The sequence below is a fragment of the Mesorhizobium sp. WSM4308 genome, from assembly GCF_002294905.1.
Lineage (GTDB): Bacteria > Pseudomonadota > Alphaproteobacteria > Rhizobiales > Rhizobiaceae > Mesorhizobium.
This window is the reverse complement of record NZ_NSFW01000019.1, coordinates 115,343-157,061: the sequence shown is the minus strand read 5'-3', so window position 1 is coordinate 157,061 and position 41,719 is coordinate 115,343. Positions and strand designations below refer to the sequence as shown.

35 protein-coding genes and 3 pseudogenes (1 of these 38 only partly in view) are annotated in these 41,719 nt (G+C 57.9%); 23 read left to right on the top strand and 15 right to left on the bottom strand.

Features of this window, described 5'->3' with window-relative positions:
* Positions 1-132, top strand: a pseudogene (locus tag CK227_RS29610) (IS481 family transposase); the annotation flags it as partial.
* A gap of 106 nt (positions 133-238) precedes the next feature.
* On the opposite strand, the gene CK227_RS29605 reads toward CK227_RS29610, so the two are convergent.
* From CK227_RS29605 to CK227_RS29550, 12 genes and pseudogenes are all read right to left on the bottom strand, one after another.
* On the bottom strand, positions 239-2,110 hold the full coding sequence (locus tag CK227_RS29605; RefSeq protein WP_063169260.1) for an acyltransferase family protein: 1,872 nt from the start codon (positions 2,108-2,110) through the stop codon (positions 239-241).
* An 83-nt stretch (positions 2,111-2,193) separates the two neighbouring features.
* A complete protein-coding gene (locus CK227_RS29600; RefSeq protein ID WP_063169261.1) occupies positions 2,194-2,754 on the bottom strand; it encodes a CpaD family pilus assembly lipoprotein in 561 nt (186 codons plus the stop codon).
* Positions 2,755-2,766: 12 nt separating this feature from the next.
* Complete coding sequence (locus CK227_RS29595) at positions 2,767-4,188, bottom strand: type II and III secretion system protein family protein (protein ID WP_063170365.1); 1,422 nt, start codon at positions 4,186-4,188, stop codon at positions 2,767-2,769.
* A gap of 71 nt (positions 4,189-4,259) precedes the next feature.
* On the bottom strand, positions 4,260-4,946 hold the full coding sequence (locus CK227_RS29590; protein WP_063169262.1) for a response regulator transcription factor: 687 nt from the start codon (positions 4,944-4,946) through the stop codon (positions 4,260-4,262).
* 805 nt (positions 4,947-5,751) lie between these two features.
* Positions 5,752-5,920 (bottom strand): annotated as a pseudogene (locus CK227_RS37550) (transposase); the annotation flags it as partial.
* A gap of 714 nt (positions 5,921-6,634) precedes the next feature.
* Positions 6,635-7,669: an L-threonine 3-dehydrogenase gene (gene tdh, locus CK227_RS29580; protein WP_063169264.1), complete on the bottom strand. Its 1,035-nt coding sequence runs from the start codon at positions 7,667-7,669 to the stop codon at positions 6,635-6,637.
* A 65-nt stretch (positions 7,670-7,734) separates the two neighbouring features.
* Positions 7,735-8,748 (bottom strand): adenosine kinase, encoded by a 1,014-nt coding sequence (locus CK227_RS29575; RefSeq protein WP_063170366.1) that lies wholly within the window; start codon positions 8,746-8,748, stop codon positions 7,735-7,737.
* Positions 8,749-8,848: 100 nt separating this feature from the next.
* On the bottom strand, positions 8,849-10,024 hold the full coding sequence (gene metK / locus CK227_RS29570) for a methionine adenosyltransferase (protein WP_063169265.1): 1,176 nt from the start codon (positions 10,022-10,024) through the stop codon (positions 8,849-8,851).
* 57 nt (positions 10,025-10,081) lie between these two features.
* Positions 10,082-11,419, bottom strand: coding sequence for a serine hydroxymethyltransferase (gene glyA / locus CK227_RS29565; RefSeq protein ID WP_063169266.1), 1,338 nt, complete (start codon positions 11,417-11,419; stop codon positions 10,082-10,084).
* A 37-nt stretch (positions 11,420-11,456) separates the two neighbouring features.
* Positions 11,457-11,801, bottom strand: coding sequence for a helix-turn-helix domain-containing protein (locus tag CK227_RS29560; RefSeq protein WP_082826567.1), 345 nt, complete (start codon positions 11,799-11,801; stop codon positions 11,457-11,459).
* Between the two features lie 1,056 nt (positions 11,802-12,857).
* The gene (locus tag CK227_RS29555; RefSeq protein WP_024505366.1) at positions 12,858-14,792 is read right to left on the bottom strand and encodes an HrpF/NolX family T3SS translocon protein; all 1,935 of its coding nucleotides are present in this window, start codon (positions 14,790-14,792) and stop codon (positions 12,858-12,860) included.
* A 301-nt stretch (positions 14,793-15,093) separates the two neighbouring features.
* Positions 15,094-15,792: a secretin N-terminal domain-containing protein gene (locus CK227_RS29550; protein ID WP_024505367.1), complete on the bottom strand. Its 699-nt coding sequence runs from the start codon at positions 15,790-15,792 to the stop codon at positions 15,094-15,096.
* A 187-nt stretch (positions 15,793-15,979) separates the two neighbouring features.
* Between CK227_RS29550 and CK227_RS29545 the strand changes: the two genes are divergently transcribed.
* From CK227_RS29545 to CK227_RS29490, 12 genes are all read left to right on the top strand, one after another.
* Positions 15,980-16,489: a nodulation protein NolB gene (locus CK227_RS29545; RefSeq protein WP_024505368.1), complete on the top strand. Its 510-nt coding sequence runs from the start codon at positions 15,980-15,982 to the stop codon at positions 16,487-16,489.
* A 9-nt stretch (positions 16,490-16,498) separates the two neighbouring features.
* The gene (gene sctJ, locus CK227_RS29540) at positions 16,499-17,362 is read left to right on the top strand and encodes a type III secretion inner membrane ring lipoprotein SctJ (RefSeq protein ID WP_024505369.1); all 864 of its coding nucleotides are present in this window, start codon (positions 16,499-16,501) and stop codon (positions 17,360-17,362) included.
* Entirely contained in the window at positions 17,355-17,993 is a 639-nt protein-coding gene (locus CK227_RS29535; protein ID WP_306462320.1) for a nodulation protein NolU, read from the top strand. Before sctJ ends, CK227_RS29535 begins: the two co-directional genes overlap by 8 nt.
* Entirely contained in the window at positions 17,990-18,613 is a 624-nt protein-coding gene (gene sctL, locus CK227_RS29530) for a type III secretion system stator protein SctL (protein ID WP_024505371.1), read from the top strand. The genes CK227_RS29535 and sctL overlap by 4 nt, the downstream gene beginning before the upstream one ends.
* Positions 18,610-19,968: a type III secretion system ATPase SctN gene (sctN, locus tag CK227_RS29525; protein ID WP_063169268.1), complete on the top strand. Its 1,359-nt coding sequence runs from the start codon at positions 18,610-18,612 to the stop codon at positions 19,966-19,968. The genes sctL and sctN overlap by 4 nt, the downstream gene beginning before the upstream one ends.
* The gene (locus tag CK227_RS29520; RefSeq protein WP_063169269.1) at positions 19,944-20,456 is read left to right on the top strand and encodes a hypothetical protein; all 513 of its coding nucleotides are present in this window, start codon (positions 19,944-19,946) and stop codon (positions 20,454-20,456) included. Before sctN ends, CK227_RS29520 begins: the two co-directional genes overlap by 25 nt.
* A gap of 89 nt (positions 20,457-20,545) precedes the next feature.
* A complete protein-coding gene (gene sctQ, locus CK227_RS29515) occupies positions 20,546-21,574 on the top strand; it encodes a type III secretion system cytoplasmic ring protein SctQ (RefSeq protein WP_095769044.1) in 1,029 nt (342 codons plus the stop codon).
* Positions 21,567-22,232, top strand: a complete 666-nt coding sequence (gene sctR, locus CK227_RS29510; protein ID WP_029354851.1) for a type III secretion system export apparatus subunit SctR — start codon at positions 21,567-21,569, stop codon at positions 22,230-22,232. Before sctQ ends, sctR begins: the two co-directional genes overlap by 8 nt.
* A 2-nt stretch (positions 22,233-22,234) precedes the next feature.
* Positions 22,235-22,510, top strand: a complete 276-nt coding sequence (locus CK227_RS29505; protein WP_024505375.1) for an EscS/YscS/HrcS family type III secretion system export apparatus protein — start codon at positions 22,235-22,237, stop codon at positions 22,508-22,510.
* A gap of 8 nt (positions 22,511-22,518) precedes the next feature.
* Positions 22,519-23,337, top strand: coding sequence for a type III secretion system export apparatus subunit SctT (sctT, locus tag CK227_RS29500; protein WP_063169270.1), 819 nt, complete (start codon positions 22,519-22,521; stop codon positions 23,335-23,337).
* Positions 23,334-24,371 carry an EscU/YscU/HrcU family type III secretion system export apparatus switch protein gene (locus CK227_RS29495; RefSeq protein ID WP_024505377.1) on the top strand — a complete coding sequence of 346 codons (1,038 nt, stop codon included), beginning with the start codon at positions 23,334-23,336 and terminating at the stop codon, positions 24,369-24,371. Before sctT ends, CK227_RS29495 begins: the two co-directional genes overlap by 4 nt.
* 355 nt (positions 24,372-24,726) lie before the next feature.
* Complete coding sequence (locus CK227_RS29490; protein WP_024505378.1) at positions 24,727-25,530, top strand: hypothetical protein; 804 nt, start codon at positions 24,727-24,729, stop codon at positions 25,528-25,530.
* Positions 25,531-26,055: 525 nt separating this feature from the next.
* On the opposite strand, the gene CK227_RS29485 is transcribed toward CK227_RS29490, so the two are convergent.
* On the bottom strand, positions 26,056-28,170 hold the full coding sequence (locus CK227_RS29485; RefSeq protein WP_224570035.1) for a hypothetical protein: 2,115 nt from the start codon (positions 28,168-28,170) through the stop codon (positions 26,056-26,058).
* Between the two features lie 1,348 nt (positions 28,171-29,518).
* Between CK227_RS29485 and CK227_RS29480 the strand changes: the two genes are divergently transcribed.
* The 6 genes from CK227_RS29480 (at position 29,519) to CK227_RS29455 (ending at position 35,427) form a co-directional block, all read left to right on the top strand.
* On the top strand, positions 29,519-29,848 hold the full coding sequence (locus CK227_RS29480; protein WP_081714433.1) for a hypothetical protein: 330 nt from the start codon (positions 29,519-29,521) through the stop codon (positions 29,846-29,848).
* A 71-nt stretch (positions 29,849-29,919) separates the two neighbouring features.
* Positions 29,920-30,162, top strand: coding sequence for a nodulation protein NopA (locus CK227_RS37545; protein WP_224570034.1), 243 nt, complete (start codon positions 29,920-29,922; stop codon positions 30,160-30,162).
* A 117-nt stretch (positions 30,163-30,279) separates the two neighbouring features.
* Positions 30,280-31,170 (top strand): hypothetical protein, encoded by an 891-nt coding sequence (locus CK227_RS29470; protein ID WP_024505382.1) that lies wholly within the window; start codon positions 30,280-30,282, stop codon positions 31,168-31,170.
* A 232-nt stretch (positions 31,171-31,402) separates the two neighbouring features.
* A complete protein-coding gene (gene sctV, locus CK227_RS29465; protein ID WP_063169272.1) occupies positions 31,403-33,466 on the top strand; it encodes a type III secretion system export apparatus subunit SctV in 2,064 nt (687 codons plus the stop codon).
* Positions 33,467-33,519: 53 nt separating this feature from the next.
* Positions 33,520-34,062: a tetratricopeptide repeat protein gene (locus CK227_RS29460; protein ID WP_082826568.1), complete on the top strand. Its 543-nt coding sequence runs from the start codon at positions 33,520-33,522 to the stop codon at positions 34,060-34,062.
* A gap of 894 nt (positions 34,063-34,956) precedes the next feature.
* Positions 34,957-35,427 (top strand): MucR family transcriptional regulator, encoded by a 471-nt coding sequence (locus CK227_RS29455; protein WP_024505385.1) that lies wholly within the window; start codon positions 34,957-34,959, stop codon positions 35,425-35,427.
* 228 nt (positions 35,428-35,655) lie between these two features.
* Here the strand turns inward: CK227_RS29455 and CK227_RS29450 are convergent, their stop codons facing one another.
* Both CK227_RS29450 and CK227_RS29440 read right to left on the bottom strand, forming a co-directional pair.
* Complete coding sequence (locus tag CK227_RS29450) at positions 35,656-35,868, bottom strand: cold-shock protein (RefSeq protein WP_008874821.1); 213 nt, start codon at positions 35,866-35,868, stop codon at positions 35,656-35,658.
* 1,543 nt (positions 35,869-37,411) lie between these two features.
* Complete coding sequence (locus CK227_RS29440) at positions 37,412-38,533, bottom strand: DUF418 domain-containing protein (RefSeq protein ID WP_063169274.1); 1,122 nt, start codon at positions 38,531-38,533, stop codon at positions 37,412-37,414.
* 751 nt (positions 38,534-39,284) lie between these two features.
* On the opposite strand from CK227_RS29440, the gene CK227_RS29435 reads away from it, so the two are divergent.
* From CK227_RS29435 to CK227_RS29420, 4 genes and pseudogenes are all read left to right on the top strand, one after another.
* Complete coding sequence (locus CK227_RS29435) at positions 39,285-39,743, top strand: response regulator transcription factor (protein ID WP_224570033.1); 459 nt, start codon at positions 39,285-39,287, stop codon at positions 39,741-39,743.
* Positions 39,744-39,987: 244 nt separating this feature from the next.
* A pseudogene (locus tag CK227_RS29430) lies at positions 39,988-40,420 on the top strand (helix-turn-helix domain-containing protein); the annotation flags it as partial.
* Positions 40,421-41,039: 619 nt separating this feature from the next.
* Positions 41,040-41,699, top strand: coding sequence for a response regulator transcription factor (locus CK227_RS29425; protein ID WP_024505389.1), 660 nt, complete (start codon positions 41,040-41,042; stop codon positions 41,697-41,699).
* A protein-coding gene (locus tag CK227_RS29420) for a HAMP domain-containing sensor histidine kinase (RefSeq protein WP_063169275.1) crosses the window boundary here: on the top strand, positions 41,696-41,719 show its beginning. It continues 1,305 nt past the right edge of the window; only the first 24 of its 1,329 coding nucleotides appear in the window; its start codon is at positions 41,696-41,698; the stop codon falls past the right edge of the window. Before CK227_RS29425 ends, CK227_RS29420 begins: the two co-directional genes overlap by 4 nt.

Sequence of the window (41,719 nt, the reverse complement as noted above, 5' to 3'; positions counted from 1 at the left end):
CATCGTGCCGCCGAACTGCCTGTCTGGCTGCACAGATACAATTGGCATCGTCCACATGGCAGCCTAAAGTCAAAAACGCCTATCAGTCGCCTCGCCCTGATCGAGGACAACCTGTTGAAGCTCCACACCTAGGTCACTATCGGGGGGCCTTAAACCTGAACAGCTCCATCGTCGCGGCTGCTGCGGAAGCAGGAGCTATCACTGGGACCCGTACTGGTGCTTGTCAGCCGCTGAGCCGCTACTTCGTCTTAGGAAGAGCATTGTCCTTGCCAAAAGCCGGCCAGTATTTCGAGATTGCCAGTGTGGCGCCGGCTGAAGAGAAATGACCATAGTCGAAATATAAAAACTCTCCTCTATCGAAATAGGCGCAGCGTCCTGCGCTGCACAGGAATTTCAGCGGATCGATGAATGTGGCGCCTTTGGTAAATGAGCGCACACGTTCGTTGACGTCGGGGTCCATCGCGATCGGCCAGGACGTATCGTCCAGATTTTGGCGCTTGGCGAAGAACGCAATTTTCCGGACGTCAGTTGGGAACTGCGGAGACTGGCCGATGACAAACACGCGCACGCCCAGGGCACGAAGCGTAGCGATTGTTTGCTGAAGACCGTCGAAACCTCTGACCTCATAGTCACTCCATCTACCGCTGAGGATAACCGTCTTGATGTCCGCTTCCAAGATGACGTCCAAGGCCTTGCGATTGAACCGGACACAATCAAGACGATCGTACGGGTAGTAATAGAGTATCGGCGCGCAGCTGGCGTACGTATATTCAACGATGTTCGCCTGCAATCGATTTATGTTAGCACCCAAGCCGGAAACATAGTGCGCGGCGAAGGAGTCGCCCCACAAAAAAACCGTTGTTGGAAAACCGCTGGTGCGCGTGCAATCCTCCATATTCCAGCTTTCGATCCGGCTGGTGCCCTCGTTGAAACAGATGCCATTCCTCCAGTCCCCGACGGAAATGCGCCGCTGGACATAGTCCGGAAACCGTTGCGGAAAGCCGTTGCCGAGCGCCCCCGCCGCTCCGCCGGCACAAAGGACAACGATCGCGAGCGCTGAAAAGGCGAAGATAGGCCCCGGGGAGGTGAAGGCCCTCTTCTGTCGAAACGGCTGCTCTACAAACTTCCAGGAGAATGCAGCCAATGCGAGGCTTGCCACCAACATCGCACCGGTCATCAACGGATCGAGTTTTTGGAACGAAAGATAGTGCGCGAACGCATTGAGAGGCCAGTGAACAAGATACAACGAATACGAGATGAGCCCAATCCAGACCAGCGGCCTGACTTCGAGCATGCGGGTGGCGACCGTCGAGGGGGTATTTTGGCCAACATAGATCAGAAGGGCCGTTCCGATGCATGGATACAAGGCGTTGTAGCCTGGGAACGGATCACTCGCCGAAATCGCGAAGAACCCGATGGCGAGAAGGCCAAATCCGGCCACCCCCACCGACTCCATCAGGAGTCGGTTGCCCAGCGGCGAGGGGCATTTGAGCATGAGCAGGGCGCCCAACATGAGTTCCCAGATTCGGGTCGGCAGCAGATAGAATCCGGCGGTGGGTGCCAGCGATGTCGCCATCACCGCCACTACGAAGCTGCAGAGAATTATCGGAAGAAGTGTCGTCAGCCAGCGCTTCCCGATGTAGCGATAGATTAGGAACATCAGGATTGGTGCGAAGATGTAGTACTGCTCCGCTACGGAAAGCGGCCAAGTGTGCAACAGTGGTAGAAGCGCGGCATCGATAGAGAAGTAACTTGACGTTTTCCAGAAGAAAACGTTCGACCAGAAGGTCGAGGTAGCTATGATGCTAAGACTGAATCCGCGCAGATCCGGTGGCAGAAGAATGAACAATGCCGCAATGCAGGTGAGAAGCATCACAAAGACGAGCGCCGGCAGAATGCGCCGGGCACGGCGCCAGTAGAAGTTGACGATGGAAAATTGGCCGCGTTCAAGGTCATCCAGGAGGCTTCCGCTGGTTAGGTAGCCGGAGATGACGAAGAAGATATCGACCCCGCTAAAGCCACCCGGGATCGCCGAAATTCCGAAATGAAAGAGTACGACCGGAAGTACAGCAACGGCCCTAAGGCCCTCGATATAGCGCCTATATTGCATCCAGCGGTTCCTTTTATTTTAGATCAGGACGCGATTGGAAGCTTTCAATCTCCGGTAGGAGTGCTGCCGAGATAAGGGCGGTATCAGCCACCTTTATCCGTCCCGAATGTTCTGTAAGTTGCAACTGGTACAGAAGCACGATCGCCATCGCCGGCCTTGACGGCCTGATTGTCGAGCAGATCGCGCGGATCGTTGACCATCACGGCCAGGTTATGTCCTGTCGAACAACCAAGCGGCTGTTTGAAGGATTCTTCATTGGGTAAGGCACCATATGAGGGACAGACCGGCGGACGGGCGTGATAGACAATCGCCTCAATTCGCACTGAGCCGGCGTCGTGTTGATCGCGCAATTGAATGTTGTCTTCTTCGATTGCCAACTGCCTGGCCTGATGGGCTACCCCTGCGCTGAGCTGGGGCGAACCGCTGATGAGGAGGTGGATGGCATCGAACCGGCCGCGACTGGCCTTGTCTAGGAAAACACGCAAACGCTGCCGTTCGGAAGCGCGCAGGCTTTGCAACGTCAGGACGGTGGTCTCCTCTCGGACAAGCATTGGTGCCGATGGTTCGACATCAACTGGCGTAGTGCTTGTGCAGCCACTTACGCTTGGTGCCAGAGCGACAAAGAGGATTATAAAACGCAACATCTTTGGATGACACTATTCGATGATGAAGCCGAGACCGCCCTGGGCGCTTGGCGCGCCCGCACGGATAGCAGCGCGGTCTCGCGGGGGACTTGTCACGGAATTCGTCGGAGCGCCCCCTCCGTTCAAAGCCGGTGCCGCCCGCTCGGTCGGTGCGCTCATCTGGTTTGGGTTGGAGCCTGGTCTTACAATGTAAGGCGTAACTAGAATGACCAGTTCTGACTCCTCTTTTTGAAACGAGGTCGAGCGAAAAAGCGGTCCCAGGATCGCCAGTTCTCCGAGCCAGGGAAAGGCCCTGACATCATTGTTGACGTTCCGCCTGATTAGACCGCCGATTGCGAAGCTCTGGCCGCTGGCGAGTTCGACGACCGTATCGGCTCGGCGCGTGGAAACTGCCGGCACGGAAATTCCGTTGATTTGCACGGCACCTTGCGTCGACAGTTCACTGACTTCGGGCGTTACGTGAATGTTGATTTGATTGTTGCTGAGAACTGTCGGCACAAATTCCAGACTGACGCCGAAGTGACGGAATTCAACCGATACCTGCCTGTTTTCCTGCAGGACAGGAATGGGAAATTCGCCGCCCGCGAGAAAGCTGGCCTTTTCACCCGACATAGCGGTGAGGTTCGGCTCAGCCAGGACGGAAGCTATATGCTCCTTGGCGAGCGCGTCGAGAACCGCGCTGACGTTGACGGCACCGTTGTCGAATCCGATTTCTGCTGTACCGCCACCCTGGGTTGAACCAGACCCAGCGCTTGCAGCGCTTCCGCTTAGAACGCCCACTTTGAAATTGCCGATTTGACCGAAGGCGGACAAGTTGACGCCGAGTGACTTCATGGCGCTGCGTGAGACTTCGGCTACGCGCACGCTGAGGTTAACTTGCAGGGATCCAGCGACCTTGATGTTGTTGACGACTTGCGCTCCGTCGCCCAGATATTGCTCAGTGACTCTTTTTGCGGTGTCGGCGACCTCTGCGTCGGGCGCCGTCCCGCTAAGGATTGCGCCGCGCGGCGTATAGTTGACGCGGATGGGATAGTCGCCGACCTGCTCCCGCAACATGGCGCGTAAATCCCCGATCGGTTGCGTGACAACGATACGCAATTCGGCGAGAGGCTCGCCATTGCCATCCAAGGCGAATAGGCTGGTCCGCCCCGATTTCTTGCCAAAGACGAAGATTGTTTTGCTCGATGGCGCCTGAAAATCCGCGATCGTGGGGTCAGCAACAAAGATGGTCGTGGCTGGCCCGGGCAGATGAACGGTCTCCCCGAGCGAAGAGGAAAGGGTCAGCGTGGCGTTGATGCTATTCGAAGCCGCATGCGGCGGGCCTTTGTCCTGCTTGTTTTGCGCCGCGACACCAAGTGGGAAAGTCACAATAAGCGCGCAGAGGAGATGGCCCAGGTAACGGGGCACTGCAGGTCTTGTAACCTTGTTGGCGATCGCCCGCCAATTGAGCGCAGCGCAAGGATGTTGAAGGATCAGCAAAATAGATCTTCTTTCGATTCGACAAACTATGCGGACGAGGCGTCAGTCAATTCTAGGATGTAACCAATGCCTCGGATGGTCTTGATCCGTGGCGTTGCACCTGATCTGGTCAGATGTCCCCGTAAACGATAAATTCCGACTTCAAGCGCGTTGGCAGACACGTCGTCGTTGAATGAATAGAGGTGATCTTCCAATTGCGCACGGGGCACGATGCGGCCTGCCCGGTTAAGCAGGTGCTCTAGAACACAGAGTTCGCGACGTGCGATCATCATTGGGTGCCCATCAACGAAAACCTGGCGGGCGACCGGATCAAAGTCGAGATTGCCAAATACGAGCCTCAGGTCGGTCATCTGTGTCGCCCGGCGCAGAATGGCTCTCATTCTGGCAATAAGCTCATCGGTAGAGATGGGTTTGAGCAGAAAGTCGTCCGCACCACCGTTGAAGATCGCAATTCGCTTATCGAGATCGTTAAGGCTGCTCATAATGACGGCAGGAACTGAATGCCCGTGGGTCCTCAACTGCCTCAGCCAACCCAAGCCATCGCCATCTGGCAGAGCCAATTCCAGCAGGAGAATTTCATAGCTGGCGCAAGAAAATGCACTCGAAGCCAGTTCCAGAGTACCAACGACATCAACGACGAAGCCGCCATCCCCGAGCGCAAGTCGCATGGCGCGCGCAAGATCCGCATGATGATCCACGAGCAGCGTTCGCATTTCATCTCCTCTCGAAGAGGGACGGCCCATCGAACGCGTCACCGGCGGCCATCTGATCGGAGCACACGGCGCGCAACTCGTCGCAGCTCTCGGAACTGGTCCGAGTCGGAGGGACATGCAAGTCGCTCGGTGGCAATAGGCGCGGGTGAGGACCAACTGACGGGCTCAAATACGCCGGTCGGCGAACCCACGAGGCCAGCAACCCGCGTGCGATTTCTCGTTGCATCATCTCTCCTACGTGCAGCCCCTGCGCTCGCAAGGCAGCGTCGCGGCTCAGAGCCCGATTCCCACAGAGGGTAGGGTTAGCTTTCGAGAAACTGATTGAACAAATCGATTATTTGGATCGAATGCATCCACGGTATGGATGCAGCGCACCATCTTCAACGACTGCGGCGTCCTGATGCACTGTTGTGTCTGTCGTGCTCTGCTTTTTTCGCTGTCCTTCAAGGCTGGCGAGCCTGGTGGAACCTGCGCGTCATTGGCTTGGTAGCTTGAATGCTCAACAACGGAGCGCCCTGCGCAAAGCCGCTCTCATTTCCAAAAAGCCTTGCAATCTGGTTGGAGCACTTCGCGCTCGACACCAAAATAGGCGAGGAAAACTGACGTCTGACAGGGATGTACATGCAACAGCCGATTTGCGGCACCAGCAAACGACCGCGTTCAGGCTGAAGATCGACGACCAACGGCTCCTCGATTTCCGCACTTTTACAAGCTCTTCCTGTGCGGGCGGATGCCGGCAAACAGCAGCACAGGGTCAGCGAAACCGGGAGCGGGCCTGCTTGATCGCCATGATCACATTGCCGCTGTCGCGCGTGCGGAGCGGAATGCAATCGGTCCAGCCGGCGGCAATCCGGTCAGCACCATCGTCTGCACGAAGCTCCCTGACGAAGACGTGCCCGAATGCGCTCAACAAAGCCGGGCGGCGGATCTTTCCAATCGCCGAAGGTGCGGGCTGGCACCGAGCGGCGAACTGCGAACTCATTCCTGCCCGGCGGCGCTGGCCGCCGCGAGCGTCGATGCGGACCCAGCCGCTCCGAATCCTCCCACAACACGATGAGCGCGTCGCGGACATCGCTGCCGTAACAGCGGCTGCGGCTCTTGCCCGCAGACGGCCTCTGCTCACGACGGTTCATAAGACGGATCGCGCGCTTGCGAATAATAGCCGGTTACCGCCTCGAACTCATCCAGAATGCGCCGCTTGTCAACGCCGCAATAAAGCTCCACGATCGCCGCTTCACCGTGTCGCCATGCTGAGCCGCGCCATCCTTCCCCCGAACCGGAATGGCACGACCTGTCCATCCCCTTTGGAACAGGACACTATTGGTAACATTTTGCTTGAGGCAATGCGGCTCGTTGCCTTCCTTTTCGCTGACCGGAAGGGTACCGGAAGTCGTCTATCGCATCTTACCCGCTGAAAGCGGCAACACCTCGACCTCAATCGCAGATCATAGGAAATAGACGATCGCGTCGGGGCCTCAGCATCGGTTCACCGGGTTTCCGTCATCGACTGAAGCGAATTGCCCCATCGACCGTCACCGGGTGGGCCGCGATACGTCGCCGTATATGATTAGCGAGCGCACGTAGCGGAGCCATAGCTCTCCACCCAGCCATGTTCCCCTAGTTGGAAAATGTCCGGCGGACCAGAGGTGCTGTCGTCAGCTTTTCCTGAATAGCGGCCAAGGCAATCCCTACCAGTCCATCACCACCTTGCCGGAACTGCCGCTCTTCATCGCATCGAAACCGATCTGAAAATCGTCGATGCCGATGCGGTGGGTGATCAGGCCGGAGACATCCAGCGGACCCTGCACAAGCGCGATCATCTTGTACCAGGTTTCGAACATCTCGCGGCCGTAGATGCCTTTGAGATGCAGCATCTTGAAGATGACCTTGTTCCAGTCGATCTCGAAGCCGGTCGGCGCGATGCCCAGAATGGCGATCTTGCCGCCATTGTTCATGGTGTCGATCATGTCGCGGAAAGCGGGGGCGGCGCCTGACATTTCGAGGCCGACGTCGAACCCCTCGGTCATGCCGAGCACCGGCATGACGTCGCGCAGCTTCTCCTTCGAGGCGTCGACGACATGCTGGACGCCGAGTTTCTTGGCTAGCGCCAGCCGCACCGGGTTGATGTCAGTGATGACCACTTTGCGCGCGCCGACGCATTGGGCGACGAGCGCGCCCATGATGCCGATCGGCCCGGCGCCAGTCACCAGCACGTCCTCGCCGACCAGATCGAAGGACAATGCGGTGTGGACGGCATTGCCCAAGGGATCGAAGATCGCGGCAATCTCATCGGGCACATCGTCGGGGATCGGCACGACATTGTGCTGCGGGATCGCCAGATACTCGCCGAAGGCGCCTGGACGGTTGACGCCGACGCCGAGCGTGTTGCGGCACAGATGCCCTCGCCCGGCGCGACAGTTGCGGCAATGGCCGCAGACGATGTGGCCTTCGCCCGATACACGCTGGCCGACCTTGTATTCGGTGACCGCTGCGCCGAAATCGGCAACGGTGCCGACGAATTCATGGCCCGTCACCATCGGCACCGGCACCGTCTTCTGCGCCCACTGGTCCCAATTGTAGATGTGCACGTCGGTGCCGCAGATCGCCGTCTTCTTGATCTTGATCAGCACGTCGTTGGGGCCGATTTCCGGCACCGGCACCTCTTCCATCCAGATGCCCGGTTCGGCCTTGGCCTTCACAAGCGCCTTCATCATGTTCGACATCAGGATTTCCCTATTCCGTGATTGCGCTTCTGGCGAGATAGCCTGCACAACGGGAAGGTAGGCCACTAACTCGTTTGAACGTCCGGAATGGTCAGCCCCGCCTGCTCAGCCTCGCGGCGCAAATTCTGACGGGGCCTGGGGCCGATCTGCTGGATCACCAATCCGGCTGCCAGTGAGCCAAGGTCGCCGCAAGTCTGCAGGTCGCGGCCTTGCGTGTAGCCATGCAGGAAGCCGGCGGCATAGAGATCGCCGGCGCCCGTCGTGTCGACCAGTTCCTTGATGGCGGTCGCCTTGATCACCACGGTCTCGTCGCCGCGCACGATCACCGAGCCTTTTTCCGAGCGGGTGACGGCGGCGATCCGGCAATCCTTGCGGATCTGGGCCAGCGCCTCGTCGAACGACGATGTCTGGTAGAGCGACTTGATCTCGTGGCTGTTGGCAAAGACGATGTCGACCGTGCCCGAGCGCACCAGGTCGAGGAATTCGTCGCGGTAGCGGTCGACGCAGAACGAATCCGACAGCGTCATCGACACTTCTCGGCCTGCCGCGTGCGCCAGCTTCGCCGTCTGGCGGATTGCCTCCTTGGCGCGCGGCGGGTCCCACAGATAGCCTTCGAAATAGGTGACCTTGGCGCCGGACGCCTTGTCGGCTTCGACATCCTCAGGGCCAAGCTCGACGCAGGCGCCGAGATAGGTGTTCATCGAGCGCTCGCCGTCGGGCGTGACGAAGATCATCGAGCGCGCCGTCGGCGGCTCACCCTTGAGCGGCGTGGTGCCGAAGGCGACGCCCTGCGCATGGATGTCGTGGGCGTAGATTTCGCCCAGCGCATCGTTGGAGACCTTGCCGAAGAAGGCCGCGCGGCCGCCAAAGCTGGCGACGCCGGCCGCCGTGTTGCCGGCGCTGCCGCCGGACGCTTCGATCGCCGGGCCCATGCGGCTGTAGAGCAGTTCGGCGCGTTGTGTGTCGATGAGGTTCATCGCGCCCTTGATGATGCCGTTGGTCTCGAGGAATTCCTCGTCGCACTGGGCGATGATGTCGACAATGGCATTGCCGATGCAAAGCACGTCATAATCCGGCATCAAAATCTCCGCCAAAACCCGAGCCGGCTTCTTGCCACGCCGGCCGGGCGTGGTCTCGCGAGTTGAAATGGGTTGCCGCATGCGCTTGATCCAGCCGCCCTCACGCAGCTGCCGGTCCGGCTTCACGCAGCAAATCGTCAGCTTTGTCCGTCTTCTCCCAAGTGAACTCAGGCTCTTCACGCCCGAAGTGTCCGTATGTCGCCGTCTTGCGGTATATCGGCCGTAAGAGATCAAGCATCTTGATGATGCCTTTCGGTCGGAGATTGAAAACCTCGAGAACAAGGCGCTCGATCCTTTTTTCCTCGATCCTTGCGGTTCCGAAGGTATTGACCATGACAGAAACCGGACTGGCCACGCCGATCGCGTAGGCAAGCTGAACCTCGCAGACCTCCGCAAGGCCGCTGGCAACGATGTTCTTCGCGACATACCGGGCGGCATAGGCCGCCGAGCGGTCAACCTTGGATGGGTCCTTGCCCGAAAAGGCACCGCCGCCGTGACGCCCGGTCCCACCGTAGGAATCGACGATGATCTTCCGTCCTGTGAGGCCGCAGTCGCCGGCAGGCCCACCGACCACGAACCGCCCTGTTGGGTTGACCAGAAATCTGATCCCCGAAGTATCCAGGTGGGCCGGCAGGACCGGTTTTATGATCTCCTCAATGACGCCTTCGCGGACCGTGGCTTGTGAGACCGCTTCGTCATGCTGCGTTGACAGGACTATGGTATCCAGCGCCACCGGGCGGAGCCCTTCGTAGCGTACCGACACTTGAGATTTCACGTCCGGACGCAGCCAGCCAAGCTGTCCCGCTTTCCGGACCTCGGCCTGTCTTTTCGTCAAATGGTGAGCGAGTTGGATCGGCAGGGGCATCAATGTATCCGTCTCGTTGCATGCGAATCCAAACATGATGCCCTGATCCCCTGCCCCTTGCCCGAGATCCTGCCCTCGTCCTTCATCAACGCCCTGGCTTATGTCGGGCGACTGCTCGGTGAGGGCCAGAACGACGGCGCAACGTCGACCATCAAAGCCAATCGCATCATCGTCGTAGCCAATATCGAGTATCGTATCGCGGGCGACTTGGCTGTAATCGATGTGGGCATGGCTGGTGATCTCGCCAGCCACAACGACCATCCCCGTCTTCACCAACACTTCACAGGCGACGCGCGCCTTCGGATCGGTGCGCAGGACCGCATCGAGAATGGCATCGGAGATGTTGTCTGCCATCTTATCGGGGTGTCCCGCGCCGACGGATTCGGAAGAGAACACGAACTGCCTGGTCATAAAAATGCCCTCGCTTCAAGTGCTGGAGTTAGTGAGGAGTTTCTGGATTGGGGTGGCTTATCGGTCGGGGATGCCGGGAACATCGAACGCAGTGCAGAAGTCGGCAACGTCTCTTCGTACGCTCGCATGAACTTCCTGGTCATCGGGCTGGCGGCAGACCGAGTCGATGAAAGCGGCGATCTGCACCATCTCCGTTTCGCGCATGCCCATGGACGTCACCGCTGGTGTCCCTAAGCGGATGCCGCTTGTCAGCGCCGGATGCCGCCGGTCGCCCGGGACCATATTGAAATTCGCAATGATGCCTGCACGCGATAAGCGCTCCGCATAGGCTTTGCCTGACAGCGACCGGTCCCGAAGATCAAGGATCAGCATGTGATTGTCAGTGCCCCCGGTGACGAGTTCATAACCTCGCTCCAGAAGTGCCTGGGCCAGAGCCTTGGCGTTGTGGACGATCTGCTGACCGTAGACACGAAAGGACGAGTTCGCTGCTTCCTGCAAAGCGACGGCAAGCGCGGCGATAGTATTCATATGCGGTCCGCCTTGCAGAAGAGGGAACACGGCGCGGTCTATACGTTTGGCCAGATTGTGTTTGCTCTTCGGATGATGGAGGGGCTGATAACGGTCTTCATTCCTTGATAAAATGAAGCCACCCCGGGGACCGCGGATCGACTTGTGAGAGGTGCTGGTGACCACATCGCAATGGGACACGGGGTTCGGATGCACTCCTGCGACAACCAGGCCGCAGATGTGGGCGATGTCAGCCACCAGATACGAGTTCACCTCCGAAGCAATTTCGGCCATTGCCGCGTAGTCAAAAATACGCGGATAAGCAGTTCCGCCGACCCAAATTAGCTTCGGGCGTTCCCGCTTGGCGGTCTCGCGCAAGTGGTCATAGTCAATTTGCTGTGTCTTTTCGTGCAGCCTGTACGGGACGCGCTGATAATCGCTGCCGGAAAAATTGACGGACCAACCGTGAGTCAGATGGCCGCCTTCGGGTAAAGGCAAGCCCATGACTTTGTCACGGGGGCTCAAAAGCGCGCGATAGACAGCCTGGTTGGCTGGCGAGCCTGAATAAGGCTGGACGTTGGCATGTTCACTGCCAAATAGCGCTTTCAGGCGCTCGATCGCGAGGGTCTCAAGCTCATCGACGATCTCGTTTCCGGCGTAGTAGCGCGCACCGGGGTATCCCTCGGCATACTTGTTGGTGAAAATCGACCCGGTCGCTTCCAACACCGCCGAGGAGGCAAAGTTCTCGGAGGCGATCAGTTTGAGAGTTGTCCGCTCCTGACGCTCCTGTCTTAGAAGCAGTTCGTGAACGCGGGAGTCGACGGCGGCTAAGTGAGGCCGCCCGTAAGTGTCGGGCTGCGCGATGGCGCCGCCGGCGGAGTTATCCATGGTAGTCGCGCTCCATTTGGACTGATCTATTTCACGATCAAGCAGGCGGTCCCTTCAACCGCGCGTCTTGTATTGCTTCCAGGCGTTGTAGGTCTCTTTTATGATGGCCATCATCGTGGGGCAGGAGATCGACCACCAATTGAGCCAGCTCGCCATCCTTGCCTCCTGCTTGCATATGGTACGAAGACTGCGGACGTTGTTCGTTGCAGCAAAGAAAGTTGGCTCTGACCAGCCGCCGAACGTGGCGTCGAACCTGCTCGCGAGGCAGACCGGTAATATCGGCCAGCTCGCCGACGGTTAGATCCGCATGCGCGCAAAGGCCCAGGATTCGAAGGCGATCAAGATGCGCTGCCGTCCTTAGGCGATTTACCAGTGTCAACATTGGTTAGCATCAACCCGGACGGGATGCAGCAAGCCGCTAGCCCTTCTATCCCCATCAATCCGCATGAGACCTCTCTCGTCATTTGCTGTAAATCCGCTGGTATGGATGCTAATGGAAGATAGATCACAGTCCTTTCTACGACTAAGACGCCAGATATTGGGGCTAATGTACCACCTGACAGGAGACTACACTCACGAACATTATGTGAATTTTTTTTAACGTTGCTGAGAATCAAGGGGGAGGTTTGGCGAATGTCTCGCCGTCGACTGTCGAATCCTGCCCGACGGGATTATAGGGTGCGTAGCCTGCTTGTCCTTTCCACATGACCAGCGACGATGGGGCGAAGGCGGCAGACATAGCTCTGGAGCATGCTGCGGTATCTTTGGCCTGAAGCCGAGGAAGGCGGACCGTGGCTTCCGCGCCGCTGCCGGGAGCCCGCGAACAGGCCAAGTGGATCAGCCGGGTGTTGCCGTCATAGAGCGTGAGACCCAAAGCTGGCCAGCCGCGCCCTGAGGCTGACGCACCGCTCAGCGTCCACCTTGCTCTCGAAGCCCATCGGCATAGCGCCGATAACGACTTGACCGCGTGCGTGTCGACGAGCGATCGGTGAGCGCAAGGATCGAGGGTGCAGTGCAGGATAATGCTGTTTTAAATCAGCGCTGTTTTCAGCCGACTGCCTTGAGCGTGGCACGAGGATATAGGCCCAAGGCAGGAGATCATCGTCTGCTGTTCGGGAGGCCGCCCTGGGCGCGCGACAGCCGTTCCTTCGGCTGCGCCGCTCCGCCACCATCCGCGCCGTGCCTTCCGGAGACCATTCCCGCTACCGGCCGGCGCCCGTGAAAACCTCGACCCGGCGCACCGGCTCGAGATGGCTGGGCTCAGCGTAACTCTGAAGTCGTCATATACCGAAGTCTTCACAGACTTCGGACATCCCCCTCACAGTCCGATCCAGATGGCGTCAGGAACACCGCTTGCGTTGATGCGGATGAACCCCTGCTTGTGCCACAATGACCCTTATGTCAGCGCGCGAGCCAAAGCTTCCGCGCAAGGCGACGGCTAGGATAAGGCAATGCCGACGAAGGGCACATTGCTTGCCACACTCTGGAATGATGGCATGCTCGGAAGGCCTAGGCTTTGCTCAGGGCCGCCTGCAAGGCGCGCTTTGAGGTTATTCACATAGCCTTCTGCGTAGTCCTGCGCCGTCGAGACCGAAAGATCAATGCCTGCCGCCAAGGCCTCTTCCATCAGGTGCTTTACGAGCCCATTTCGAATGGCCAGCTTGACCTCGGGGCCTGCGATAAGGCCGATCGCCTGCGCGGCCATATTGAGGCCAGCTTCCTCCAGCGCTCGCTTCATATCGCCTCCGTTAATGGCCGTACGCAGGAGATTGGCTGCTTGCGACTCAGCCTCGAGAACCATCGAGGCAAGATCGGCTACTTGTCCGAGGCCCGGAATGAAGCTGAGCAGTCCCACCGCCGTTGCCGCCAAGTCGAGCACTTTCGTCTCGATTTTGAGCACGGAGTCGACGACGTGCATGACGGCCCCGCCGTTCTTTTTGGCTGACTTAATGTCAGGCTGGTCCATCAGGCCCATCTTCATGTCCGCGACGGCATTCTGCTCTTCTGCGGTTTGGGCGCCGTGGGTGATTGGCTGCTGAACGTTGCGGTTCGCAGACGACATGTTTGTGCAAAAATGGGCAAAGTCTTTTTTGCTGATATTGCCGGAATCAACCGTATGCCCGCCGCCAAAGTCGAAGAATTTATGATGGGTCTTATAGCCCGTGATCGAATTGTTCAGGAGGCCAAACAAAAGAGGATCTGAAAGGAGCTGAGAGGCTGCTTCCCGCACTTTCGGATCAAGGCTCTTGTCGTCTTTCATTTTCGCCAGTTTGTCGCGAGTCAGAACACCGCTTCCAAAGAACGTGTCCTGATGGTCCTTGATCATCTCGACCGTATTCAGCTCAGTTTGCGTGAGGCTCATCGACGATGAGGCGACTTGCAGGAAATCCTCTTTGTGCATCTTCCCTTTCGAGCCACCGCACAACTGGTTCCAAGCATCGGGGTGATCGAGGAAATATTGCGCCGCCGCAATGACCTGGGGCGGAAATTTGCCGTTTTTCGATTCGCCGCCGACCATTTTCTTGAACTCATCCAGACTCAGGTCCTTGGACAGATTTTCGGAGTACCGGTAAAACTCCCGCAAGGCATCGCTCAAGGTCATGACCGAAGGCTGCAAACCTCCGCTGCCGTCGGATGGTATGTAGTTCTGCTCGTAGCTTCGCGCTTGGGCTTCCTGAAATGCAGCAACTTGTGGGTGGTGGTTTGAAAATCCGGCCAAGTCCTTGGCGTTGATCTTGCCTCCACAGCGGCCGTCGCCCTGCGAGCCAATCGCATAAAAAAGTCCCGAATCCTGCTGCAGTCCCTGGATCGCCGCTTTCAGATCCGGTGGCGTAGAGGGATCATTGGCTTTGTCGGTCAACGACTTCCAAGTAAGCGGGCATTGGTCCTTGTGACGGTTGAGTACCGCAACAATCTGCAACTCAGCCGTGGTCAGCGACCCACCGTTCCACGTGATTCCGGGGCTCGGCCTGGGAGCCGGCTCGATCTTCGGAGTGACGCCGAGCAGATGTTGGGCTTCAGTCGCCTTGGAGCGTTGCGATTGGTCCTCCTTGAGAGCCGCCCTCATATTTGGCGGCAGCAGATCCAGTGGGTGTTGCTCCAAGCCATTCAATGTCAAGACATCCGGTGCCAGATGGCCCAAAGGGTCCTGCCGCAATTTATCCATTGTCGAATCAAGATTCGACGCTGGCAGATCCCCTTGCGCGAAAGAGCCGGGCTTGTCTGCCAGCACACAAGTGGACAGCATCGCTTCGAAGCACGATGCACTTTGCTGATGCTGGGTCGCAAAATGGGAAACTTTCAGGCCCGGCCAACCCCTTGCGGACTGTAGCGAATTTGAGCGGTAGAAAGTTGAAAGATTACTGGCCGACATTATGCATCCTCAGACGTGACGTTGAAATCCCCACAAGAGACCCCGACAGAAGATCCCTTGCGTTTCACAAAATTCGACAATTCCAAGCGTCGGCAGGTCACGAATGCGCCTGCCCTGCCTTCAATTGCTGTGTTCCGGGCCGGCTCCAAGGTTCGGTCCAACACAATGGCCGGAGTCACCGCGAGAGCTGCCGGGACTCATCATGAGCGGATTAGCTTTCGAGAAACTGACGAGTTTGCGAAGAGTTCACAAAGGGGTAGCCGCAGTCATGTTCTTCAGAGCTGCGGGAAATCCTCAATGTTCATTTCTTGCCCAGCTCAGGCTTCCCGCCAACGCTATCCTGTTGTGGGATGTCAGAAGAATAAGAAGCATCCGGTCGTCCGTCGCGAACGACCGTAGTGGAGGAGCCGCGAAACAAGATCAGCACTGATTCCTTTGGCGTTGCCGCTATGTGAGTCTGCGCCTGCGCCTGCGCCACCAAGCCGTTAAAGGTCTGCTCCACGAGTGCGACGAAGCGCGGTGGACCGGAAACGAAGACGAGGCCATTGCCTGGCACGGGTTTGACCACATAGCGCTCGTCGGAGATATCAAGCTTGTCGAGAGCCCCCTTGAACGCATCGAAGCGAATCGACGTCATCAAAAGCATTCGAGTTTGCGATTCTTGTGCAGCAGACACATAGAGCACAAGGCCGTCATAGTACCATTGTAGACCGTAAAGGTTCGTCAAGCGGTCGAGGAACGCGCGCGGTGGCAAATCAGGCATACGTCCGCGAATTCGCCCCTTCACCGCAGGACTGATGTTGACCCTGATATTCAGGTTGTTGCCGAATTCCTGCAACGCTGCAGCGAGCTCCTGATCCAGAACCGTGTATCTATAGGGTGTCGCCGGAAGGGACAGCGGGACTGCATGCGCCGGGTGAATCCCGGTGGACAGAAAAAACCCGGCACAAAGAAGTCTCAAAACATGCAGGGTGACGGGTTGGATAAGCGTTCTCGGCATGTCGCACTGATAAACCAAACGCTGAAATCATCACAAGTGACTAAATTGCCGAAGAGATTTTAGATTGTCGAAATGACGCCGCCGTTAGTCAGCTTGTTGTCAGCTTGCCCCCCTAGGAGTGTTGCGCCGACACCGGGTGATGAATGGGCGGGGCTCGCCCGGTCAGAGAGAGCAACCGAGTCCTTACATGATGATGCCTGTCACGTCGATCTCTGCCACTCTAACGGCTGGCCTCCCCAGGGTCGGATCACCGTCGATTGTCGAGCAGGCCCAGTTTGAGCGCGCCTTAGGGCATGCAGCCGACTCGCTGAAAAACGATGCCGCCGCGGGGCCAGCGAGTGCGGCGCCAGTTGCTGCGGCGATGGATGTTCAGCGCGCGGCTGCGCCGACGAGCGGCATGGGCGATCGCGTGTTGCAGACGATTTCCTCCCTATATCCACACAACACTGTTTCCTTCCCCGCGCTCGACCATGACATAGCCCTTTCGAAGGGCGCTCTACCGGGACCGGCGCAGAAGCTTCCCGTTCCAGGTGAGGCGGGAACCGGAATCTCGGGCATTCCCCAACAAGGGCAAGACTTCGAAACGATGATGGCTGGTCTTCGGGATGTTTACAACGGCGTCACCCAGGTGGCGCTTATCTCCAAAGGCGTCAGCGGCGTCACATCATCCGTGAATAAACTTTTGAAGGAAGGCTGAACCGCGCGCATGATTGGCTTGGCCGAGGGCGAAATCATGCGTGGCCTGTCAGGGTGGCGGTCGGTTAGACTTGTCATGCTGCCAGTTCTCGTCGCCCTCACTGCTTGCAAAGCCGACCTCTACACGCAATTGCAAGAGCGTGAGGCAAATGAAATGCTCGCACTTCTTGAAGACAACGGGGTCGCCGCGATCCGGGTGGTCGCCAAGGATGGAACCAGCACGATCCAGGTTGACGAAAAGCTGCTCGCCTTCTCAATCAACCTTCTGAACGCCAAGGGGCTGCCGCGCCAATCCTTCAAGAACCTCGGTGAGATATTCCAAGGATCAGGCCTGATTGCCTCGCCGACCGAAGAGCGTGCCCGTTACGTGTATGCCCTGAGCGAAGAGTTGTCGCGGACGATCAGCGATATCGATGGCGTTTTTTCTGTACGTGTTCACGTCGTGCTGCCGCATAACGACCTTGTGCGAGCCGGTGCCACGCCATCCTCGGCCTCGGTGTTTATCAGGCACGACGCAAAAACAAATGTCGCGGCTCTGCTGCCAAAGATAAAGATGCTTGTAGCCGACAGCATCGAAGGCCTGTCCTACGATAAGGTGGAAGTGGTTTTGGTGCCGGTAGAACGTTCCGCACACGAGCAACGGCCCGATCCGACTGCTGTTTTGCCACAAGCATCACTACCTCTTCCTGCGCCACTTCTGGCGACCGTAACAGGTTTTGCCGCAGCCGTATTCGCCGTGGCCTGTTATCTCTTGATCGGCGTTGTTACGCGTCGGCGCAAGCAATCAACCGGCGTTTCCAAGGTCGAGGGGCGCCGGGATGCTTCTGCTGTCGAGGCCATTCGCAAAAGAATGCCTGCAATTGGACGTGGGTGACATCTCATTGCCAATGCCTATACAGACCGCCCGACCTGATGGTCCGCACTTTCCGGGCGCGAGCGAGCTTGCGGCTTCGGCCCATCCAACCCGTCTTGCGGCGCGTCTTGATCCAGCGTTATCGGCCGAAACGTTAGTGAAGTTGCAGAAGTGTTCCAGACTGCATCCAAGGCTGGCAGAATTGCTGGGCAACGATGACGTGGATCTGAACCACATCGGCTGCAGGCCGGACCTTCTACGCGGGCATGATCCATATCGAGCGACCCTTCTTGCTGGTAGTATCTGGCATGCCCGTTCGCTGGTCGCGTTTGTCTCTCAGCCTGAGCTTGCCATCCTTGTTAAACGCATCGGCGTGGATGCACACGCATTCGGAATCCGACACCTGCTGCATGCTGTTGACAAAAGACTGATCTCGGACCCAGAAAAACTCGCTCAGCAAATCGAATACGATGGACACGCATGTCTTGGAGCTTGGCTCCAGGACAGTTCAGCGACCGAGCGTAACCGCGTGCTTCTTCGATTGCCCGAGGGGACTGCCGCGGAGACTCCAGCACATGAGCATTGGACCGCCGCCGGCCAATTGCTTTCACTTGTAGTAGCTCATTTTGAGACAGAGACCCCGGTGAAATGACAGTCGAACTTTCCGAGGGGCCAATAGCGCCGCAGATGCGTCCAGTCGGACCACTGATACCCGCGAGCGAGCTCGAAACCTGGCACAGCGCCGCGCAAGCCCTTGCCGCGGCAGAACGGCATCGGCAGCGCGTTCGAAACTGGGCACGCGCGGTTTACCAGCGGGCGTGGGCGCGCGGCCACATGGAGGGCTCGAATGCAGGCACCGAGGAGATGGCAGGGTTGATTGCGGAGACAATCTCCGAAATCGCGCGACGAAAGGCGGCTCTGGAGCAGGAATTGCCGCAGCTCGTGATGGAAATATTGAGCGATCTTATCGGCGCTTTCGATCCGGGCGAGCTATTGGTGAGGGCTGTTCGTCACGCCATAGAGTGTCAATACAGCGGCGCCGACGTTTGCCTTCATGTTTCTCCCATGCAAGTCGACATGCTTGCACGAGAGTTTGCTCGATGCGACGGCCAGGATGGTCGACCAAGGGTGCGGATCGAGCCCGACCCGACATTGTCGCCGCAACGCTGCGTGCTGTGGAGCGAGTACGGCAATGTTGACCTTGGACTTGACGCCCAGATGCGCGCGCTGCGCCTTGGTTTCGGGACGCTCTGTGAGAAAGGCGAGCTATGAGAAAGCCCGTCCCAGAACATAACGCTGACGCCCACACTCGAGCTCTCGTTCCAGCAATCTCGTCTTTGAGGGCTGCGGCCAAGCGAATTGACACGCGTGCGGTGCGCGGTCGGATCACGCGGGCTATCGGCACACTGGTTCATGCCGTCTTGCCAGACACTCGTATTGGGGAACTTTGCCTCCTAGAGGACCCGCGAACCGGGCTGTCGCTCGAGGCCGAGGTGATCGGCCTGTCGGGTGATGGTGTATTGCTGACACCGATCGGGGACTTGGTGGGCCTATCCAGCCGCGCAGAGGTCGTGGCCACTGGCCGAATGCGTGAGGTGCCCGTCGGCGGCGATTTGCTCGGTCGCGTGATCGACAGTCGTTGCCGCCCATTGGACGGCAAAGGCGAAATCAAGACCGTCGAAACTCGGCCCCTGCATGGCAGAGCCCCCAATCCGATGACGAGGCGCATGATTGAGCGGCCATTCCCGCTTGGGGTCCGTGTCCTCGATGGTCTGCTGACGTGCGGCGAGGGCCAGCGGATCGGGATTTATGGCGAGCCAGGTGGTGGCAAGTCGACGCTGTTGTCACAGATCGTAAAGGGTGCCGCCGCTGACGTCGTCATAGTGGCGCTCATAGGCGAACGTGGACGGGAAGTTCGTGAATTCATCGAAAGGAATCTTGGTGAAGAGGGCCTTCTCCGTACGGTCGTCGTGGTTGAAACATCCGACCGCTCGGCGGTAGAGCGTGCGCAATGCGCTCCAATGGCGACTGCGCTCGCGGAATATTTCCGCGATCAAGGCCTACGCGTTGCTCTCATGCTGGATTCGCTGACGCGCTTCTGCCGCGCTATGCGCGAAATAGGCCTTGCTGCGGGTGAGCCGCCGACGCGACGGGGCTTTCCTCCTTCCGTTTTTGGCATGCTGCCAGGCCTGCTCGAGCGCGCCGGCATGGGTGAGCGGGGCTCAATCACGGCCTTCTATACGGTGCTTGTAGAGGGTGATGGCACGGGTGATCCAATCGCCGAGGAATCGCGTGGTATTCTCGATGGCCATGTCATCCTCTCACGCGCTATTGCGGCGCGATCGCATTTCCCCGCTATTGATGTGCTGCAGAGTCGCAGCCGCGTCATGGATGCAGTCGTTTCGGGGACACATCGCAAGGCAGCATCCATTTTCCGCGAGCTCCTGTCGCGCTATGCCGAGACCGAGTTCTTGATCAATGTTGGCGAATACAAGCCAGGTGGAGATCCCCTGACTGACCGGGCTGTCGCGTCAATCGACGAACTGAGGGAGTTTCTGCGCCAGAGCGAAGATGACGCGTCAGATTTCGAGGAGACGGTCGCATGGATGTCGCGTCTGACCGCGTAAACTGGATTCAGTCTTCGAGTATACGGCTTCTGAAGGAAATGCAAGAGCGTCGTGCCCTTGGCGAGCTGTCCAAGAAGGAAGCCCAGCGCGATGTGGCCGCCTCAGCCGTACAAAATGCCTCTAGGGAGCTTGCAATGATACAGCAACATTGTTCAAGAAAAGAAGCAGCGCTCTATCAGCATCTGATGTCACTCGACAACTTGTCTAGCGCAGCGCTCGACCGTCACCGCCTTCACACTGAACAACTTGCCGCTGAGATCAATTCCAGACGGCAGATGCTTGATGATACCCAAATCGCTCAAGAGGAGGCTGAGATGGCGGCGTCCAGGACGAGGGAGCTATGGGTCATATGTTCGGCGGCAAGGGACAAATGGCAACAAATCGAGGACGACGTGCGGCGCGCCGTCGAGACTCATTCGGAGGCCGCAGCCGAGATCGAGGCCGACGATGAGATACTGCTGAAATATGCGAGGGGGTCGCTTGCCTAAATGCCGCGCAACCGGATCCGACGGTCGCAAGAGGTCGTCCGAATGACACGACCGTGCAGTCTTTGATAGGCGCTGCGGTCACACCCGCCATGTTCGAACCAGTTCTGAAACTGTCCCACACGGTTGTCTCGTGGCTCAATGATACAGCAGCGCCGCGCACGCCGTTTCAAAGCCGGATCAACGAGGTGCCGCTATCGGTGCGAACGGCAGGGCTTGTCTGGCAGCAGGAACCTGCTGCCATTCCGATGCTTGACTGCGTCTGGAGAGTGGGAGCCGAAACGGTCATCTTGTCACTGTCGCGCCCGCTCGTAGAGGAGTTCATCACGACAGTGCAGAACGGCTTGGCCTTCCCTTCCGAGCCAACTGCTTCGCTAATTCTCGAACTCGCTCTGGAGCCGCTTGTCACTCGACTGGAGGAGACGACGCGTCTGAACGTGCAACTCGTGCGGGTATGCGAAGCCACGATGCTGGCTCCTCATCTTGAACTCGACATCATTTTCGGCGCGGTCAAGGGCAAGGGCCGTCTATTCCTGTTCACGCCACTTGACGGCTTAGTACCGCCTGCGTTTCGCGCGCTAGGCGAACTGCTTGCCCAGTTGCCGCGGCAGCTGGGCGGGCTGCCTCCAGAGCTCCCGCTCATTGTTGCAGGAGAGGTCGGCACGCTTCGCCTTCCTGCGGCGCTTCTTCGAAGCGCATGTGTCGGTGATGCATTGTTGCCCGATATTGCGCCGTTCGGCCGCGGCCAGATCACCCTAGCTGTCGGCCAGTTGTGCGCCGAGGCGGATCTTGACGGCGATGAATTAATCTTGCGGGGGCCTTTCCGCCCGCGACCGTGTCCTTTGGAGAGTGCGCATATGACACAACCCGGATCGCAACTGGAGCTTACTAAGGATCTCGACGATGTCGAGATCGTGCTTGTCTTTGAATGCGGCCGCTGGCCTATTTCTCTTGGGGAATTAAGAAGTGCCGGCGAAGGGCATATTTTTGAACTTGGATGGCCGATCGACGGCCCGGTCGACATAGTGGCCAATGGTCAGCGTATCGGGCGTGGCGACATTGTCCGCATCGGAGAAGAGCTGGGCATCAGGCTCCGTGGCGGGTTTGCATGCAATGAGTGAAGCTCAGCCGACAATCCTGGCGCTTCTTGCGGTTACCGCCGGACTCGGTCTGCTGGTTTTAGCAGTTGCCACGACAACGGCCTTTGTAAAGGTATCAATTGTTCTTTTCCTCGTCCGCAATGCGCTCGGGACCCAGACCATACCACCCAATGTGGTGCTGTACGCCGCGGCGATGATCCTCACTATGTTCGTTAGTGCGCCCGTTGCTGAGCAGACCTATGACCGCATGTCGGATCCCAAGCTCCACTATCAGACATTCGACGACTGGGTAAGCGCCGCTAAAGCCGGAAGTGAGCCCTTGCGCGAGCATCTCAAGAAATTCACAAATGAAGAGCAGCGGCGATTTTTCCTATCTTCGACAGAAAAGGTCTGGCCAGAGGAAATGCACGCTGCAGCCACGCCTGATGACTTTGCAATACTTGTACCATCTTTCTTGCTATCAGAATTGAAGCGCGGATTTGAGATAGGATTTCTACTTTATCTGCCTTTTATTGTTATAGATCTGATAGTGACAACTATCTTGATGGCAATGGGTATGTCGATGGTCTCACCAACTGTTATATCTGTTCCGTTCAAGATCTTCTTGTTTGTTGCCATTGATGGTTGGTCAAAATTGATGCATGGGCTTGTGCTGAGTTATACGTTACCGGGAGGCTGATCATCACTGAATCCAGCATCATTACTCTTATGAGCCAATCACTGGTGGTTTTCATGATCTGGATTCTACCGCCGCTCATTGCATCAGTGGTTGTCGGCCTCGTCATCGGCATCCTCCAGGCGGCGACGCAGATCCAGGATGAAAGCTTGCCGCTCACCGTGAAGCTTCTGGTCGTTGTCGCGGTGATTGGGCTGTTTGCTCCTGTGCTAAGCGCCCCGCTCATAGAGCTAGCCGATCAGATCTTCACCGAGTTTCCCGCAATGACACTTAGCTACTAGTCCGCCCCATGGACGCGCCATCGGCCGATATTCAAATTCTGATCCAGACGGCTTTCGAACTCGTCGTTGCGGCAGGTCTTGGGGCAGCCCGCGCGATGGGCATCATGCTGATCTTTCCCGTATTCACACGCTCGCAGATCAGTGGGCTGATCCGGGGCTGTTTGGCTGTTGGCTTCGCACTACCATGCCTGGCACACGTCAGCGGCGGATTGCCGGCGCTGGATCCTGATACGCGCCTGATCCAGCTAACCCTGCTCGGATTCAAGGAAGTTTTTGTCGGTGTACTCCTTGGCACTTTTCTTGGCATTCCGCTTTGGGGCCTTCAGGCTGCCGGGGAGCTTATCGACAACCAACGCGGCATCAGCAGCCCGACCGCTTCGGCCGATCCCGCGACGAACAGTCAGGCTTCCGCGATGGGCGTTTTTCTGGGGATCACTGCGATTGCCATATTCGTCGGATCAGGAGGCCTGGAAACTTTGATCAGTGTCCTGTACCGCAGCTACTTGATCTGGCCGGTGTATCAGTTTCACCCGACACTGAGCGGGCCAGGAGCAATGGAGTTGTTGGGGCTTCTCGACAGCATAATGCGCACGGCATTATTGGTTTCGGGGCCTGTCGTGTTCTTCCTGATACTGATTGATATATCGATGATGCTGCTGCGTCGCTTTGCCCCGCAATTTAAGGCGAGCCAACTGTCTCCGGCAATCAAGAACATTGTCTTTCCAGTTCTCATGGTCACCTACGCTGCCTATCTGGTGGAGAGCATGAAACTGGAGGTCACACGTGCCAACGGCGTGCTGGAGTGGTTCGACAAATTGCTGCCATGAGCGACACAAGTGAAGAGAAGACACACGCCGCCAGCCCGAAGAAGTTAAGTGAAGCGCGCAAAAAAGGACAGCTGCCACGTAGCTCCGATTTCGTCCGCGCGGTCGGGACTTGCGCTGGGCTCGGCTACCTTTGGCTAAGAGGCAGCGTGATCGAGGACAAATGCCGGGAAGCGCTCCTATTAGCCACCAAGTTGCAGAGCCTACCTTTCGATACCGCGGTGCCGCAGGCATTGGTTGTGCTCGTCCAACTCACAGTCGCGGCTGTTGGCCCGCTGCTTGGAACCCTTGTCGCCGCGGTGATTTTGGCCAGCCTGCTAGCCAATGGTGGATTTGTCTTCTCTCTGGAGCCGATGAAGCTCAGCTTTAAGAAAATTGACCCCTTTGAAGGGCTGAAGCGCTTGGGGTCTGCTCGTTCCATGGTCGAAGTCTGCAAGACCATGTTCAAGGTATTGGTTCTCAGCGCAACCTTTTCCATTGTCCTTCTCGGGATGTGGAAGACAATGGTCCCTCTGCCGATCTGCGGCATGGGCTGTGTTGGCCTCATCTTTATGGAGACAAAATTGCTGATGGGAATTGGCGCCGGCGCACTGCTGGTCGGCGGACTGATCGATCTTCTGCTCCAGCGCGCGTTGTATCTGCGCGAAATGCGCATGACCAATACCGAAGTGACGCGCGAGTCGAAGGATCAGCAAGGAGCGCCAGAGTTGAAAGGTGAACAGCGTCGCATCCGCGAGGAGGCGGCCGACGAGCCTGCGCTTGGCGTGCATCGCGCCACGCTGGTCTTAACAGGAAGGGCGGTCCTGATCGGTCTGCGTTACGTTCGCGGTGAAACCGGGGTGCCGTTCTTAGTTTGCCGTGCCGAAGGTGAGCGCGTTTCACATGTGTTGAGCGAGGCGCGGGCACTACGCCTGACGATCGTCCATGACCATGTCTTAGCGCGTCAGCTGATAGGCACTACAAAACTCGGCCACGCGGTTCCTATGCAATATTTCCAGCCTGTCGCGAAAGCATTCTTTGCCGCAGGCTTGGCCTAGTCATGGAAGTCCACGACTGCCCAGTTCAAAACTGACCTGGCTCCATGCTAGTGGCAAATGTCGGCTGGCCATCCGTGCCCCAGTGTCTCTGTCAGGCCAACCGCGCAACCGCGGGCCTGGGGCAATCACTCCCCTCGGATCTGCCACCCAGCAACTACGGCAAGTCCTCCGGGCATGACCTTGCAGCCTCTGCTGGCCGGTGCGTGGCGCAGTCCGAGGTTTTGAGGCCGGCAGTGCGGATTTGATTGGTGCAGCCGTTGGAATGCCCTCGTCAGCTAGTCGTCAACTAAGCGCCCTATGTTGAACAGCCGTGCTAACTTGAGCTCGGTTGCGAAACATAGGAGTACGAATCGTCATGTATGGTCGAATTGGTGGCTCATCCGATAGTTACCGCGCGCATAATGCCGGCGAGCAATCGGATGCAGGAAGCGAAGGGTTCGCGGACACATTTGCCCGAATGCACTTATCCGGATCGGAAGGTAGCGGCGCCTCATCATCGGCGGCTCCCCAAGCATACTCCCTCAATTCCCGACCTCCTGTGGTGGAGATCAACAGGACTTCCTTCAGGAGACAGGTGAGGCAATTTCATGGTGATGAAATCACGCACATCGCCGACAATCCTCAAGAGTATTCGGAGTTCGTATCGTCACGAGCCAGGCGCACCGCGGACGTTGCTCAGCAATATGGCATCCGTCGAGATACGGAGCACGCGCGATATTTCAGTTACCAATTGGGAGACCGGAGTGCCGGACTGCTGAGAATGGAAGGCGGATTCAGCATGAACGAGTTCGAATCGGAAAGTTGGCGGGAACAATTTCCTGGTCGAACTGAGGTCACTTCCATAGTGGATCTTCAAGTCGCCCATCCGCTCGTCGAAAATGCGGGCGATATTCTGCTGGAGCATCAACTTCGGATAGACGGCGACCGACCGTTGCTGAATTGGCGTGCGGCTAATCCGGAAGCACAAGCGCGCGCGCAGACGATGGGGTTTGTTGAAGTGGATCATGGCGACCTGGTGCTTGACCCTACGCAGCATCCCGACAAATGGACGAAGAACAGTGCCGGTGAGTGGCAGCGTGCAGGCAAACCTCCACTCTATCTCCACAAAACCGAGGATAGCGACAGCAGCGATAGCGGGTCCGACGACGATTTCATGTGATTTGTCGACCCGCCGCCGAGCCTTGCAACTGGTGACGGTTGCAAGGCTGTTGGCAGTGAATGCTAATTGTCCGGCGACAGCCCCGCCTTAGCGCCAGCGCCGCCGAGCAATCCAGCCCATCTCCCAGACAATAAACTGCGGATGCGCATCGTGGGTGCTTGCGAGCGGATTGTATTCGGGCCGGAACTCCGCCTCTTGGAACCGAGCTCTCCCGAATCCAATTTTCTCCACCACACCGTTGGGTCGTTGCGATGCGCCGATCCCGATCGGATCGGCTATGCCTGCTCCGCGCTCGCAGGAAGACCTTCCGCCTCGATCTTGGCGGCGCGATCTCGGCGATAAGTTGGATGGGAGGCAAGATACGCCGCCACGTCAACAGCCGGTAACGCGACATCGCAAATCGGCCCTGACGGTAGCCGATCGACTCCAATCGCCGGACCGCAACTCGCGCAGCGGCATTCGCGGTTTGGCCAGGAGAAATGCTCGCTGACTCACAGCGTGGCCGGCCGCATTCTGAGTGCCCTGTCATGCAGCCTGCGCCGACGGGAGCTCGGCACGCGAATGGCGTGGTTGGCGGCCAAGCCCTGAGGTCAACAAGGACTTACAGAAAGCGGGGGTGAGTTTGCCGCGATGAATTATGACCTTCTCGCGACCGGACCTAGCATCGGCTTCCTCTCGCTCTCGATTGTAGCCGCGCTGTTCGTTGGATTTAACGTGGCAAGCGGTGAATTCGGAATCAGCCAGCCCTTCCAAGTTTCTGGCCATGACGGGGCGACTCGTGTGGATGTGCACCCACATCGGGCTCGGCATCGCACCATTGACCAGCATCTTGGGCTGCAGCTTCATCTCAAACAGCTTTCCTGGCTCGCCACGCAGCGCGACCGGTGCCTCCGGCGGCATCAATTCGTCGGCATTGCACAAATGTTCCAGGTATTTTTGCGCCGGAAATGCGTAGGTCTTCATGCAATCAGTCGTAATGCCGGCTTTTCCTTCATTCAATGCGTTGGCCTGTCCCAGCACCATGTTCAGCAACCCTTTGAGCTGGTCTGTGCGTTCGTGCACTTTGGGTAGCTGGGTGGAGGTGAGTAGCAGGCGTACATTACGCCCCTGCAACCCGGCGAGACAGGTTTGCATCTCAATGGCCTGGGCTCGCAGGTACTGGGCCACATCGTCCACGACCTTACCGGCCTCCTCAGGCTTCATCTGGCGCACTTGGGAGACGACGCTTTGCTGACCGGCCAGATCGAACTGCAAAAGTTCGTCCAATCGTTTGAGCCGCTCCGTCAATACCTCCATTGACAACGCGGCGCCCCCGATTGTCGAGCCTGCCCCCGACGAACTCGCAGCCACCTCTTGCGCTCTCACCTGTGTACTCGCAACTTGATCCGAGCGCGCGAGAACCTTGGCTGCTGGCACTGTGCCGGCGTTCGCAGCGACTGGTGTTGATGGCTGCCCGGCGGCAGAAGTCCCGGCGCGAGCTGCCGACTTATGCTTTGACTTCCCTTTCCTTCGCGCTGTAGTGCCTTCTGACACTGCAGCCGTACCAGCAGTGTCAGCCGGTATCGCAGCGCCTGCCCTGGCCGGCATCGCAGCGCCCGCCTGGGCCTGTGGCGCCATGATGGCTGACGGCGGAGACTGCAGGTTCAACAAGTGCATGGCATCGTGCGCAGTGATCCATGCATCGTCCACGATCCGTTCGAACAGTTTCAATGGGAGGCCGGCATCTGGGTAGGTATGGCTTAGCTTGGTATGCACCTCGTGCAACGCCAATCCAAAATCCGAAAGCCGCTCCATGATTTTTTCTACAACCGCGCAATCATGAGCGTTGAGTGTTTTGCCATCATCCATTATGCCCTTCGCCAAAGAGAGGGCGCGAAGAGCTTCTTGAGCGGCGCTTGCCATCAGCTGCACCACTCCATTTCGACCGACGAGGAGTTCCTTCAAATCTGGCTCGAACCTGCTCGCCCGCAGTTCAATCTTGGCCCGCGCAAGACCGATCCGCTCACGGACCAGCCAGATCCTGACACTCAGTACCGAGCCGGCACGCAGCCGCAGTGCGCACCGCTCGGCTTCCCGCATCACGGGCGTTCCACTGGATAGGCTAGCGGTGGCAGCGCAGGCGGATCGCTGCCGTTCGGAGCGCCATGCCTTTTTTTCCCACCACTTAATTGCCGCCGTATGGTGGTTCTCCACATTTAAAATCAACAGCTCCTGCCGGTCCGCCTGGGAGTAGGAGTAGAGTTTATCGACCATACCTGCCGCTTTCTTGGTCTTTTTGTCCAATTTCGTGATCGTCGACAGGCCAAGTTTGTCTACTTCATTCGCGGCGTCGCACACGATCTGGCAACATCTACGCACCTTGTCGTCTGGCATAATTGTCTGCGCCTCAGCCGCAGGCAGGCTAGCGCGGTACTCCAGAATTGCTGAGGCTGCATCGACGACCCCACTGATCAGCTCCACCGCCTCCTCGGGGACGTCGGTTTTCCTGGCCGCAGCCTCGCAATCAGTCAGTTGTTGAACAAGACTGTTCATTCTGAGCTGTGTCGGACTGATATCTTTATTTGACGATGAGCTGGTGCCTTCCACCTGCGCGGTTGATAGTTGGCTACCGACCGGCGCCATGGCTTCGCCCTCAGACATGGAGGGAGAACCGCGCCGCCTTGCGGCTGCGCCACGTGGCGCTACGGTTCCGCGTGGTGGCGCAGCGGCTCCACGTGGCGGTGTGTTCAGGATTTGATCTTCGCCAATCGAGGCGCCTGGCAGACTTTCGCGGGCATCGCCTGGACCGCGCGCAACTGGAAGGGAGGAGGGCCTCCTATCGGCGTCCCCAGAGCGCATCTGCTCCACAACGGAATCGAATGACTGTCCACCTTCTCCCGCAGCAAGACTTGATTGCGAAAGGGAACTGCTCGCCCGCCCCGCGCGGCTGGCTCCAGTTTCAGCCTGCGATTTCCGTGGTCGGCCAATGCCCTTCATATTGCGTCTCCGTAGTAGGCGAGAATGTGCTGCTATTGTGCTGGCGGCTGACGAGACCAGCGGCATCTTTCGGTTAACGTCACGGTCAGCCAGACCCGCGACGGCGTAATGTTCCCGCCAAAGTGCTTCTCAGTAGCAGGCCAAGATTGGCCCGAGCTCACAGGACTTTCGCAACGTTGCCATCGATGTCCTGAGATTATCAGCGCTTCAGTCCGCCGATTTCCAGGAACAGCGAATGAAATCAGACCAACTCGGCTAGCTCCCCTTCCTAGACACGTGCCTGACGATTTTATTGATGCGTCACTCCTCTCGTTCGCCACCGACAAAGTCACACATTTGCTTCAGAGAAGCGTGTGCGTTGCGTATCACGCGGACCATTTCGATCTATAGTTACAAAAAGTGTCGAGACGGGACCTTTGGATCCGAAGGTCAGGCACGGCCGGCCTAGATAGACCGCTTGGCTGACGATTAGCTGACGATGGGAGTTCTCACGAACAGGGCAAGAAAATCCGACCGCTTCAAGCTTTCGATATGGTGAGAAGAGGATCCGCACCGGCCTCCCAAAGCCGGCAGACCATCCCATGTTCGTACGGTCGCCGACCTTCTCGAAGCCAATGAGCTCACCGCGCCGGGCCGTGATGTGCAGGCGAGAGAATGGTGATGCAAAGACCGAGTTCCTGCTCGTTGCGTGCGCCCGTGGAGCCAGCAAGAATACGGTCATTGCGGTCATGCAGCACGTGGACCGTGTCTCCTGTTCGACACCACAGCATCGAGGATGCAAACGAGCTGCTGCGGCTGCCATTCGGTCGCGGCATGCGTGGACGGCGGGATTGGCCGAACAGCCGAGATCGTGGTCGACTGTTCGATGCGAGAGCAACATCCTGCAGAGCATACGTTTTTGCGCTGGCCGGTTTTTGTCAAAAGCCGTCAGGTTCTCGAAAGCTCCCGCCCTTAGCTTGATCGAGGCTAACCTTTAACACGTCGCCGCCAATGGCAAATGCCGGAGTACCTGATGATAGCAGCAATTGGGAGTGGAGTTGGCAACCTCGGGACTTCCTTGATCCGAAAGGGCCATGGGGATTCGAAATCCGAGCATTCTGGTGATGGCAAGCCGGCTGATGGCAATGATGGCAAGCCAGCTGGTGGGAATGATGGCAAGGCAGCTGGCGGGAACGATCGGGCGGATAACCGGACCGTTTCAAATGATCAACTTCAAGACAACTCACAGTCTGCAGCACAAAGTGAAGCCTTCCAAAGTATCCTGCGATCGTTCGCGTTCCAATTCGCGAACGATGCGATGGCTGAGGCCGATGAAGCTTTGGATGACACAGAAGATGCCTGACGCGGGAAATCCGGCGTGAGGTCATACAGGCCGTTATTGACGGCACAACTCCAACAGAAAAAGGAATGATCATGGCTGCAGTTGATAATAATAAAAAATCAGGCAATACCAATACCAGTAGCGCCGGCAATACCGATAAAACTAACAGTGGCACTCCCGGCAATACAAGCGGAGCTGATGCTACTGCTTTTCAGGCGCAAGTGCAGGAACTAACCAATGTTAGCTTGGAGGCGACGAAAAGGAGTGTCCAGTTGCGCACTCTAACGACCAATCTCCAGACCATCAAGAAGGCCGCCGACGAACGCGTTTCGTAATGTCGGAAGCGGGTTTTAGACTGCCCCCTAGCGCGTCTCCTTATTGACGCGACGTAGTCCCGAAATGAGCCGCATGGCAATTGCCATGCGGCTTCTATCCTGTTTGAGAGATGCTCTGTGGATGACGCCGTTTCCCTCCGTTTCGAAGTGCGTTCGGGGCACTATTGCGGTCTGACCGGCAAGACGGATCTTCAAAAGTGTTTAATCGGCAGCGGCTTCGATGCCGATTTGGTCTTTGTCGAGCAGGGACTGGCACCGCATCACCTTCGTGTAACTCTTCTTGGCAAGTCGATCGAACTGGAGGCGCTTGCACCCGGACTCAGTATCGAGGGCAACCGGAATATCGCCGCAGGCCAGTCCGTTGTTGTGCCCCTTCCTGTCGTCCTGCTCGTAGGCGAGATGTCCATTGCTTTGTCCGTGCAGGATGCAGAGCCGCCTGGTTCGACCGGCATACCGCGCCTACCGATCGGTGTGCTCGCCATGGTCATAATCAGCTCACTCGGGATCGGCGCGCTTTCAGGCACGATCTCCTATCTTGGCAATGCAAGTGGATCGAGCCCCAATTCACTTCGGGCTGAAGTCGCGTCCAGAACGATCAGTCACCGCGCTGACAATGAACTTACGGAGGCAGCGGCCCAAGAGCTGCAGGAGGAAGTCGATCGAGCGGGTCTTCTCGACGTCAAGATTGGGTCGGCAAAGGGTGTTGTGACCGCCGAAGGCACCGTCACGTCTGAATCGGTCATCAGTTGGCAGAAGCTTCAGCAATCGTTCGATCGTCGCACCAAGGGTACTCTAACACTGGTGAACGGAGTGCTCATCAAAGAGGAGAAGGCGCCATCCGCAATCGCGGTCGAAGCTGTGTGGCATGGGGTCCAACCATATATTGTCATCGACAGCGAGAAGTATTTTGTCGGCGCCATTTTGGCTGATGGATGGGTGGTCGAACGTATTGAGGACAGCCGTGTGCTGCTGAGCAGGAATGGCCGCATTGCTGCTCTCCAATATTGAAAGCTCGCAGGCCCCATCAAGCAGCACTCTATGGCCAGCCAAACATCCTGTCGCGCTCGGTGCTGACAAGCTGGCTGCGTTGGAAACATTTGCTGCCCAGCCATTTCGCGCCTGCTTGTGGCTCTCATGCAGGGTCACGCGCTGGCCAAGGCTGAGGCGCCTTCGGAGTTCGAAAGCCACGTTTCATGGCGTAACAGCAGAGTAAGTCTCAACCGATTGCAAAGGTGTCTCGATGGCCAACGTCCTGCGTGACTTCATCAAGCGTGCGCCGGCCAGCCCGGATTTAATGGTTGCGTTGATGCTGCTTCTGGCTGTCGCGATGATGGTCATGCCTATCCCGGTCGTGGTGGTCGACGCCCTGATAGGATTCAATATGGGGTTGGCCATACTGCTGATGATGGTTGCCCTGTATGTCAGTACTCCACTTGATTTTTCCTCTTTGCCCGGCGTTATTTTGATTTCCACTGTATTCCGTCTCGCGCTCACGGTCGCAACGACGCGACTGATCCTGGCCGAGGGGGAGGCCGGCAGCATTATTCATACTTTTGGCGATTTCGTCATTTCAGGCAATATCGTGGTGGGTTTCGTCATATTTCTGGTCGTCACCATGGTGCAATTCATGGTCCTCGCGAAGGGTGCCGAACGGGTGGCAGAAGTGGCGGCGCGTTTCACGCTGGATGCTCTGCCGGGCAAGCAAATGGCGGTCGACGCAGAGCTACGCAACGGCCACATCGATGCCAACGAATCCCGCCGGCGGCGCGCCGAATTGGAGAAGGAAAGCCAACTCTATGGCGCGATGGACGGCGCGATGAAATTTGTGAAGGGCGATTCCATCGCCGGGCTGGTGGTTATCTGCATCAACATGCTGGGTGGAATTTCGATCGGCCTGCTCTCCAAGGGCATGTCCTTCGGCGAGGTACTGCATCACTACACTCTGCTGACGATAGGCGATGCATTGATATCGCAGATTCCGGCCCTTCTGCTCTCCATTACTGCGGCGACCATCGTCACCCGTGTGACTGGGACGGCGAGGATCAACCTCGGTACAGAAATGGTCAGTCAGCTCACGGCCAGCACTCGAGCCTTGCGACTGGCGGCCGGCGTCCTGGTTGTAATGGGGTTCGTTCCTGGGTTTCCCCTCCCCGTCTTTCTGATGCTGGCCGCAGTGTTCGCTGCGGTAAGCATTGTCAAGGCTGATGTGCTGGGCGCCGGCACTGCCGATGCGAAAGGTGGAACTGCAGCGGAGCCTAAGCAAGCCGCGCCTGCGAAGGAATTCCCGATCGCATTTTTTCTAGCGCCAGATCTTATGCAGGCGGTCGATCAAGCCGAATTGCAAAAACATATTGGGCGCGTTTCGCTCCTGGTCACAGCCGATCTGGGCATTATCGTTCCTCGCATCCCTGTCTTGGTTGACGAGCAGCTGCCTGAATCGCAATTCCGAATTGATGTCGAGGGCGTGCCAGTCGAACAGGACGCCTTAGATCCAAACCAGATGGCGCTCCGAGCCGATGTAGCGCACGTCGACTCGAGCGGTGTCCCCCTTAGACGTGAGCCGAAAACGGACAGACTCCCGGTTGAACATACCCCTGCAAAGGCCCTTACGGGCGCCGGCACGGAGCATAGGGCTCCCGGCGAACTCCTCGCCTTGCGCGTCCATGCAGCGTTGACCCGCTACGCACCGCGATTGGTGGGCATCCAAGAGACCCGACATTTCCTGGGCCGAATGGAGCAGGAATATTCTGAGCTTGTGAAAGAGGTGCTACGCACGACGCCGATTCCTCGGATTGCCGATGTTCTGCGCCGCCTCCTGGAGGAAGGTATCCCAATCCGCCACACCCGTCTCGTGTTGGAGGCATTGGCCGAATGGAGCGAGCGTGAGCAGAACGTTGCCCTGCTGACGGAATATGTCCGTTCTGGTTTGAAGCGACAGATCTGCCACCGCCATGCCAACACGGAGGGCATCGTGTCCGCCCTGGTCGTCGAGCGCGAGAGCGAGGATGTGATGCGTGGCGCGGTTCGAGATTCGGATGCAGGCCCCTATCTCGCACTGGAGGATCGGCAAAGCGAAGCGATGCTATCACAGATACGTCAGGTCCTTTCGAACGCAGAACCGGGTCAAACCCGCCCTATTCTGTTGACGTCGATGGATGTCCGACGTTTCGTCCGCGGCTTTCTGACGCGAAACGGGGTTGATCTCGCCGTGCTGTCTTATCAAGACCTCGCCTCCGACTTTACAATTCGCCCCGCAGGATCCGTCACACTCCCGCACGGATCGAACAGCGGATTGTTAGAGTAGTCCCACCTTTCCTAACTGAACGCCACGCGCCTCCCCGATAACTGAGAGATAACATGAATAGTAATACAGTTTCTCCATCGCCTATGTTTCTGCGCCGGAACTCACTTCTTTTTGCCGTACTCGCCATTCTGCCTTTGGGCGGTTGCGCCAGCTGGCAAAAGCCGGCTCTTTCCGTGCAGGAGACATCTTCCCCCGAGTTGCTCAGCGCCGATCAAATCGATCCGGCTATGCGCGAACGCATTTTGCGCGAAGTTGGTCAGGATGTTCAAGAGCGGGCTTTGCGGGATGAGGTGAAGCAGCACCCGGACAATGTTGATGCGGCGATACGACTTACAAATGCCTTGGTGGGCCAGAAGCGCCCGCACGAAGCGGTTGAGGTGCTCGACAGCGTCTTGGTTGCAGCCCCAGGAAACGTACGTGCATTGAATGCGAAGGGCGTGATTTTGGACATTGAGGGGCGGCATGACGCGGCACAGGCCCTGTATCGGCGAGCTCTCGAAAACGAGCCAGGCAATCAGATGGTGCAGCATAACTTCAATCTGTCGCTTGCCTTTAACGGCAAGTCCGAACAACCAAGGTTAGCACGATCGCAATAGGTGGGCACAGTGCATGCGCAGCCTGTTCCCCGGCTCGAACACGCGCTCGGCTCCCATCATAGATGGCCCCCTGAAGAGAGCCATATCTATGCAAAACAGTTGCTCCAGATCTGGCCGGCAGAGATCGGCAGGAGAGCCGGATGACATCACGCGGCCACCCGCAAGGCCACCCGCCTCGCTTCGTTGCCAGAGCGCCCTCTCCCTCGCCGGTCACCGTCTCGCAATGCGGCGACCTGGCTTAAGGCGGTCGACCGAGCGCCCGATGCAGTAGCCATGAATACGTAACGCAGCGATGGACCCGCCGGATCGTGTCGCGCTTGTGCTGGCCGTCCCTGCCATTACAGCACGGTGATTGTAGCTGGATCATATTCTAGAGGCATCGATGGTGTGGATGCCTTCGATCCAAACAATCGATTTGTTGAATTCGTCCGCCTGAGGAAATTAGCTGCGGCGATCCGACTTCCGACGCCTGCAGGCGCAAAACCAACAGCGTGAGCGCTGCGGGTCCGGAGGCAGGCTGCAAAGTGCAATCACCAGCGCTGATAAGCGGCAAGTGAAGAATGTATCGCTCGGGCAACTCCTGTGTTGTGCACGGTTGCCCCGCGAGGTGAACTGTAGCAGCTTGGCAGCTCAGCGTTCACGAAAGGAGAAAAGATTTGGGGCCAAGCAAAGACCGGCTTTTTTGATTGTCTTGCTGTATCGCTATGGTGGGGCGGGCGCGACCGCTCCCATAATTCAATACGCTGCCTTTAGCGATGGACGATGACGGGATGCGTCGCCGAGACTTCAATGGTGGAGGAGCAGCGCACCCGTCGATCCATTTGCTTTCAGCGGCAACCGCCACTATGAAGCGACACTTCGCCCAACTGTGTTTCAAGCTGCCCGGAGAAGTTTATGACAGAAGAACCCCACAAGACCGACATCCTCATCGAGCTCACTGCCGATGTTGTATCAGCCTACGTCTCCAACAACCCCGTCCCGGCGGGGGAGCTTCCTGCCCTGATCGCCCAAGTGCACGGGGCTCTAAACGGCACGGCTGGACTCATACCGGCAGAAGAGCCTGTGCCTGTAAAAAAACCTGCTGTCCCGATCAAAAAGTCGATCGAACCGGACTACATCATTAGCCTTGAAGACGGCAAGAAATTCAAATCGCTAAAGCGCCATCTGGCGACGCACTATGGTCTGACCCCAGACGAATATCGCGCCAAATGGGGTCTGCCGTCGGATTATCCCATGGTGGCGCCGAATTACGCCGCTGCGCGCTCCGCCTTGGCCAAGACCATGGGACTCGGCCGCAAACCGAAAGAGCCGGAAGCCCCAGCCACGGCGCCGGCGAAACGGACCCGCAAGAAGGTCGCAGCCTAAATCCGTATCAACAGTCGTTCGGACGCGCAGCAGCCGTTGGCCCAATCTGCGCGGAATCAAAGGGCGGGGATGAGCCCCGCCTTTCCCGTCCAAGAGCCTCATTTCCAGAGTAATTCATGATGGCTCCAGCAATCCCTGCCGCGGCATTAACTTGCATGCTCCGGCCCGGGTTTCGAGCCGTCAATGCGTTCCGGCGATGACGAACCTTGCCAAGGCTTTCCCGGACCGTTAGCCAGCCTTGCTGAGGCTGCCTGCAGAGGACTTTCCCGTGCGGCGATCCTGTTCCACCTCGTAGTTGATCTTCTGGCCCTCATTAAGGGTCGACAGGCCCGCTCGTTCAACAGCGGAAATGTGGACAAAGACATCCTGACCGCCGTTGTCAGGCTGAATAAAACCAAAACCCTTCGTGCTGTTGAACCACTTCACCGTTCCAGTCGCCATATCCATTCCTTTGTAATAAGTCGCAACTTAGGCAGGCCATTCACGCCAGCCTGATTTGTACACGAGACTTTAGGCGCATCAAAATCGGAAAATTGCAAGGCCCACTCGATCGCCTGATCTCCAGCAGCAACTGCAACATATGCGAGGCGCGTGCCAGACGAGGCGTATGCCAGACGTTTCGTCGTGCGCTGTCGCTCGAACGTTGACAGAAACAATGACACACCTTGCAAACTCGGCACATCTTGTGGACGTGCTCGGGTCGCTTCTCGACTGCGATACCCGCTCCTGACCGGGTATCGTCGGCCAAAATGAGAGTTTTTGTCATGTGCCGCCAGACCGAAAGATCAGGCGCGCAGCGACCTGCACATTCAAACCGGAACCCGCGAACCTCGATTAGCTTCTGCCTGCTCCGAAGGGCGGTAGCCTGCTCTGAGGCGGGCCACTGTCGGGTTGAAAACCAACTGTCGGGTTCGGAACCCCAGATTGTCGGCAAGGTACGCGCCGCCCACTGGTTGGCCAAAGGGGCACTGGCTCCTGATCCTGCCGCCATGCTCGCCCGATCTCAACCCGATCAAGACAGGTCTGCTCAAAACTCAAGGCGCGGCTGCGGAAGAAGGCGGCCAAAACTTTCGACGCTCTCTGCGGAACTCTCGGCGATATCTGCCAGCTGTAGGAGCCAAATCAAAAACCATTAATTGCGACAGGTGATTTTATGACATTCATTGCGAAGAGGCCAGAATGAACAGCGGAAGAGAGTAGCAGCTCTCTGGTCGCGGCGAGGTGGATCGTCGACACGATCGGCACCTGGCCCGTGCGGGGATCGCACCGCAGCCAGCACCAGAGCCAGACCTTGACCGCTTGCCTTGCTCAGGCGCCACAACAACGAGTGGCTGGAAGCAGATCCACGTGAACTCAGCGATATCGATCAGACGATGCTTACCCTCATGAAAGCCGATCCCGACGCTGTCCAGCGCCGCGAAATCCTGACCAGCATATGGCGCATCGGATGCCACCGCCTGCACACTCACCATCGACATGCCGGAACTCGGAACCAAAGGCCGCAAGCCTCGCCGGCCTCGGCAAAATGGAGCGGCCGCGCCTTCATCCGGGGCGGCCGGGCCAATGTTCGCCAGGCCCTCTACATGCCCGGCCCTTCGCCCTGCGCTTCAACCCCGACCTCAAGGCAAAATACCAGGCGCTAAAGGCGGCAGGCAAACCCGCAAAGGTCATCATCTTGTTGCGAAAGCTCCTCATCCTAGCAAACGCTCTCCTCAAGGCGCAGCGAAAATGGCCCCTAAAACCCTTGACCGAAACGGATACCTTAGCCTTTCAGGTGAGGCGGGCCGAGATAGACCAACCGCGGGTTTAACTTCGCGAGTTTAAGCTGATTATGCCGATGCAACTCTAGCGCCTGCGCGACCGTTTTAGCTTCCATCAACAAGGCGGCAGGCTGGGAGGAAGTACCCTCCCCTGCCGCGAACAAGCTTTGGACAAAGCCCCACCTTGTCCGTAATGTGATCGGGAGGCCGGGGCGCGGCGGTGCTCAGCGGATGTGACGCGCGAGATCTGCGACCCTACCCATCAGCACTTCCATCGGTCCTCGCTGGAAGATGCGCAGCCAAAGCACCGCAAAAGTGCTGATAACCACAACGAAGCCAAAGAGCGTGGACAGGCTCTCGTCTTTGAAAATGTTTATCTTCATAAGATAGGCTATTCCCGCAATGTGCAGCACATAGGCCGTCAAAGACATCGAGCCGACTGCGATTATTGGCCAGACCAGCTTTCGCAGACGCGGGAGCGCATCCACAGCGAGCATGCAAGCCGCCAAGATGATCATTGCGCAACCGGTGCTGCCCACGATCGAAAGCGTCGTTTCGCTATGAGGTGCGGCTATCCATGACGACTTGACTATAAATGACGACTTGGAAGGCTCAAAAGCGCCGTCAACGTCAGACCACCACAAGGAGGTTTCAGTCAAAGCGCGGGAACTCAGCGCGAGCAAGGATCCCCCATGGCCCAACACGGCCAGCGCGACCCCCGCCAGACCAAGGCGCCAATGCGCTGCTAGCGTATTAAGATTAAGGCGCGCGATGGCCATGCCAGCGATGAGGAAAGGAACCCAGGTCACCGCGGGATAGTAGCCGTTGACCATGAGGTTGAAGACCGGGTCGAGGAGGTTGGGGGCAACCGACAGAAGGGAGGAACGGACTTGCGGGAGAACTAATGCCGTAGCGGCAGCGATCAAGCCCAGCTGATATGCGCTGAGCCGATGGAGCGGCAATACCAACAAGAAGCAAATTCCGTAGTATTCTAGGATGACTTCGACCTGGGTACCGAGGCAGCCCAGGATTGAGCCAAGCGCGAGCAAAACAAGGGCACGAATTGCGACTCTGGCGATGGCCTGTCTACCGGCTATCCCCGACTTCGGCGCCTTGCGACCTGTAATCAGGAGGATTGAAAAACCGGCCAATACGGCAAACAGGGCCGACGGCCGCCCATGGGTTAGTTCCATCAGAAACCCGACTAGTCCTCCTTCGCCGGGGTCGGGACCGAGATGGGCGGCATACATCCCGAAGACAGCCAGGCCCCGAGCGAGGTCGATGCCGACCAGCCGATCTACTACCGACCCATTCCTAGCGTCGGCAACCGGTGCCTTCATTACCATGGTAGATTCCCTTGTTGGGTGTGTGGATCGCGGGAGCCGCGATAGGAGAGCCGGTCGGCTGCTGCCGTCGCCTCGTGAAAGGGTTCAAAACATCGCGCCATCTGGCGCATCGAGCCGGCGACAGAGCTGTTCAGCCATTAGCCTGGGGTAAGAACAACAGATCGGCTCACAAAGCCTGTGTCACGGACCTGAAAAGTGGTGTCGCGGAACCGTCGTTTTTTGCATGATGGCTAAGCCGAGAGATCCACTGCACCGACGAGAGACTCAGCGACGTTAGATATCCGATCAGTACGCCGCGGCTCCGCCGGTGACGATCACCCCGGGTGTCAAGGCCAGGGCGTAAACCTGCCATAATCTGTGGTAGTGCGCCCGCGACCAATCCGTTCGACAAAGCTCGGCGCATGGTCGAGCCAATCATATTCTTCCATGTGGCTGTTGCCTGAAAAACCGAAGACGCCGTTCGCTGGTCCAGCTCCAGACCTCGGCCTGCGTCGGTCATTAGAACCGGCGCGCCTGTTTCCCAAATCAATTTGCTGATGCAGCCGCCGGGGGTCACATTGAGCAAAAGTGCCGAGTTCAGGACGGGTTTCATAGGGGCTCTTCGTTTGGCTTTGTTAACGACCCCTTTCTTGCAAGTTGTAGCTGACAGCAGCCTGAAAGCTCCCCAAATAATTCGCTGCCGCCGGTTCAGCCTATTGTCAGCTTCGACCAATAAGATGGGAGCCTTGCCCTCATACCGGAGCTCGGCAGCATGATGCGAATACTGCTCACTGAAGACGATAAGGACCTTGGAAGTGCTATGCACGATCATTTGGTGGCTGGTGGCCACGCGGTCGACTGGGCCAAGAACCTGTCCGAAGCGCGCGATTATGCAGCTGTGGTCGGCTACGACCTTATTTTGCTCGACGTTCACCTGCCGGACGGCAATGGGATCGACTATCTGCGGGAGCTGATCAAGGAACTTGAATCGGCACCGGTCATCATTCTGACAGCCTGCGATCGGATTTCGCATCGCATCGAGGGCTTCAACGCTGGAGCCGACGACTATTTGGTCAAGCCGTTCGATCTGGGGGAACTCTCAGCGCGTATCCATGCAGTGGCACGTCGCCATGGGCATTTTCCGGAGCCGCAATTTTCGGTTGGGACGCTTTCCATACAGGCAGCCGAGCGACGCCTCTTCCGCGACGGGCAGGAGGTCTACCTGACTTGACGCGGATGGGCGGTGCTCGACTACCGTCTGCCCCAGCCCTGCACGGTCGTTTCAAAAGGGAAGATCGTGGACGCGCTTTTCGGCAGACGGCGCTGATTCATACTCTAAAAGAAAATTCGGCTTCCAGTTGCCTTGGCCATGACTTTCCTTCCCGAGAGATGGGTGACAGTTCATTCCGGATAGATGGGTTACACTTTCGGCCCTTTGCAAGGAGAGCAAGGTGCCTTGGAAGGAGTGTAACGTCATGGAAGAGCGGCTGAAGTTCGTCGCCCGGCTGCTGGACGCGAGAAGATGGCGGTGCTTTGCCGGGAGTTCGATATCTCGCGCAAGACCGGCTACAAGATCCTCACGCGCTACAACGACAGCGGCCTGGAGGGCTGACGGACCGATCGCGGCGGCCCTATCGCCACGCCAATCAGCTTCCGTTTCAAATCGAGAAGCTGATTGTGCGCCTCAAGCAAGACAAGCCGACATGGGGTGCGCCGAAGATACGCGAGCGGCTGGCCCGGCTGTATCCGGATGTGCACCGGCCCGCGATCTCGGCCGTGCATGCCGTGCTCGACCGCCACGGCATGGTCGAGCGCCGCAAGCGCAGGCGCAACAGGGCGACGGGGACACCACTTTCAAACGGCTGTCGCCCTAACGATCTTTGGTGTGCCGACTACAAGGGCGAGTTCGGCAGAGAACACGGCCGGGACAGGGGATCACAAACACTTGACCGTTCCAGACCCTGGCAGTGGCGCATCGATTGACCGTTGGCTCTGTTCGTGGGCACCGAAAATAGGGCCTTCTTGGTCCTCGGCAGAGAATATGGCCCGGACGGGGGATAACAAACACTTGACCGTTCCAGACTCTGGCAGTGGCGCATCGATTGACCGTCGACTCTGTTCGCGAGCGCCGAAAATACGGACGACCCCTATGGTCAAAGTGCACTTCTGACCTGCTAGGCACTGTTCGATAACTGGAGGCACCCGCTACGGTGCCCTCGTATTTAAGACACCTGTCAGTTTCAAGCCTGGACATTGACGCGTGGCGCGGCTGCCATTCGTTGACCGCCACGTCGAATTGCCCGCCAACCAGTGTACAGCCGCCGGTGGTCACATTGAGCAAAAGTGCCGAGATCAGGAGGGGTTTCATAAGGCCTCTTCGTTTGGCTTTGTTAACGACCCCTTTCTTGCAATTGTAGCTGACAGCAGCCTGAAAGCCCCCAGATATTCGCTGGCGCCGGTTCAGCCTACTGTCAGCTTCGATCAATAAGGCAGGAGCCTTGCCCTCATACCGGAGCTCGGCAGCCTGATGCGAATACTGCTCATTGAAGACGACGACGACCTTAGAAGTGCTGTGCACGATCATTTGGTGGCTGGTGGCCACGCGGTCGACTGGGCCGAGGGCCTGTCCGGAGCGCGCGGTCATGCAGCTGTGGCCGGCTACGACGTTATTTTGCTCGACGTTCACCTGCCGGACGGCAATGGCATCGACTATCTGCGGGAGCTGATCAAGGGGCTTGATACAACGCCGGTCATCATTCTGACAGCCCGCGATCGGATTTCGCATCGCATCGAGGGGCTCAACGCTGGCGCCGACGACTATTTGGTCAAGCCGTTCGATCTGGGGGAACTCTCGGCACGCATCCGTGCAGTGGCACGTCGCCAAGGGCATTTTCCGGAGCCGCAATTTTCGGTTGGGACGCTTTCCATACAGGCAGCCGAGCGACGCCTCTTCCGCGACGGGCAGGAGGTCCACCTGTCTGGACGCGAATGGGCGGTGCTCGACTGCCTTCTACGCCGGCCCGGTTCGGTCGTTTCAAAGGGGAGGATCGAGCACGCGCTTTATTCATTCAATTCGGAGTTCGAGAGCAACACAGTGGAGGTTTATGTCAGCCGGCTCCGCAAGAAGATCGGCGGGGATAGAATAGCAACCGTGCGTGGCTCCGGATACAGGCTCGTGGTCACATGACGAACTCGAACAGCATGACG

Excerpts from the sequence above, each read along its gene's own strand:
- CK227_RS29440 (WP_063169274.1), bottom strand. The coding sequence starts at position 38,533 with ATGGTAATGAAGGCACCGGTTGCCGACGCTAGGAATGGGTCGGTAGTA.
- sctJ (WP_024505369.1), top strand. The coding sequence starts at position 16,499 with ATGATTGGCTTGGCCGAGGGCGAAATCATGCGTGGCCTGTCAGGGTGG.
- CK227_RS29555 (WP_024505366.1), bottom strand. The coding sequence starts at position 14,792 with ATGTCGGCCAGTAATCTTTCAACTTTCTACCGCTCAAATTCGCTACAG.
- sctQ (WP_095769044.1), top strand. The coding sequence starts at position 20,546 with ATGTTCGAACCAGTTCTGAAACTGTCCCACACGGTTGTCTCGTGGCTC.
- CK227_RS29545 (WP_024505368.1), top strand. The coding sequence starts at position 15,980 with ATGATGATGCCTGTCACGTCGATCTCTGCCACTCTAACGGCTGGCCTC.
- CK227_RS29480 (WP_081714433.1), top strand. The coding sequence starts at position 29,519 with ATGATAGCAGCAATTGGGAGTGGAGTTGGCAACCTCGGGACTTCCTTG.
- CK227_RS29520 (WP_063169269.1), top strand. The coding sequence starts at position 19,944 with ATGGATGTCGCGTCTGACCGCGTAAACTGGATTCAGTCTTCGAGTATA.
- CK227_RS37545 (WP_224570034.1), top strand. The coding sequence starts at position 29,920 with ATGGCTGCAGTTGATAATAATAAAAAATCAGGCAATACCAATACCAGT.
- metK (WP_063169265.1), bottom strand. The coding sequence starts at position 10,024 with ATGACCAGGCAGTTCGTGTTCTCTTCCGAATCCGTCGGCGCGGGACAC.
- sctT (WP_063169270.1), top strand. The coding sequence starts at position 22,519 with ATGGACGCGCCATCGGCCGATATTCAAATTCTGATCCAGACGGCTTTC.
- CK227_RS29425 (WP_024505389.1), top strand. The coding sequence starts at position 41,040 with ATGCGAATACTGCTCATTGAAGACGACGACGACCTTAGAAGTGCTGTG.
- sctV (WP_063169272.1), top strand. The coding sequence starts at position 31,403 with ATGGCCAACGTCCTGCGTGACTTCATCAAGCGTGCGCCGGCCAGCCCG.
- CK227_RS29605 (WP_063169260.1), bottom strand. The coding sequence starts at position 2,110 with ATGCAATATAGGCGCTATATCGAGGGCCTTAGGGCCGTTGCTGTACTT.
- CK227_RS29460 (WP_082826568.1), top strand. The coding sequence starts at position 33,520 with ATGAATAGTAATACAGTTTCTCCATCGCCTATGTTTCTGCGCCGGAAC.
- CK227_RS29450 (WP_008874821.1), bottom strand. The coding sequence starts at position 35,868 with ATGGCGACTGGAACGGTGAAGTGGTTCAACAGCACGAAGGGTTTTGGT.
- CK227_RS29495 (WP_024505377.1), top strand. The coding sequence starts at position 23,334 with ATGAGCGACACAAGTGAAGAGAAGACACACGCCGCCAGCCCGAAGAAG.
- CK227_RS29590 (WP_063169262.1), bottom strand. The coding sequence starts at position 4,946 with ATGCGAACGCTGCTCGTGGATCATCATGCGGATCTTGCGCGCGCCATG.
- CK227_RS29550 (WP_024505367.1), bottom strand. The coding sequence starts at position 15,792 with ATGCCGAGAACGCTTATCCAACCCGTCACCCTGCATGTTTTGAGACTT.
- sctR (WP_029354851.1), top strand. The coding sequence starts at position 21,567 with ATGAGTGAAGCTCAGCCGACAATCCTGGCGCTTCTTGCGGTTACCGCC.
- CK227_RS29455 (WP_024505385.1), top strand. The coding sequence starts at position 34,957 with ATGACAGAAGAACCCCACAAGACCGACATCCTCATCGAGCTCACTGCC.
- CK227_RS29575 (WP_063170366.1), bottom strand. The coding sequence starts at position 8,748 with ATGCCGGATTATGACGTGCTTTGCATCGGCAATGCCATTGTCGACATC.
- tdh (WP_063169264.1), bottom strand. The coding sequence starts at position 7,669 with ATGTCGAACATGATGAAGGCGCTTGTGAAGGCCAAGGCCGAACCGGGC.
- CK227_RS29485 (WP_224570035.1), bottom strand. The coding sequence starts at position 28,170 with ATGTCTGAGGGCGAAGCCATGGCGCCGGTCGGTAGCCAACTATCAACC.
- CK227_RS29435 (WP_224570033.1), top strand. The coding sequence starts at position 39,285 with ATGATGCGAATACTGCTCACTGAAGACGATAAGGACCTTGGAAGTGCT.
- sctN (WP_063169268.1), top strand. The coding sequence starts at position 18,610 with ATGAGAAAGCCCGTCCCAGAACATAACGCTGACGCCCACACTCGAGCT.
- CK227_RS29600 (WP_063169261.1), bottom strand. The coding sequence starts at position 2,754 with ATGTTGCGTTTTATAATCCTCTTTGTCGCTCTGGCACCAAGCGTAAGT.
- CK227_RS29490 (WP_024505378.1), top strand. The coding sequence starts at position 24,727 with ATGTATGGTCGAATTGGTGGCTCATCCGATAGTTACCGCGCGCATAAT.
- sctL (WP_024505371.1), top strand. The coding sequence starts at position 17,990 with ATGACAGTCGAACTTTCCGAGGGGCCAATAGCGCCGCAGATGCGTCCA.
- CK227_RS29560 (WP_082826567.1), bottom strand. The coding sequence starts at position 11,801 with ATGTTGACACTGGTAAATCGCCTAAGGACGGCAGCGCATCTTGATCGC.
- glyA (WP_063169266.1), bottom strand. The coding sequence starts at position 11,419 with ATGGATAACTCCGCCGGCGGCGCCATCGCGCAGCCCGACACTTACGGG.